Origin of the sequence: Pseudoalteromonas sp. APC 3893 (genome assembly GCF_030408095.1) — a bacterium.
Taxonomy (GTDB): domain Bacteria; phylum Pseudomonadota; class Gammaproteobacteria; order Enterobacterales; family Alteromonadaceae; genus Pseudoalteromonas.
Window position 1 is genome coordinate 1 of the sequence record NZ_JASDCD010000025.1, and the last position, 54,515, is coordinate 54,515.

The 54,515-nt window shown below is 40.0% G+C and carries 47 protein-coding genes, 1 rRNA gene and 1 pseudogene; 18 read left to right on the top strand and 31 right to left on the bottom strand.

Annotation, left to right across the window (positions count from 1 at the left end; translation table 11 throughout):
- Window positions 1-204: ribosomal RNA gene (locus QMA12_RS19060) — 16S ribosomal RNA — on the bottom strand; the annotation flags it as partial.
- A gap of 597 nt (window positions 205-801) precedes the next feature.
- Between QMA12_RS19060 and QMA12_RS19065 the strand changes: the two genes are divergently transcribed.
- A complete protein-coding gene (locus QMA12_RS19065; RefSeq protein WP_290211115.1) occupies window positions 802-1,335 on the top strand; it encodes a gamma carbonic anhydrase family protein in 534 nt (177 codons plus the stop codon).
- Here the strand turns inward: QMA12_RS19065 and QMA12_RS19070 are convergent.
- Together QMA12_RS19070 and aroE are read right to left on the bottom strand one after the other, a co-directional pair.
- Window positions 1,332-1,586: a DUF1488 domain-containing protein gene (locus QMA12_RS19070; RefSeq protein WP_290211116.1), complete on the bottom strand. Its 255-nt coding sequence runs from the start codon at window positions 1,584-1,586 to the stop codon at window positions 1,332-1,334. The genes QMA12_RS19065 and QMA12_RS19070 overlap by 4 nt on opposite strands.
- The gene (aroE, locus tag QMA12_RS19075; protein WP_290211117.1) at window positions 1,583-2,407 is read right to left on the bottom strand and encodes a shikimate dehydrogenase; all 825 of its coding nucleotides are present in this window, start codon (window positions 2,405-2,407) and stop codon (window positions 1,583-1,585) included. Before aroE ends, QMA12_RS19070 begins: the two co-directional genes overlap by 4 nt.
- Before the next feature lie 53 nt (window positions 2,408-2,460).
- Here aroE and QMA12_RS19080 point away from each other — a divergent pair, with 53 nt between their 5' ends.
- Both QMA12_RS19080 and QMA12_RS19085 read left to right on the top strand, forming a co-directional pair.
- On the top strand, window positions 2,461-2,898 hold the full coding sequence (locus tag QMA12_RS19080) for a group II truncated hemoglobin (protein ID WP_087533870.1): 438 nt from the start codon (window positions 2,461-2,463) through the stop codon (window positions 2,896-2,898).
- A 104-nt stretch (window positions 2,899-3,002) separates the two neighbouring features.
- Window positions 3,003-4,607 (top strand): methyl-accepting chemotaxis protein, encoded by a 1,605-nt coding sequence (locus QMA12_RS19085; protein WP_290211118.1) that lies wholly within the window; start codon window positions 3,003-3,005, stop codon window positions 4,605-4,607.
- Between the two features lie 101 nt (window positions 4,608-4,708).
- Here QMA12_RS19085 and hemF read toward each other — a convergent pair whose 3' ends face one another.
- The 6 genes from hemF to QMA12_RS19115 all read right to left on the bottom strand — a co-directional run bounded on the left by hemF (window position 4,709) and on the right by QMA12_RS19115 (window position 9,610).
- Window positions 4,709-5,659, bottom strand: a complete 951-nt coding sequence (gene hemF / locus QMA12_RS19090) for an oxygen-dependent coproporphyrinogen oxidase (RefSeq protein ID WP_290211119.1) — start codon at window positions 5,657-5,659, stop codon at window positions 4,709-4,711.
- Between the two features lie 3 nt (window positions 5,660-5,662).
- Complete coding sequence (locus QMA12_RS19095; RefSeq protein ID WP_290211120.1) at window positions 5,663-6,229, bottom strand: L-threonylcarbamoyladenylate synthase; 567 nt, start codon at window positions 6,227-6,229, stop codon at window positions 5,663-5,665.
- Window positions 6,230-6,261: 32 nt separating this feature from the next.
- The gene (locus tag QMA12_RS19100) at window positions 6,262-6,834 is read right to left on the bottom strand and encodes a topoisomerase DNA-binding C4 zinc finger domain-containing protein (RefSeq protein WP_290211121.1); all 573 of its coding nucleotides are present in this window, start codon (window positions 6,832-6,834) and stop codon (window positions 6,262-6,264) included.
- A 61-nt stretch (window positions 6,835-6,895) separates the two neighbouring features.
- On the bottom strand, window positions 6,896-7,369 hold the full coding sequence (locus QMA12_RS19105) for a DUF494 family protein (RefSeq protein WP_290211122.1): 474 nt from the start codon (window positions 7,367-7,369) through the stop codon (window positions 6,896-6,898).
- 1 nt (window position 7,370) lies between these two features.
- Entirely contained in the window at window positions 7,371-8,459 is a 1,089-nt protein-coding gene (gene dprA, locus QMA12_RS19110; RefSeq protein WP_290211124.1) for a DNA-processing protein DprA, read from the bottom strand.
- Between the two features lie 29 nt (window positions 8,460-8,488).
- On the bottom strand, window positions 8,489-9,610 hold the full coding sequence (locus QMA12_RS19115) for a LysM domain-containing protein (protein ID WP_290211125.1): 1,122 nt from the start codon (window positions 9,608-9,610) through the stop codon (window positions 8,489-8,491).
- Window positions 9,611-9,727: 117 nt separating this feature from the next.
- On the opposite strand from QMA12_RS19115, the gene def reads away from it, so the two are divergent.
- From def to QMA12_RS19140, 5 genes are all read left to right on the top strand, one after another.
- Window positions 9,728-10,234, top strand: coding sequence for a peptide deformylase (gene def / locus QMA12_RS19120; protein ID WP_290211126.1), 507 nt, complete (start codon window positions 9,728-9,730; stop codon window positions 10,232-10,234).
- 21 nt (window positions 10,235-10,255) lie between these two features.
- Window positions 10,256-11,209: a methionyl-tRNA formyltransferase gene (fmt, locus tag QMA12_RS19125; protein WP_290211127.1), complete on the top strand. Its 954-nt coding sequence runs from the start codon at window positions 10,256-10,258 to the stop codon at window positions 11,207-11,209.
- A complete protein-coding gene (gene rsmB, locus QMA12_RS19130) occupies window positions 11,202-12,500 on the top strand; it encodes a 16S rRNA (cytosine(967)-C(5))-methyltransferase RsmB (protein ID WP_290211128.1) in 1,299 nt (432 codons plus the stop codon). The genes fmt and rsmB overlap by 8 nt, the downstream gene beginning before the upstream one ends.
- Window positions 12,501-12,508: 8 nt before the next feature.
- Window positions 12,509-13,885: a Trk system potassium transporter TrkA gene (trkA, locus tag QMA12_RS19135; protein ID WP_087533881.1), complete on the top strand. Its 1,377-nt coding sequence runs from the start codon at window positions 12,509-12,511 to the stop codon at window positions 13,883-13,885.
- Window positions 13,886-14,055: 170 nt separating this feature from the next.
- Complete coding sequence (locus QMA12_RS19140; RefSeq protein ID WP_290211130.1) at window positions 14,056-16,206, top strand: TonB-dependent siderophore receptor; 2,151 nt, start codon at window positions 14,056-14,058, stop codon at window positions 16,204-16,206.
- A 90-nt stretch (window positions 16,207-16,296) separates the two neighbouring features.
- Here the strand turns inward: QMA12_RS19140 and QMA12_RS19145 are convergent, their stop codons facing one another.
- The 14 genes and pseudogenes from QMA12_RS19145 to QMA12_RS19210 all read right to left on the bottom strand — a co-directional run bounded on the left by QMA12_RS19145 (window position 16,297) and on the right by QMA12_RS19210 (window position 27,082).
- A complete protein-coding gene (locus tag QMA12_RS19145; protein ID WP_087533882.1) occupies window positions 16,297-16,512 on the bottom strand; it encodes an EF-hand domain-containing protein in 216 nt (71 codons plus the stop codon).
- A gap of 68 nt (window positions 16,513-16,580) precedes the next feature.
- Complete coding sequence (locus tag QMA12_RS19150) at window positions 16,581-16,793, bottom strand: calmodulin (protein ID WP_087533883.1); 213 nt, start codon at window positions 16,791-16,793, stop codon at window positions 16,581-16,583.
- 131 nt (window positions 16,794-16,924) lie between these two features.
- Window positions 16,925-17,137 carry an EF-hand domain-containing protein gene (locus QMA12_RS19155; protein WP_087533884.1) on the bottom strand — a complete coding sequence of 71 codons (213 nt, stop codon included), beginning with the start codon at window positions 17,135-17,137 and terminating at the stop codon, window positions 16,925-16,927.
- A gap of 484 nt (window positions 17,138-17,621) precedes the next feature.
- Window positions 17,622-18,086 carry an OsmC family protein gene (locus QMA12_RS19160; protein WP_290211131.1) on the bottom strand — a complete coding sequence of 155 codons (465 nt, stop codon included), beginning with the start codon at window positions 18,084-18,086 and terminating at the stop codon, window positions 17,622-17,624.
- A 13-nt stretch (window positions 18,087-18,099) separates the two neighbouring features.
- Window positions 18,100-18,519: a GNAT family N-acetyltransferase gene (locus QMA12_RS19165; RefSeq protein ID WP_290211132.1), complete on the bottom strand. Its 420-nt coding sequence runs from the start codon at window positions 18,517-18,519 to the stop codon at window positions 18,100-18,102.
- Between the two features lie 40 nt (window positions 18,520-18,559).
- Window positions 18,560-19,132 (bottom strand): annotated as a pseudogene (locus tag QMA12_RS19170) (DUF998 domain-containing protein).
- A 417-nt stretch (window positions 19,133-19,549) separates the two neighbouring features.
- Window positions 19,550-19,762 (bottom strand): calmodulin, encoded by a 213-nt coding sequence (locus tag QMA12_RS19175; RefSeq protein ID WP_290211133.1) that lies wholly within the window; start codon window positions 19,760-19,762, stop codon window positions 19,550-19,552.
- 121 nt (window positions 19,763-19,883) lie between these two features.
- Complete coding sequence (locus tag QMA12_RS19180; protein ID WP_087533887.1) at window positions 19,884-20,102, bottom strand: calmodulin; 219 nt, start codon at window positions 20,100-20,102, stop codon at window positions 19,884-19,886.
- 67 nt (window positions 20,103-20,169) lie between these two features.
- Window positions 20,170-20,382: a calmodulin gene (locus tag QMA12_RS19185; RefSeq protein WP_087533888.1), complete on the bottom strand. Its 213-nt coding sequence runs from the start codon at window positions 20,380-20,382 to the stop codon at window positions 20,170-20,172.
- A gap of 461 nt (window positions 20,383-20,843) precedes the next feature.
- A complete protein-coding gene (locus tag QMA12_RS19190) occupies window positions 20,844-21,524 on the bottom strand; it encodes a flagellar brake protein (RefSeq protein WP_087533889.1) in 681 nt (226 codons plus the stop codon).
- An 83-nt stretch (window positions 21,525-21,607) separates the two neighbouring features.
- Entirely contained in the window at window positions 21,608-23,059 is a 1,452-nt protein-coding gene (locus QMA12_RS19195) for a TrkH family potassium uptake protein (protein ID WP_087533890.1), read from the bottom strand.
- 47 nt (window positions 23,060-23,106) lie between these two features.
- Window positions 23,107-23,721 carry a YigZ family protein gene (locus tag QMA12_RS19200; RefSeq protein ID WP_290211134.1) on the bottom strand — a complete coding sequence of 205 codons (615 nt, stop codon included), beginning with the start codon at window positions 23,719-23,721 and terminating at the stop codon, window positions 23,107-23,109.
- Window positions 23,722-23,778: 57 nt separating this feature from the next.
- The gene (gene pepQ, locus QMA12_RS19205) at window positions 23,779-25,101 is read right to left on the bottom strand and encodes a Xaa-Pro dipeptidase (RefSeq protein WP_290211135.1); all 1,323 of its coding nucleotides are present in this window, start codon (window positions 25,099-25,101) and stop codon (window positions 23,779-23,781) included.
- Between the two features lie 94 nt (window positions 25,102-25,195).
- Window positions 25,196-27,082, bottom strand: a complete 1,887-nt coding sequence (locus tag QMA12_RS19210) for a transglycosylase SLT domain-containing protein (protein WP_290211136.1) — start codon at window positions 27,080-27,082, stop codon at window positions 25,196-25,198.
- A 210-nt stretch (window positions 27,083-27,292) separates the two neighbouring features.
- On the opposite strand from QMA12_RS19210, the gene fadB reads away from it, so the two are divergent.
- The 3 genes from fadB (at window position 27,293) to tusA (ending at window position 31,056) form a co-directional block, all read left to right on the top strand.
- Window positions 27,293-29,452, top strand: a complete 2,160-nt coding sequence (gene fadB, locus QMA12_RS19215) for a fatty acid oxidation complex subunit alpha FadB (protein ID WP_290211137.1) — start codon at window positions 27,293-27,295, stop codon at window positions 29,450-29,452.
- A 4-nt stretch (window positions 29,453-29,456) separates the two neighbouring features.
- Window positions 29,457-30,626 carry an acetyl-CoA C-acyltransferase FadA gene (fadA, locus tag QMA12_RS19220; protein WP_290211138.1) on the top strand — a complete coding sequence of 390 codons (1,170 nt, stop codon included), beginning with the start codon at window positions 29,457-29,459 and terminating at the stop codon, window positions 30,624-30,626.
- Between the two features lie 190 nt (window positions 30,627-30,816).
- Window positions 30,817-31,056 (top strand): sulfurtransferase TusA, encoded by a 240-nt coding sequence (gene tusA / locus QMA12_RS19225; protein ID WP_290211147.1) that lies wholly within the window; start codon window positions 30,817-30,819, stop codon window positions 31,054-31,056.
- Between the two features lie 61 nt (window positions 31,057-31,117).
- Here the strand turns inward: tusA and QMA12_RS19230 are convergent, their stop codons facing one another.
- The 7 genes from QMA12_RS19230 to dnaA all read right to left on the bottom strand — a co-directional run bounded on the left by QMA12_RS19230 (window position 31,118) and on the right by dnaA (window position 40,788).
- Window positions 31,118-31,567, bottom strand: a complete 450-nt coding sequence (locus QMA12_RS19230) for a hypothetical protein (protein ID WP_290211139.1) — start codon at window positions 31,565-31,567, stop codon at window positions 31,118-31,120.
- A gap of 62 nt (window positions 31,568-31,629) precedes the next feature.
- Window positions 31,630-33,699, bottom strand: a complete 2,070-nt coding sequence (glyS, locus tag QMA12_RS19235; protein ID WP_290211140.1) for a glycine--tRNA ligase subunit beta — start codon at window positions 33,697-33,699, stop codon at window positions 31,630-31,632.
- A gap of 2 nt (window positions 33,700-33,701) precedes the next feature.
- Window positions 33,702-34,601, bottom strand: a complete 900-nt coding sequence (gene glyQ / locus QMA12_RS19240; RefSeq protein ID WP_087533901.1) for a glycine--tRNA ligase subunit alpha — start codon at window positions 34,599-34,601, stop codon at window positions 33,702-33,704.
- A gap of 141 nt (window positions 34,602-34,742) precedes the next feature.
- Window positions 34,743-37,169: a DNA topoisomerase (ATP-hydrolyzing) subunit B gene (gyrB, locus tag QMA12_RS19245; RefSeq protein ID WP_290211141.1), complete on the bottom strand. Its 2,427-nt coding sequence runs from the start codon at window positions 37,167-37,169 to the stop codon at window positions 34,743-34,745.
- A gap of 12 nt (window positions 37,170-37,181) precedes the next feature.
- Window positions 37,182-38,276, bottom strand: a complete 1,095-nt coding sequence (gene recF, locus QMA12_RS19250) for a DNA replication/repair protein RecF (protein ID WP_087533903.1) — start codon at window positions 38,274-38,276, stop codon at window positions 37,182-37,184.
- 6 nt (window positions 38,277-38,282) lie between these two features.
- The gene (gene dnaN / locus QMA12_RS19255) at window positions 38,283-39,386 is read right to left on the bottom strand and encodes a DNA polymerase III subunit beta (protein WP_087533904.1); all 1,104 of its coding nucleotides are present in this window, start codon (window positions 39,384-39,386) and stop codon (window positions 38,283-38,285) included.
- 13 nt (window positions 39,387-39,399) lie between these two features.
- Window positions 39,400-40,788 carry a chromosomal replication initiator protein DnaA gene (gene dnaA, locus QMA12_RS19260; RefSeq protein ID WP_087533905.1) on the bottom strand — a complete coding sequence of 463 codons (1,389 nt, stop codon included), beginning with the start codon at window positions 40,786-40,788 and terminating at the stop codon, window positions 39,400-39,402.
- A gap of 508 nt (window positions 40,789-41,296) precedes the next feature.
- Between dnaA and rpmH the strand changes: the two genes are divergently transcribed.
- The 5 genes from rpmH to mnmE all read left to right on the top strand — a co-directional run bounded on the left by rpmH (window position 41,297) and on the right by mnmE (window position 45,407).
- A complete protein-coding gene (rpmH, locus tag QMA12_RS19265; protein WP_004335215.1) occupies window positions 41,297-41,431 on the top strand; it encodes a 50S ribosomal protein L34 in 135 nt (44 codons plus the stop codon).
- A 5-nt stretch (window positions 41,432-41,436) separates the two neighbouring features.
- Window positions 41,437-41,862: a ribonuclease P protein component gene (rnpA, locus tag QMA12_RS19270; RefSeq protein WP_290211142.1), complete on the top strand. Its 426-nt coding sequence runs from the start codon at window positions 41,437-41,439 to the stop codon at window positions 41,860-41,862.
- 125 nt (window positions 41,863-41,987) lie between these two features.
- Entirely contained in the window at window positions 41,988-42,263 is a 276-nt protein-coding gene (yidD, locus tag QMA12_RS19275) for a membrane protein insertion efficiency factor YidD (protein ID WP_016710424.1), read from the top strand.
- 8 nt (window positions 42,264-42,271) lie between these two features.
- On the top strand, window positions 42,272-43,906 hold the full coding sequence (gene yidC, locus QMA12_RS19280; protein ID WP_290211143.1) for a membrane protein insertase YidC: 1,635 nt from the start codon (window positions 42,272-42,274) through the stop codon (window positions 43,904-43,906).
- A gap of 136 nt (window positions 43,907-44,042) precedes the next feature.
- Window positions 44,043-45,407 carry a tRNA uridine-5-carboxymethylaminomethyl(34) synthesis GTPase MnmE gene (mnmE, locus tag QMA12_RS19285; RefSeq protein ID WP_087533908.1) on the top strand — a complete coding sequence of 455 codons (1,365 nt, stop codon included), beginning with the start codon at window positions 44,043-44,045 and terminating at the stop codon, window positions 45,405-45,407.
- 519 nt (window positions 45,408-45,926) lie between these two features.
- Here mnmE and QMA12_RS19290 read toward each other — a convergent pair.
- Complete coding sequence (locus tag QMA12_RS19290) at window positions 45,927-50,075, bottom strand: hypothetical protein (protein ID WP_290211144.1); 4,149 nt, start codon at window positions 50,073-50,075, stop codon at window positions 45,927-45,929.
- Window positions 50,076-50,238: 163 nt separating this feature from the next.
- On the opposite strand from QMA12_RS19290, the gene QMA12_RS19295 reads away from it, so the two are divergent.
- Together QMA12_RS19295 and QMA12_RS19300 are read left to right on the top strand one after the other, a co-directional pair.
- A complete protein-coding gene (locus QMA12_RS19295; RefSeq protein WP_290211145.1) occupies window positions 50,239-52,287 on the top strand; it encodes an ATP-dependent endonuclease in 2,049 nt (682 codons plus the stop codon).
- 2 nt (window positions 52,288-52,289) lie between these two features.
- The gene (locus tag QMA12_RS19300; protein WP_290211146.1) at window positions 52,290-54,044 is read left to right on the top strand and encodes a UvrD-helicase domain-containing protein; all 1,755 of its coding nucleotides are present in this window, start codon (window positions 52,290-52,292) and stop codon (window positions 54,042-54,044) included.
- Window positions 54,045-54,515: the final 471 nt, after the last annotated feature.

A 54,515-nucleotide genomic window follows, 5' to 3' on the forward strand; every position in this document is an offset into this window, starting at 1 on the left:
AGCCCCCTTTGGTCCGTAGACATCATGCGGTATTAGCAGTCGTTTCCAACTGTTGTCCCCCACCTAAAGGCATGTTCCCAAGCATTACTCACCCGTCCGCCGCTCGTCAGCAAAGTAGCAAGCTACTCTCTGTTACCGCTCGACTTGCATGTGTTAGGCCTGCCGCCAGCGTTCAATCTGAGCCATGATCAAACTCTTCAATTAAAAGTTTTTATGTTCCGAAGAACAGCTCAATGAATTCTGAATTTATTTAATATCTTTCGATATTGAATTGACTGTGCTGAATAATTACTAAAGGTAACTATTCTTTTGGTCACTCAGTTTCAATTGAGACTCTAAATTTTTTGCGTCATCTAGCGAACTAGAATCTGCTGTTAGAACTCAATCTGTACGAGCGCCCACACAGATGATTGCTTTATATTGTTAAAGAACGTTGCGATTAAAGCGCTTTGCTTTACGTCGCTAGGGCTGCGCATGTTACGCTTTCCTATTTTTTTGTCAACACTTAATTTTAAACTTTTTAAAAAATCTAAACTCAAGTTTTACTCAACTTACTGATTAACTGCTTGCCTCGCTAAGCGTTGCCTGCTCTGCCGTCTCAGTGGGGTCGCATTATAGGGAGAACAGATTTTTACGCAAGTGTTTTTTAAAGAAAACTTAAAATAAAGTGCTGTTCGCTTGATTTACGACCTAAACACCTTAAAACCGCTAGTTTAGTAGTCAATTCACTTCCTCTCTGGCCATTTTATAAGCTCTACTGCTATCATCAACTTTAATTGCTTTCATTTTATTAGGTGTTCTATGACTATCCGTTCTTATAAAGGAGTTACTCCTACTTTTAACCAATCTGTCTATATAGATGAATCAGCAGTATTGGTCGGTGATATCACATTGGGTGACCACAGCAGTGTTTGGCCATTGGTCGCGGCTCGGGGAGATGTAAACTATATCCGCATTGGTGAGCGTAGCAATATACAAGATGGCAGCGTGTTGCATTTAACTCGCTCAAGTAAAAGCAACCCTGATGGTTACCCTCTCGTTATTGGCGACGATGTTACGGTTGGCCATAAAGTAATGTTACACGGGTGTCGTTTAGGCAATCGTATCTTAGTTGGTATGGGTGCTATTGTTATGGATAATGCTATTGTCGAAGATGATGTAATTATAGGTGGTGGCTCCCTAGTGCCGCCTAATAAACGTTTAGAATCAGGCTACCTTTATGTTGGTAGCCCTGTTAAACAAGCTCGCCCTTTAACAGAGCAAGAACTTAGCTTTTTAAAAATCTCTGCAAATAACTATGTTGAGCTAAAAGACGAATACCTAGCAGAAGATTAAATTAACGCCTTTATTTCAATTTGTCCCGCTGAGTTATACTCTTCATCTTCGATGAGTTGCTCAGCAAGTTCTTCATAATCAAAACGCAGTGATTCAAAATGTTGTTTTGCTGCAGTCATATCTGAAATTAATAAGCTTTGCGTATTCACAACACACTCAACCATGAGTCCACTAACTTGCGCATAAAAGGTTAATAGCTGATTTTTCTCATCAAATTCGACTCTATCTATAAATTGAATAGCTTGGTTCATTTAAGCTCCCCTGCTTTTAATGCACTAACTACAGGTAATATCTCTGGCATTTTATTGCGCCATACATAAAACGCTTGTGCGGCTTGGCCAACTAACATACCACTGCCATCTAAAACTGAAATATTGGGTTTATTATCTTGCGCCCACTGCATGAATAAAGTGTTTCTAAGCGAATAGAACATATCATAAACCCAATCACAGCCACTAAGGTGCTTTTTATCAAGCGCAGGTAGCTCACCCAGCATGCTGCTAGATGTTGAGTTTACAATTAGCGAGTAATCACTTACTGGTAAATCATCAAAACCATAACCTTTTATTTCGCCATATTGTGCAAATAATTCAGCAAGCGCTTTTGCTTTTTCGCTAGTGCGATTAACGATGATAATTTCACTAGGCTGTTGAGCTAAAAGCGGTAACACCACACCACGGGCAGCACCACCAGCACCAACTAACAGTATTCGCTTATCTTTTATAGCAACTTTGTTTGCTAGTAAGTCATTTACAAATCCTACACCATCGGTGTTGTCACCGAGTAAACGACCATCATCAAGTAATTTAATGGTATTTACTGCACCAACGATTTTTGCAAGTTCTGTACGCTCATCGACCAGCTCATAGGCTTGTTCTTTAAATGGCATAGTGACATTAGCTCCGAGCCCACCTTGAGCAAAAAAGTCTCTCACTGATTTTTTAAAGCCGTCAATCGGTGCTAATATTGCGCGGTAGTCAATTTGCTCGCCTAATGAGGTTGCAAATTGCGTATGTATAGCGGGTGATTTTGAGTGTTCGATTGGGTTTCCAAAAACCGCATATTTGTCCATATTCAAGCAACCTCTTCGCACAGTAAATACTGTTAATTAACGATGATAAAATTATGATTAAACGACTTTTCTCAAAATCGAAACAAGCAGAGCCACAACAAGCTCCCTCGCCAGAAAAAACACCTTACCAGATGATGGGCGGTGAAAAAGGAGCACGTGCTCTGTCTGATAGATTCTACGACATAATGGCGAGCGATGAATACGCTAAACCGTTATATGATATGCATCCTCAACCATTAGACCGCATACGCCAAGTTTTTTTTGAATTTTTGTCCGGTTGGTTAGGCGGCCCAGACTTGTTTGCAGAAAAGTACGGCCACCCAATGCTACGAAAACGCCATATGCCGTTCCCTATTGATCAGGACTTACGCGATCAATGGATGCATTGCATGAACAAAGCGTTAAATGCAGAAATTGATAATCCATTACTGCGTGAAGGGCTACGGAAATCTCTAGCACAACTTGCAAGCCATATGATTAATCAACACTAAAATAAATTATAGCAACTTTAACCTTTTAAGTTTGCGCTACATCAAAGCCCATTGCTTTTAAATAAAGATAATAATGTAATCTTGTTTAACAGAGCATATCGCGCGTGAAATCCATTCAACATAAAATTTATGCACTACTTGCGCTCACTGGGGCGCTTGTTTTGTCTGCTAGTCTTTTTAGTAGTTCCAATCAGCAACATTCTCTCGCGCAAGATACTATTGAAAGTAATATAAAATTGCTTGCTGATAATTATTTTGACTCTATCAATACCATGATGCTCACTGGCACAATGGCTAATCGTGATATTTTAGGAAGTAAATTGCGTAGCCACCCTAATATTGAAGATGCGCATATAATTCGCAGCCCTATTGTGACAAAAGCATTCGGGCCTGGGAGTCAAAATCAGGCTCCAGTCACCTCTGCGGAACATTCAGCATTAACAGGCAAAGAAGCTCTATTTATTGAGCAACACAAAGGCACTCGTTTCATGACTTACTTAAAGCCAATGTTTGCACGCAGCGACTACAAAGGCACCAATTGCTTAGGATGTCATCAAGCAAAAGAAGGTGATGTGTTAGGCGTTGTTAAAATTAGCTATTCACTAGATGATATTGATGAAAAGGTCACTCGAAACACTCTAATTAACACGCTGTTACTCTCCACCTTGTTTTTAATTGCATTCGTATTATTAGGTTTGTTATTTAGAAAGATATTCATTAAAAGACTTAAAAAAATGAATCATGTTATTCATTTAGCCACCAGCAATAATGATTTGAGTTTAACTATTGATGACAACAATAATGATGAACTTAGCTCTTTAGCCGGTAGCTTTAATCAGATGATAGGGGCATTTAAAGAAAATATTGCTCAAGTATCTCACTCATCGAAAGTACTAATTCATTGTGCAGAATCAATTTATGCATCTGCAGATGCAACAGAACACGCAATTTTAAATCAAAAACAAGGGACTGATTCGGTCGCGGCTGCGATAAATGAACTTGAAAGCTCATCAAATGAGGTAAAAAATACAACACATTTCGCCTCTGAAAAATCACAAAGCAGTAACTCACTCGCACAAGAGAGTTTACAAGTAGCAACATATACCGAGCAGAGTATTAATCAACTTGCCGAAGATGTACGCAGTGCGGCTGCGCAAGTAAGTCAATTACAAGCACAAACCATAGAAGTAGGAAATGTACTAGAGGTGATCAGTAGCATTGCTGAGCAAACTAACTTACTGGCACTTAATGCAGCAATCGAAGCTGCACGTGCAGGCGATACTGGTAGAGGGTTTGCTGTAGTGGCAGATGAGGTACGTACTTTAGCAACTCGTACACACGCTTCAACAGATGAAATTCGCCAAACAATTAATAAGCTGCAAGCTGAAGCGGCAAATACAGTCACAATGATGAGCAGTTCTTGTGAGGAAGCTGATGAACGGGCATTGCAGGTTAAAAATGTCGCCCAAGCTCTACAGGAAATATCTTCGCAGATGAACGAAATCAATCAGCTGAATGTTCAAATCGCCAATGCCACCGAGCAACAAAACTTGGCTGCCGAAGAAATTAATCAAAGCGTAGTGGCGATTAGCGATAATGCTGAATGTTCGTTAGTTGATGCTAAAGATAATCAAAAAGTCAGCGAAGACTTATTATCACTCGCTCGATCTTTAGACGAGAAAGTACGTTCCTTCAAACTGACTAAGTAAACCTTCATAAAAATGGCGCTAATGTATTAGCGCCTTATGCCTAAATCGCTTTTAGCTCCAACGACGCTCACATATTGAAGTGGCTTGGGTATAATTTGGCTCTACAGTTGCCAGTCTCGAGCAACTAACTGATCGTGTTGCGTATCTAACCAGTTTTGTGGACGCAAGTAATATTGATATAAATTCGCTTCAGCGCTATCCGGCTCGGGGCTATAATTATATTCCCAACGGGCTAAAGGTGGCATCGACATTAAAATAGATTCAGTCCTGCCTCCTGTTTGCAAGCCAAACAAGGTTCCTCTGTCCCAAACAAGGTTAAACTCAACATAACGACCTCGACGATACAATTGAAAATCACGCTGTTGTTGGGTGTATTCGTCATTTTTACGACGTTCAATAATCGGTAAATAAGCATCTAGAAAACCATTGCCCACGGCTTGCATGAAAGCGAAGCTCTTTTCAAATCCTTGTTCGTTCAAGTCGTCAAAGAATAAACCACCCACACCGCGAGTTTCATCGCGATGCTTAATATAAAAATACTCATCACACCATTTTTTATAGTTTGGATACACCTCATCACCAAACGGCGCACAGAGATCACTGGCAACTTGATGCCAATGCTTAACATCGTCAAACACAGGATAAAATGGTGTTAAGTCAAAGCCCCCACCAAACCACCAAATAGGTTGTTCGCCTTCTTTTTCTGCGATAAAAAAGCGTACATTGGCGTGACTAGTAGGAATGTGTGGGTTTTTAGGATGAATAACTAATGACACACCACAAGCATGAAAACTGCGGCCAGCAAGCTCAGGGCGATGCGCTGTCGCAGATGCAGGCATAGAAGCGCCAAAAACATGCGAGTAGTTAACACCGCCCTGTTCAATAACATGACCATCACGAATAACACGAGAGCGGCCACCGCCGCCTTCAGCTCGCTGCCAGCTATCTTCAGCAAACTTAGCGCTGCCATCAGCTTGTTCTAAGCCTTGGCAAATGCTTTCTTGCAATGCCATTAAATAGGTTTTTACTTGTTCGAGTAGGTTACTGTGCATTGCTTATCCTCTAAATACTTTGCCTGTCATTACATCTTTAATGGTACTAGGTTGTGTGTTGCCGCCCAGTGGTTCGTCGACATAAAATGCCACCTGCTCAGCAAACTCACTTTTGGCCATAACTATACTAGTGACCGTATCTTGTCCAGATAAGTTAGCACTGGTTGAAACTAAAGGCTTACCTAGCTCTTGGCATAACCGTTTTACTGTTGGGTGATTGGTTACACGTACAGCAATAGTGTCGAACTGACCCGTTAACCATTTAGGTGTATTTTTAGCTGCTGGCATAACCCAGGTAATCGCACCGGGCCAGCTAGAGAAAATATCAGCACGTTTATCCATTGGGATTTTTGCATCATCAATATATTTTAATAATTGACCATAGTTATCAGCAATTAAAATTAGTCCTTTTTCGACTGGGCGCTGTTTAATTGCTAATAAGCTTGCTACGGCTTGTTGGTTATCTGGGTCGCAACCTAAACCAAATACAGCTTCAGTTGGATAAACAATTACACCACCTTGCTTTAATGCATCAACAGCAGTTAAAGGTGAAGGGATTGGATCTGTCACACAAATCTCCAAATACAATAAAAGTTAAGCGTCTACTCGCTGACAGTGATTTTATGCGAGCAACTTTTCTGTGGGCATTGTAACACAACGTTGTTAGTCATTTGCTTTTGCATCATGACTGGCCACTGACACTCAGGGCAAGTATGCTCAATAGGCTTAAAATTAAGGGTGTATTTACAGCTTGGATAGCTATCGCAGGAATAAAAAGTTTTGCCAAATTTATTACTGCGCGCAACTAACTGCCCTTTTTTACATTTAGGGCACGCGGGTAATACTTCTTCATCTGGCTCTTTTTCATCATGAACAATGTAATGGCACTGAGGGTAACCGGTACAACCGATAAACATGCCATAACGCCCATTTTTCACCACCAGCGGGTTTCCACATTCAGGACATGGGCTGTCATCAAGTACTTTAATTTGTTGAGTATCGTGCTGTGCTAAGGGCCGAATAAAATCACACTTGGGGTAACTTGCACAACCGAGAAAAGGTCCACTTTTACTGTTACGGATCACTAGCTCAGAACCGCATTGAGGGCAAATTTCGTATTCTTTTTCGAGGGCATGCTGGTTAGCAGAGAAAAGCGAATGATCTATTTTACTCATGTGATTCCAAAGCGATTGGCTAATTTTCGCCTAATATACCCAAACTAATTAAAGATACAAGTTAATGTAATACCTCTGCTGGCTCGTCAAAAATAAGATCTTCCATTTGCGAATAAGCAAGCTCAGAGCCTGGCACATTAAAGAGCACCATCAACACAACCCATTTTAAGTCATCAAGACCAATATAAGGTTTGTCTAGCGCGGATAATCGATCCATTACCATTTCTCGAGTTACATTATTGATAACCCCAATTTGCTCTACGAACATTAAAAAGCCTCGACACTCGGTACTAAGCATCTGACATTCACTATCGGTAAAAATTCGTACGGCATGATGCGGGTAGGCATTTAAATAGGGCACTTCGTCACTATGTTGCAAGTCAGCCAATTGCTCAAGCCAATCAAGGGCTTTGAATATTTCGGGTTTATTAAAGCCTGCACGCAATAACTCGTCAGTAAGCTCATTTTGCTCAACAAAAATTTCAGCTTCGCTGTGGATATAATTTTCAAACAAATACATAAGAATATCGAACATATTATGTTGCTCCTAACTTGATATAGCCGTCTAAGACTCGCTCCACTTTATCGTCTAATTCAAGATCGAGTAAACGGGTCTGTACTTTGTCAATCGGCAACTCACAGCGCCGAGCAATTACATCTACAGGTGTTACTTCAAAACCTACACTTTTGAGCACTGCACATTCGGGCTCATTTTCAATCGGCTCTTCTATATTATATAGACTGTTTTGACCAAAAAAGCTCACCTCCTCTAAAATATCACTGACATTTTCGACTAATTTAGCCCCCTGCTTTATTAAAAAATGACTCGCTTGTGATAATGGATTTTTAATAGAGCCAGGTACAGCAAACACCTCTTTATTTTGCTCAAGTGCATAGCGCACGGTAATTAATGAGCCACTTTTAATCTCGGCTTCAACAATCAGCACGCCTAATGATAGCCCCGAAATAATTCTATTTCGCCTTGGAAAGTTATTAGAGTTAGCCGCCGCCCCTGGTAAAAACTCACTAACTAGCACACCATTTTTTAATACTTGATCAGTTAATAGTTTATGGCGTTTTGGGTAATAAATATCAACCCCGGTGCCAAGTACTGCAATTGTTTTACCTGTACTTGATAATGCCCCTTTATGAGCAGCACCATCTATGCCCAATGCCAAGCCGGAGGTAACTGTTAAACCGGCTTCACATAACTGGTGGGCAAATTGCGCAGCTATCTCAAGGCCTATAGGGGTTGCATTTCGACTGCCCACAATGGCTATTTGCGGACTCAACAGTAAATCACAATTACCACGACAAAACAGTAATAGTGGGGCGCTGGCAATTTCTTTTAATAATGGCGGGTAACGTGAATCAAAATAGCTTATAGCTTGGATGTCGGCTTGATTAATTAGGGTTTCGTAGTGCTTAACTTGCGTCCAATTGGTAGCCACTATATTAGTGGCAACTTGCTGATTCAAACCTAATGCAAGTAATTGCTCATGTGATAACGTAAATAAATCTGCTAAGGGTAACTTTTGGACCAATGCCAATAAGGTTTTAACCCCCAACCCTTTGCATAAATAAAAGGCAAGCCAATGTGTTAACTTACCATATGACTGTTCCATGCTCTCTCCTTAGAGCACTCAAACCTGTATTAATTTATAACTGCAAAATCACCGACGCGGATTGGGTGCTGATTTTTTACGATTAAGGCATAGCTAACGTTGTCATATACTTTAAACACCATTAACTCACCTACTTTTTCTTTTGGCATATGCCAAACTGTAGCATCTTCATCTGCTTCTACACCAAAAAACTCACTAGTTTTTGTGATCAGCTTTTCCAAACTATTTGAGTCTTCTTTATATCTTGGCCCGTTACGACCGTCAAATACGGTTGGAGATTGACGCTCTATATCTAATATATGGCCAGCTTTAATTTGCTGCTCAGTACCTAAGTTTAGCACTACAATATCCATAGTGCTAAATTCTCGCAATTCATTTACTGCGGCAATAATGTTACCTGTAACAGGCTGCTCAGGACGCTGCATCGTAAAAAATGCAGGCAGTGCTTGCCCTTCCATTGCTGGTAATAAAAAATCCGTTGGTCTGATTTCTTGCTTTACACTTTCAATTCTAACCGATGCCGGTACAGCATTTTCTACATCACCACCACGAAATGCCCTACCAATCCCTACCAATACTGATTTATAAGCCAATACTTCATCACTATCTATGTCAGTATAAGCCTCTCCTTTTCGGTAAATGGCATAGCTTTCGTGTTGTTTTAAGTTCCCTTTAACATACACAATATGCCCTTTTGTATTCATTTTAGTATTTTCGTTCGCACCTAAAATGTATGGCTTATCTGCAATATCATCACCACTAATTGCTCGTTCATAAGTTAAATACGGTCTTAATAATTCTAATGGTAGCGTCGGTATTGCGTTTTTACCTTTAGGGGTTATACGGCCCTGCGGAGAAAGCTTTTTATAGCCACTATTAATAACCAATCGCGGATTTCCGTGCTCATCATATATTAAAGAAAGTGCATCACCGGGATAAATGAGGTGTGGGTTATTAATTTGTGGGTTCATTTGCCAAAGCTCTGGCCATAGCCAAGGTTCGCTCAAATAAATAGCAGAAATATCCCACAAAGTGTCACCCTTTTTTACAACATATTGTTTAGGCGCATCTTTTTTTATAGATAGAACGTCCGCATAAGACGAAAAAGCAGTGCTTAATGTAAGCAATGCAGCTAAAAATGGGTATTTCATTTGGCTTCCTTGTGGTGTTTTTTCATTATTATTAACCAAAACCTGTTAAAGGTGAACGCGAATGGCTAAAATAAGAGCATACAATACCCTATATTATGCACAAGTGAAAAGGTTACTATGGCTAGGTTAGAAGTTTTAAGATTTCCAGATGAGCGTTTACGTACAATAGCAAAAGACGTTGCACAAGTTGACGACCAAGTTCGCCAAATTGTCAAAGACATGCTGGAAACTATGTATGACGAAAACGGCATCGGACTAGCCGCAACACAAGTTGATATTCATCAACGTATTGTGGTGATCGATGTATCAGAAGAACGCAACGAACCACTGGTTTTAATTAACCCTGTTATTACCAAACAAGATGGCGCAACAGTGAGTGAAGAAGGCTGTTTATCAGTACCGCATTCTTACGCAAAAGTAGATCGTGCAGAAACCGTTACTGTTACCGCGCTTAATGAACAAGGTGAAGAATTTAGCCTAGATGCTGACGAGCTGTTAGCTATATGTATTCAGCATGAGCTTGATCACCTTAAAGGTAAATTGTTTATTGATTACCTATCGCCATTAAAACGCCAACGTATTCGTAAAAAGCTTGAAAAAGAAGCTAAATTTGCAGCACAGTAATAAGCACCTTAGGAAAACTCAGTGACAAAACCACTACGCATTATTTTTGCAGGTACGCCGGACTTTGCTGCGCGCCACTTACAAGCTCTTATTGATTCTGAACATCAAATTGTTGGTGTTTATAGTCAACCAGACCGCCCTGCAGGGCGCGGTAAAAAACTCAAAGCCAGTGAAGTAAAAGAGCTTTCTTTAGCCAATGACTTACCTGTATTTCAACCTGCGTCATTAAAAAGTGACGATGCATTAAGTGAATTAAGCAGTTTAAATGCAGATATCATGATCGTCGTTGCCTACGGACTATTACTGCCAAAAGCAATTTTAGAGGCTCCACGCCTTGGTTGTTTAAATGTCCATGGTTCAATTTTACCACGCTGGCGTGGTGCAGCGCCGATCCAGCGCGCTATTTGGGCAGGCGACGATGAAACTGGCGTAACCATAATGCAAATGGACGAAGGCTTAGATACCGGTGATATGCTGCACATTAGCCGTTGCCCTATTGATGCTGCTGAAACCAGTGCCAGTTTATATACTAAACTGGCTGAGTTAGGGCCAACCGCACTTATCGAGACGATAGCAAAGTTAGCTAATGACGAAATAACCCCACAAGTACAAGATGACGAACTAGCAAATTACGCTAAAAAACTATCAAAAGACGAAGCTAATATTGATTGGACAATGGACGCTGCACAAATTGAGCGTAATATTCGTGCCTTCAACCCTTGGCCAGTGTGTTTTACTAAAATGGGCGAGAACACAGTAAAGATTTATCAAGCCGATGTGGTTGAGCAACAAGGTACGCCGGGCACTATTTTAAACAGTGACAAACACGGTATTGTAGTCGCTTGTGGCACACACGCGCTAAAAATAACCCAATTACAGCCACAAGGTAAAAAACCAATGGCTGTTACAGACTTTTTAAACGGTCGCAGTGACTGGGTTACTCCAGGCAGCGTCTTAGGCGAAAATAATGAGTAATGTTCCAAACGTACGTGCGCTTGCCGCAGAAACTTTATATAACGTTGTAGATAAGGGCGCATCTCTAAACCAAGAGCTCCCTTTTGCAAGCCAAGGCTTATCGCCTAAAGATAAAGCCTTATTGCAACAAATTTGCTATGGCGTGTTACGTTATCTGCCGAGTTTAGAGAATTATTGCCAGCATTTAGTGGAGCAACCGCTAAAAGGTAAGCGCCGTATATTCCAGTTTTTGTTGTATGTGGGCATTTACCAACTACAACATATGCGGGTTCCACCACATGCCGCAATTAGCGAAACAGTGAATGCTTTAGCACAACTTCGAGCACTTGGTTTAAAAGGCCTGATCAACGCTATTTTACGTAGTTTTCAACGCCAACAGAGTGAGCTTGAAGAAAAAGCCAAGCAAATTTCGGTGTGTTTATACAACCACCCAAACTGGTTTATCAAGCAAGTAAAAGAAGCCTACCCTGAACAATGGGAACAAATTTTAGAGGCCAACCAGCTGCAAGCTCCTATGTGGTTGCGTGTTAATCAAGCGCAGTACAGTACCACTCAATACAGTGAGATGCTCAGCGCAAATGATATTGAGCACACAGTAAACCCAGATTTTGTAGATGGAATTAAACTTGATAAGCCGCGCGATGTATTCTCACTGCCTGAATTTGATACTGGTGCCTGTTCAGTACAAGATGCGGCAGCTCAATTAGCTGCACGTTTATTAGATCCAAAAGATGATGAACATATACTTGATGCCTGTGCAGCGCCTGGCGGTAAAACCTGCCATATTTTAGAGCTCGCCGACGCCGATGTACTAGCCCTTGATAGCGATGCAACACGCCTTGAACGCGTAAAGCAAAACTTAACCCGTATCGGTTTAGGTGCAGACTTACAATGTGCGGACGCATCACAGCCACATACATGGTGGGATGAGCAACAATTTGACCGTATTTTATTAGATGTACCCTGCTCTGCGACCGGCGTTATCCGTCGTCATCCAGATATAAAATGGCTACGTCGTGCGTCAGATATTAACGACTTGGCTGCGCTACAAGGTGATATTTTAGATAGTATCTGGCCATTATTAAAACCAGGTGGCACATTAATTTACGCAACCTGCTCAGTATTACCACTAGAGAATCAACAGCAAGTTGCTAAGTTTTTAGCAAATAACACAGATGTTGAGCATATACCTTTGCATGATAACGACACCGCCACAAACCCTGGATTACAATTACTACCAGGCGAAAGTGATGGGTTTTATTATGCCAAGCTTGTAAAAAAACAGTCATAAGATAAATAATGAAAATAATCATACTCGGCGCCGGGCAAGTAGGCGGCACACTCGCTGAAAACTTAGTCGGTGAACAAAACGAAATAACGGTTGTTGATATAGATGGCAACCGCTTACGTGAGTTACAAGACAAGTACGACCTACAAGGTGTTACTGGCCACAGCGCACATCCCGATGTATTACGCAGGGCTGGCGCCGAAGACGCCGATATGATCATTGCAGTAACCAGCTCAGACGAAGTAAATATGGTTGCCTGCCAAGTGGCTTACAGTATTTTTAATACGCCCACTAAAATTGCCCGCATTCGTTCTGAGCAATACCTTAAGTACCGTGAAAAGCTATTCCAAAACGACGATTTACCCGTTGATCACTATATTGCGCCGGAGCAATTGGTGACTAAATATATTCGCCGTTTAATCGATTACCCCGGCGCATTACAGGTATTACAGTTTGGCGATGGCATGCTGTCATTAGTAGCTGTAAAGGCGTATTATGGCGGTTTACTCGTTGGTTATGCACTTTCAGCTCTCAAAGAACACATTCCCAACGTTGAGACACGCGTAGCGGCTATTTACCGCCAAGGTAAAGCCATAAAGCCATTAGGCACCACAGTGATTGAAGCTGACGATGAGGTATTCTTCCTTGCCGCAACTAAACACATCCGTGCAGTAATGAACGAACTGCAAAAGCTTGAGCGCTCATACAAAAAAATTATGATCGCAGGTGGTGGTAACATTGGTGCAGGACTTGCCCGCTCGCTGGAAAAAAACCACAGTGTAAAACTGCTTGAACGCAGTAAAGAACGCGCCGAGCAGTTATCTGAACTACTCGACAACACCGTGGTATTTTGTGGTGACGCTTCAGATCAAGAGCTCCTCTCTGAAGAGCACATTGAACAGGTTGATGTATTTATCGCTGTAACAAACGATGATGAAGCAAACATAATGTCTGCCATGTTAGCAAAGCGCATGGGGGCACAAAAAACCATGGTCCTAATACAGCGTGGCGCTTACGTTGATTTAGTACAAGGTGGCGAAATAGACATTGCGATATCGCCGCAGCAAGCCACAATTTCAGCATTGCTTACCCATGTACGCCGTGGTGACATTGTTAATGTTTATTCACTGCGTAAAGGTGCAGCTGAGGCTATTGAAGCGGTAGCCCATGGCGACGAACACACGTCAAAAGTTGTTGGTCGTGCAATTGCAGACATAAAACTCCCCGCAGGTACCACCATTGGCGCCATTGTACGAAACGACGATGTACTCATCGCCCACGACGATACCATCATCCATTCTGGCGACCACGTCATTATGTTCTTAATCGACAAGAAACATATCACTGTCGTTGAAAAGCTATTCCAAGTTAGCGCCATTTTCTTATAAACATTCTTTGCCTTTTGTGCACCGGCCAAAAGGTAAATAAAAATCAATCTCAAACTCATTTACTTGATCAGCTAAATCTATTACCCTTCTTGTGCCTTATTTTTAAACGGGCTTTTCTTATATGGATAACTAATTCCATATCATCAATCTATAAAAATGGACTTCTTCAGATGTTACACTCTGTATTAAAAACACCACTCTCCCTTACTTACTGCAGCGTCATTGGTATTTTATTTTCAACGCTCTCTCAATCAATTGCAGCAAAAGCACATAATGATATTGAGAAACTAACCGTTGTCGGCGAAAAGCACAGCGGCTATAAAGTTGACTCCATGAACTCTGCAACAGGCCTTGATTTATCTCATTTAAAAACGCCGCAATCTGTTGTTGCTGTAACAAGTGAGTTTATGGCTGACCAACAACTTACAAGCACTATTGACGCCATAACCAGCGTAACGGGCATTAACGCTAGGGAAGCTGATAATGGTAAGTTTTCTATATCAGCTCGCGGCATTAGTGTGACCAGTATTTTATATGACGGTATTGCCACCACTTATGATACTCGCTTTAACTATGGCGATAACCTAACTGATACGGCTATTTATGAACGGGTAGAGATTGTACGTGGCGCGACAGGCTTAATGCTAGGTGCAGGTAATCCATCTGCAGCAATTAACTTAATACGAAAGCGCCCTACTGCAACTCAGCAGATCAATATTTCAGCCTCTGTAGGCTCATGGCAAAATTATCGCGGGGTTGTTGATGCATCGAGTAGCTTAAATAATAGTGAAACAGTACGTGCTCGTGCAGTTATTGCATACCAAGATCAGCACTCATATCAAGATAGGTTTTCTCAAGATAAAACAACCCTATACGGTATTGTTGAAGCTGATTTAACCGATAATACACTGCTAACCGTTGCTATTGATAACCAAAAAACCACGCCTAAAGGGACTATGTCTGGCGGTTTACCTATTTTTTATAGCAATGGTTCGCGTACTAACTATGATAGAGAAACATCAACAGCACCTAGCTGGTCTTCTTCAACAACAAATGCGCTAAATAGCTTTATTCGTATTGATCATGACTTTAATGCTAACTGGCAGCTTAGTGCTAGCTATATATATGGTAACAACGATTTAGAATACGATGTATTTTGGGCGACGGGCCACCCTGACGCGCAGACAAATATAGGTATGACACCAGGCTCATTAAACTTTATCGATGCCAAGAGAATTCAGCGCACCTATGAGATAGAGCTTACCGGCAGATTTAGCTGGTTAGAACAAAGTCACCAAATCATGTTTGGTTACAATAGCCAAGAGCAAGATTTTGCAACGCCCTACTTCCCAGGGCAAGAAGACGCAAAAATCATCGGTGACTTTACAGCCCCGAACTATGACTACCCACAACCAACTTGGCAAACTGCAGCCGCATATGGCTCTTATGGCACAACAGAACAAAGTGCTTTGTACTTTGCTTCACAACTTAATTTAACAAATTCATTCTCATTGATTTTAGGCAGCCGGTTAAATCAGTGGCAAACCGATCAAGATAACTTTGGCAGCAAACATGATTATGAATTAGATAACGAGCTAACCAATTATTTAGGTGCTACTTTTAGTTTGGCAGATAATTGGGCACTTTATGCTAATTACACTGACATATTTACCCCGCAAAGTCGGGTCGACAAACATGGTAATTACCTTGATCCCATTCAAGGTCAAAACTATGAGGTTGGTATCAAAGCCTCATTGATAGACGAGCGTTTAGATATCGCATTATCAGGATTTGAAATTCATCAAGACAATGTAGGTGAATACACCGGTGAAACTATTCCTGATACTCTTCAAGCAATTTACCAACCTATCGATGGTACAGTCACCCAAGGTTTTGAGTTTGAACTTAATGGCGCCTTGAATGACGAGTGGGATGGCTACTTTGGTTACACTTACAGCGAAGGTGAAACGCCTGAAGGTGATATTCTCAATACCACCAACCCAAAAAACCAATTTAAGTTATTCACGACTTACAAATTAAACAACATTGTAGAAGGTTTGAAAATTGGTGCGGGTTATCGTTGGCAAAGCCGTAGTTATGACGAGGTAAAAAACCCTGTATACGGTCAAGTTGAAGTGGAGCAATCAAGTTATGGAGTTGCAAGCCTTATGAGCAGTTATCAAATTAACTCGCAAATGTCCGTTAGTGTAAACATCGATAATTTATTTGATAAAATTTACTACAACCAAATCGGATTTTATAATCAATACCGTTATGGCAGCCCACGTAAGTTTTCACTGCAATTTAATTATAATCTGTAAACATAAAAAACAGCTTTACCTATTTTATAAGGTAAAGCTGCTTTAACGTTTATGAAGTGAAATTACCGTATTTTCTATTACCAAACAGTACTACTGTACTTTAGAAAACTCTTCTTTTGAAAGCTCACCATTTTGGTCTGTATCTAACGCTGAGAAAATCTCAACAAGCTGCGCATTCACTGAGGCTTCTTTTTGGCTAATTACGCCATCGCCATCAGTATCGAATGTATCAAAGCTTACGGCAGCAAAAGCAGCAGATGAAGAAGCAAGGGCGATAATAGCAAGTGTTGTATTAATATGTTTCATAATTTGTATCCTAATAAAATAAGGGTAAGAAATCCTTTTCAGAGATCCATTATGCGATAAAATTCACATTAAGCTTCTGAAAACTCTTGTTTTGAAAGCTCACCATTGCCATCAGTATCAAGCTCTGAAAATTGACTCATCAACTTTGCATCCACCGACGCTTCGCTTTGACTAATTACACCATTACCATCAACGTCTAGGGTGTCGAAATCTGTTGCAGCAAACGCTGCTGATGAAGATGCAAGCGCAATAAGTGCTAATGTTTTATTTAATGTTTTCATATTTATATTCCTTCACTGTTTTATAAAAAATGGCTTGAATCCTTGCTATCCTTTGTCATAGGCTCCTTGCCTATTTAGGTTGTCTTGGGCAACTCAGAATTTACTCGCAAAAAACGTTCGGTTTGCAACCATTAAGCTTTAGCAAACTCTTCTTTCGAAAGCTCACCGTTGCCGTCTGTATCCAGCTCTGTAAACTTACTCATTAATGCAGCATCAACTGATGCTTCGCTTTGGCTTATTGCGCCATTACCATCTACGTCAAGCGTATCGAAGTCTGTAGCAGCAAATGCCGCTGATGAAGAAGCTAGTGCGATAAGTGCTAAGGTTTTATTTAATGTGTTCATAATCAATCTTCCTTCAAAGTTTATGTACGATGCGATTAAAAGCTTAACCACGTTTTCGTTTCGTTCGAGTTAAGTATTACAACTTCAATGCCAAGATTAACAAACCCTTTTAAAACATGATGTTAAGGTGAAAAACAGCAATAATAACGACTACTCACTAAAAAATGTGTTGCTGTTTAGCAACACCTCTTCCCCAACAAAAATAAAAGCATTTATTTTCAACTGGTTAGATTTAATAAAAAAGACACAATATTAAAGAAGGGATAATTAAAACGGTTTTATTAACTAAAATAGAGGTAAACACTTGCTGAACAGCATTTTTTGAGGAAGTTTATTAAATTAATTTAACCTTTTAACGCATTGATTAAATTGAACTATTAAATTTATTTTTATAAAACCTATGAATTAATTCGTCGTATTTGTATAAATCGTAAGGTTTGTTGCAAATAAGCGAAAGCAGTGATTTAAATCACTGCGTTTTATTTTACAAAACAACTTCTGTAGTTACTTTGGTCTTTACCGAGTTTGCGATAAAACAAAGCTCATGTGCCTGGTGATGCATTTTTTCAAGCTGCTCAGCTGTTGCTTGCTCGCCAGAGAACTTAACGCACGGTTTTAACACAACCTCAGTCATGGCCATACGGTTATCATCCCCTTTTTCCATTACTCCAATAGCGTTATCGGTATAACTCTCAACCACAAACCGCTTTTTTGCAGCGATTGATAAAAAGAACAACATATGACAACTCGAAAGTGAGGCTACAAAAGCTTCTTCGGGGTCAACATTTTCAGCAACTGAGTAAGGTAATGGCACGATATGTGGCGATGACGAGGCTTCAACGTTAGCTCCACCATCAAACTGCCACTGATGGCCTCGGCTATATTTATTATCTATAAACGATTCATTAACACCGCGTGACCAAGTCACTTTTGCACTATATTCAGACATAAGAACTCCCGCCTTATATAAATTTACACATCCCGCAGCCTAATGCTGCATTAGGTCTGTCACGGTAATTATAACGATTATAAAAACTCTCCCTACCTTTAACTGAAAACAAACCTACCGTTGCACCTTTTTTTGCCGCGCCCGCTAAGTACCCTTCTATATTATCCATAATTAATGTACCTATACCTTGTCCCTGTAAGTCAGGACTGACAACCACATCTTGAACATAAAAAAATAAGCCTCCATCACCAATTACGCGACCCATACCAATCAGTCGCTGTTTTTGACGGATCACAACATGAAATAGTGAGTTATGTAAACTAACACTTGCCATCTGTTCATCTAACTCACCCCATCCTACTTTTTCCCTCAAAAAAATATATTCTTCAAGGGTCGGGGCGTTAAACTCCACTATCAATTTATCGTCTAGCATAAAATATGGCTCCTGCACTCATACACTAAAACCGGTAAGCTTAAATAGTTAAAGAAAAAGCGCTTAGCCAAATCAACTGCACACCATATGCTAACCTTTGATAAGCCCCTGCATTTGTGCGCTGTTTAAATGCTTTAGTTAGTCTGAAAGGTGACGCAAACAAAGCAGGCTAAAAACACTGTAAAGCTAATGGATAAGTAATCACTTATCGCGATTAAAATTAGCGCGATCAATAATGACAATAGCATAACTAACCCTGCTAAATAATGGATTTTGCAAGTTACAGTAGGTGATTCAGTATAAGGGTTTGCATCCATTGGGAAATACCCAGCGCCCAAGTTCCTTTAACAAGGACAACAGAAAGCCAGCCCACTAAAACAACTAATATAGGTGCATTTTCAAGATTAATTACATACCAACCAAAAGCGCAAAAAAGTATGCCTAAAGGGTAGTTGTTTATAAGGGGAGATAATTTTTCTGTCGCACTTCCTGCTGCGCCAAGCTCGCTGCAAAACTGTTTTTTATGACTATAATTAGGGTAGCGTTTAGCGACTGTAAAAACACCAATTACAATCCAAACACTTGCGATAATTGCAGTATATACCCAAGCCACCTCAAAATGCGAGTTTCAGTTGGAATTAAAAGCGATTTAGGCAAGGCATTGATTGCAAATAATGGTTGTTCCCTTGTTAAAATCAATAACGCAGTATAAATCGCTTTTAAACCAACCCTTTGGGCGCTTCACAGGGACTTACTCCCATCGTTGTTACTTCTTAAAAGGGATGACCATTCTTGCAAAGTAACGCCTTGATATTAAGCCCCTGTGAAACGCTGAATTCTGCATCTTGAGGTGGCTTGGGTATAAGCTAAAAGTTCAAACATAATTTACTGCCATGTGCAGTCAAACTACCATGATAATAAACTCGTTCAGTGACCTTGTATACTTTGCGTATTAAATATGAAAAAAGCAGCCTGGGGTTGGCTGCTTTAATTTAGGGTAAAATCCATTTCGAGTAAGCACAGGCTAAATTTATGCGTTATCAAACTCTTGTTTTGATAACTCACCGTTGCCATCGGTATCAAGCTCAGCAAATGTTGCTGAGGTAATGCCACCCATTGATGCTTCTTGCTGGCTAAGTGCACCACTGCCATCAATATCCAGCTCATCAAAATCTACAGCTGCAAAAGCCGCAGATGAAGATGCTAGTGCAATAAGTGCTAATGTTTTGTTTAATGTATTCATAATATAATCCTTCAATGTACTATCAAAAAAATGCGTAAATTTAGTATCACCATCCTTGTTATCCTTTGTCATGAGTTCCTTGCCCACTTAGGTTGTCTTTGGCAACTCAGGATAAACTCAGTTATGCTCTTGAATACTCTTCTTTTGATAACTCACCATTTTGGTCAGCATCACGCTGTGCAAATTGATTAAATAACTCAGCATCTTCTTTGGCTTCAACCAAACTAATCGCACCATCATCATTTACATCTAGGGTGTTAAAATCTAATGCCTCAAATGCAAATACAGATGATGAACAAGTTATCGCTATAAGTGCTATTGCTTTGCTAAATGAACTCATTACTAAGCTCCTTTCATTGCCGTTTTAAATATTTAAGAAATCCTTTTCAACATTCCATGCAAAAGAATTAAGCTTTTGAGTACTCTTCTTTTGATAGTTCGCCATTTTGGTCAGTATCAAGCTCTGCGAACTTGCTTAGTAACTCAGTATCTACTGACGCTTCACTTTGGCTGATTGCGCCACTGCCGTCGATATCCAACGTATCAAAGTCTGTCCCTGCGAATGCCGCTGATGATGAAGCTAATGCGATTAGTGCTAATGTTTTATTTAACGTGTTCATAATTATATTCCTTCAAGTTATGGCTGCGATTAACTCGCGTTTCGTTTGTTGTAATATAACTATTACAACTTCAATGCCAACATTGAAAAAACAATTAATATCAAGTAATTAAGATTAATATTTGATTATTTCGTCATTTTTGGTAGGTATTTTTGTTGCCTTTTTGCAACAGCAACAACAAGAAAAATTAAATTCAATTTAAAATCAAACGCTTAGAATGTTATGGGATGATACAAAATCTACGTCTATGATTTTTTAAAGTCGAAAGAGGATTGTTAAATATACGAATGAAGCATAAAAAAATAAATTAATCGATATTATTAAATATCAAACAGGAACTATAACTACCTGATAATTAATATCTAATTTATTATATAGCGATAATAAAGGGGAAAGTTAAATGCCTAATTTCAAGATATTCACCCTCTTGTTGCAAAATAGCGAATATCAACAAAGACATTTTAAACCAAAGGTTCTAACACGGAGAGATCGATAAAGTGATCTTTCATAAATTTTTTCATTTCATCTTCACTTGCATGTAACTGCACACCAAACTGCACCTGAGTCGCCAAACTACGAACACTGCATATTTGCCCACTAAACTCTTTCATCCCCTTATTCTCTTTATCAAGTAAGATATTACACTGAGTATTTTTGAGACTTGATAAGTCTTCTTTGCTTTTAATTTCAAACATAACTCCAGTTGCCGAGATGTCTTTAATAACCCCTAGCCACTGGCGCTCATCACTTAGTTTAATTTCTGCAGGCAACAAGGTGGGTATGCGCGTATGTGAGCGTAAACTAAATAGTTGTACTTGTGTTGGAAAGTCTATAAAAATCAACCTTGCAGGGTGTGATGCAACTGACATAACTTGTTGGCGAAAGGCAATAACCTGTCCCCCTCCACTTTCAAGTACAGCTCGAATAATAAGCACTACACCATCTTTAAGATATTCACCTGCGTTATGTAAACGTCTGACCGATGGGTAGTTAAGTACAATAAAACGATTATTGAGAAGCCCAATAAACTCAGTTTTTACTCGCTTGCTGTCTGTGGGAGTCAGTATTTCTACATCAACAAGTGTTCCCGCAGTGATCTTACCCAGCTTTTCTAAATTGAGCTGTAACTTCGTTTTTGGCATTCCCTTTCACCACATACTAATATTAATAGAGTATTGATATTAACCTAAATAGAGATAGAACAGCGATAACCCTAAAGTCTGAACTATCCTCGCCAGAATGTTGGTGTAAACAATACTAATAGCGTAAATATTTCTAATCGACCAAACACCATAGCTATGGTTAATAGCCACTTAGCTGCATCGCTCACGGCACCATAATGGCTAGCTACCTCACCAAGTCCTGGCCCTAAGTTATTCAAGCAGGCAGCAGTTGCCGAGAAAGCGGTAATGTTATCCATACCCGTTCCCATCAAAGCTAACATTATGATGACGAATACGAGTGCGTACGCAGAGAAAAATCCCCATACAGCTTCAACAACTTTGTCTGGAAGTGCTTTACGGCCCAGTTTAATTGAGTAGATTGCCCGCGGATGTACCAGCCGATTAAGCTCGCGCACACCTTGTAAGTAAAGTAAGAACACGCGCACAACTTTCATTCCACCACCCGTAGAGCCCGCGCAACCACCAATAAAACTAGAGAAAATTAACAAGATAGGTAAAAACAATGGCCATGTAGAAAAGGTGTCTGTGGCAAACCCTGCGGTAGTACTCATAGATACAGCTTGGAATAAAGCCTGATCAAGGGTTTCATCGCCATTAGCGTAAATGTTATTCGACGACAATACTGTAAAACACACAACAACTAATGCCAATTGAATAAACAAAAATACTTTAAACTCTGGATCTCGAATATAAATTTTTAAGTTGCGGCTAGAAACGGCAGCATAATGAAGCGTAAAATTTACAGCTGCGATAATTAAAAAGACCACACAGATAAAGTTAATTAGTGGACTATCAAAGTGACCTATTGATGCGTCATAAGTGGAAAAGCCGCCAATAGCTATAGTGGAAAATGCATGGCAAATAGCATCAAACCAATCCATCCCTGCAGCCCAATACGCCAGCATACATGTAATAGTTAGCGATACATAAATGTACCAAAGATGCTTAGCTGTATCAGCTATACGCGGGGTCATTTTTGAGTCTTTAACTGGGCCAGGTATTTCAGCTCTATATAACTGCATACCACCAACACCAAGCATTGGTAATATAGCAACGGCCAGTACAATAATCCCCATTCCACCAAGCCATTGAAGTTGTTGGCGATAGAATAATACCGATTTAGGTAAATATTCTATCCCTGTTAATACAGTCGCCCCAGTAGTGGTAAGGCCTGAGAATGCTTCAAATACTGCGTCAGCCAGAGAGAGATTCGGTTCTTGCAAAAAGATAAGCGGAATAGAAGCAAATGCCCCCAGCACTAACCAAAATAGCACCACAATTAAAAACCCTTCGCGTGCTTTTAAATCACCATGCTCTTGTCTATTTGGATAATATGCGATTAAGCCAATAACAACACTAAAAATAAATGCCAATACAAATGGTACACCACCACCATCTTTATATATCAATGATACAACTGCTGGCGGGACCATGGTAATACTAAACAGTACAACAAGTTGGCCAAGAATTTTTATTATGGTACGAAATTGCATTTAGCTATCGCTTATTTAGGTATTTTCATTAACTGCTGGTTATTGTCTTACTGTTTAACTTTTAACTCAACCGCGCCATGGCTCAAATCATAAATATCTTTAATTGCTTGAGCTGCCTCGCGGCTATCTATAGTAATAGTCCATTCAATATTAGCAGTAAATTGCTTTTCAATATTAAGTACTTGATATTTTGTTTTTAATAATTGTTCAATCGCACCTTGTATGCTGTAATCAGTAAAACCTGTAAGCTCTACACTGGGTACTTTCACCACAGTGTTTAATTTTGCTAAAGCGTTATTTAAAGAGCCACCGTAAGCACGCACCAAGCCACCGGTACCCAGTTTAATCCCACCAAAATAACGGGTAACTACCGCTGTAACTTCACCCAAGCCAGATCCAACTAAAACATTTAGCATAGGTTTGCCAGCAGTACCATTTGGTTCTCCATCATCTGAAAATCCATATACATGACTGCCCCCTGGGTTTCCAGCAACGTGAGCCCAACAGTTATGCCGCGCATCGGCGTACTTTTCTTCAATATTTTTTATAAATGCTTTGGCTGCAGCTAAATCTGGGGTATGTGCAATATGCACAATAAACGTACTCTTTTTTATTTCTTCTTGATGAAACACATCATCTGCAGGGTATTTGTATTCTGACATATTTTACTTAACCAAAAAAATGGGGCCAACAGGCCCCTTCTCTCGCTAGCTTACGACTTAATCTAAGTGTAAGTCGCGCGTCATATTCTCTAAGCTATCTTCGTGTACTATGATGTTATCTTCTATACGAATACCACCAAATGGTTTGAATGCTTCAACTTTTTCCCAGTTAATAAACTGTTTGTTGTCAGTTTGCGCTAAATCACCTAGCAGTGAGTCAATAAAGTATAATCCAGGTTCAATGGTAAACACTTGGTTCTTTTCAATTAAGCGAGTGCATCGTAAGAACGGGTGCCCTTCTGGTGGCGCTTGATGGGCGCCTTTCTCATCTGCCATAAAACCGCCCATATCATGAACTTGCAAGCCAAGGTGATGGCCAAGCCCATGCGGGAAGAAGGTTGATGTAATACCGCGTTCAACAATTTCAGCAGCTGGTAGCTTAACAATATTAAAATCACTTAATACCTGCGCCACACGTTGATGACAATCAAGGTGCAACTCACCGTACAATAAGCCTGGCTTTAAGGCGTTGCCTAAGGCAATTTGATGCTCAGTCATAACCTTGATCAAATCTGCAAATTCACCTGACTTTTTAAAGTCATAAGTACGGGTAATATCTGCGGCATAACCATTAAAGTTAGCACCAGCATCGATTAAAAATGATTTATGCTCTTTAGGTGCTACTGGGTCAAAGTGCGTATAATGCAAAATAGCGCAATTTTCGTTAAGTGCAACAATGTTGCCATACGGCATTTCGTTTTCACTTTGACGTGTTGCGATCAAATAGGCTTGTTGAATATCAAACTCAGAACCACCAGCAAAGAAAGCATCTCGCGCTGCTTTGTGGCCATCTACCGCGATACTGTTTGCTTGGCGTAAGCATTCAAGTTCATATTGTGTTTTATATGCACGATGATAGTTTAGATAATTTATAACCGGCTCAGGGTTCATAACGCTAAAGCCAAGCGCTTGCGCTACTTCGAGATACTCACCGATATAGGCGTACTTTTCTTTATCGTACGGCAATAACTTCTCAACCTGATCTGGCTTTAAAAGAAGTTCAATATCAAAGTAATCAGCCCAAAAATCTCGAGGTTCATCAGGTACTTTGTGCCAAAAATCAACGGGGCGATAAAAAATCAGTTTTGGTTTATCACTGCCATTCACCACAATCCAACAATGAGGATTATCGATGACCGGTAACCAAGCTTTAAAATGAGGATTAACTTTAAACGGGTAATACATGTCGTCTAAAAACTGGCGTTTAGCTTGACCCGAATGAATCACTAAACCTTCTAAACCTTCACGATCAATAATAGTACGCGTACGCTGTTGCAGTGTTGCAATATGTTCGGCGTATGAAACGGCTAATTTATCCATAGTAAACCCATCTGTTAAATTTAACTTGTGCAAGAGTCTACCATAGACTCATATAACCCCCAATGTAGATACGTCAAAGCGTACCTGAATAAGGTTAACCGCCCATTTTCATGTCGAGTATCGGTTCGAGTATATTTCCCTCTCGCCCTAAACGTGTGTGATACACCTGACGATAAGCAAACACATTTTTAACGTAATTACGTGTTTCACGATATGGGATAAGCTCAACCCACAGTTCTGCTGGCATAGCGTCATCAGGTAACCAGCGTTTTATACGATGATATCCTGCATTATACGATGCTGTAGCTAGTACTTCATTTCCATGATTTTTCTTTTTTAAGTACTCTAAATACTGAGTACCTAAACGAATATTGGTTTTTGGTTGGTTAAGCCGCGTACTCGATACAGTGCTTTTGTTTACGTATTTTGCTGTGCTAGGTAGTAACTGCATTAAACCACGTGCATTAGCATGCGAACGTGCATCCGGTGCAAAGGAGCTTTCTCGACGCGATATAGCAATGCTCCAAGTCATATCAATATGATTACGTTTGCTATAGCGTTCAAATAAGTCTTGAAAGGCAAATGGAAAACGCAGCTCAACATAATCCCATGCTTTGATTTGTGCCAAGGTATAAATGGTGCTGTCGTACCAATCAAGCTCTGCCGCAAGCTTTGAAGCTGCGAGCTTTTCTTGTTCACTGGAGGTACGTGTAAGATAATTCCACTCTCGTCTCGCTGAGGTAAAACGCTCTAGCTCATAAAGCGCTTTGGCACGCTTAAAACCTGGTGCTTGCGCAACTTCTGCCACTAACGCATCACTGACTTGCAATGGCTGACTGTTTAATTGCACTGGTATATTTAATCTCGCAGCAGCTAAAAACCCGTAGTAATCACGCTCTTTCGCCACCGTTTGCCAAATCGCATTGGCACGTTGTGTATCACCGCGCTGCGCTAAGCTATAAGCAAGCCAATATTGCTGGCCAAGGCTAAGGTTTTCTTTACCAGTAAAAAACGCCACTATGCCCGACCAATCTTGAGCTTTTAACATATTACCCAATTGCCACTGCATTAATTTACGATCTTGGCGTTCCTTAGGCACTTTGTTTAACCAGAACCGCGCTTGTTTATGTCCACTCGATGCTAATGACAAAGCGAAGGTGTAATACACATCTGCTTTTTCCTCATCAGAGTAGGCAAACATTTTATCAAGTTTTTCCCACGCCTTTAGCGCTAAATCTCTATCACGCCAAACTAATCGCTTCACACCATAGTGAGCAATTTCACTTTCTTTAACTGTTTTATTTTTATACCGATAAAGCCCTGCAGCGGCACTTGGATCACTGCGTACTTTTTTGTATAAGTCAGCTAAGTACTGTTCACTTTTCGGAAGTAACGTTTTTAAATAGGGAAGTAAATTCCTGTCGCCACCTTGAGCGGCTAAAGTAATACGCTGCCAAACACGAGCTTGGTTAAGATAACCTTTTTTGCTCCATAAACTAAATAACGAGTCGCATTCCTTTGGTTGTGACTTACCAACCACCCACAAATCACTCACTTGGCTTAAAATTGCTTTTTCTGGCGCGCCTAAATCAAGTTGGTATTGCAAGTAAGTACAGGTAAGTTCATTGTTAGTCGTTTTACGGTAGTTATTTATGTAAGTAGCCTTGTGATCATGCTTACGCAAATATTGTAGCCAAGATTTACGCACTGGCCATTCAAGTGGTGTGTTTTGATAAACCGTTAAGTAATTTTCAATCTCTGTTTGATACTTCACATTTGGATGTCGCTGCCAATAGGTTTTCTCGACATATGGCTTAAGCGGATGATCCAAGTTATTAATAACGTCTTGAAATTTTTCATAGTCGCTATAACGTACTTTTTTCTCAGCGTCTAAAAACGCGTCATGTTTGTCGTTGGCTTCGGCAGAAAAAAAAGGGAGAAATAATGCTGCTGCCGTCCAACCTAATAAATGTTTTTTCATGATGACCTTTACGATTAAAAGTACTCAAAAATAAAAATATAAATTCAGCTAAAAACTTCACCTACACCTTAGCACCAAACCAGCTATATTTTAACCAGTAGTAACTCAGCATAGTAAATTTTTCGTTGCATTTTTAATTTAAAGCAAGCACACTGATTGAAATGCAAACTCATCGTACCAGTCTTAGTTCACACACTAGGGAGAATAATAATGTTATATAAGAGCGATTCCTTTGAAGTTGCTTTCATCAAGGATAATATCGCCGAGTTCAAATTTTGTGTTGCAGGTTCTGTAAACACTTTGTCTCAGCAAACCTTGAAAGATTGCGCTTCTGCATTAAAAGAATTAGCAGCAAATAATGATATCAAAGGCATGATTTTTACCAGTGATAAAGACCACTTTATTATTGGCGCCGATATTTTCGAATTTTTACCAACGTTTACTAAACCAGAAGCTGAATTAGTAACATGGATCAAAGATGCCACTGATGTATTTGACGCTTTAGAAGATTTACCATTCCCAACACTAAGCGTGATAAACGGCTTAGCGCTTGGCGGCGGCTGTGAGTGGGTACTTGCTACCGATTATCGCGTTGCCAGTACTACGGCTAAAATTGGCCTTCCAGAAGTTAAACTTGGTATTATGCCTGGTTTTGGTGGCACAGTTCGTCTACCACGTATCGTAGGTGCTGATAATGCGATGCTGTGGATCACTTCTGGCACAGAAAACCGCGCTGCTGACGCCCTTAAAGTAGGTGCAGTTGATTCGGTAGTTAGTGCTGACAAACTTTTAGAATCAAGTATTTCAACACTTGAACTAGCTATCTCTGGGAAGTTAGATTGGCAAGCAAAACGTAATATTAAGCTACAACCGCTTAAATTAAACCGCGTTGAGCAAGGCATGAGCTTTGCAATGGCTGAAGGCATGGTTATGGGTAAAACCAAAGGCCACTATCCAGCACCAGTTATGGCAGTTCGTACTATTAAAGCAGCGGCAAACTGTACTCGCGATGAAGCAATGGCAATCGAAAACGCTAACTTTGCTAAACTAGCACGTACACCAGAAGCAGCAGCACAAACAGGTATTTTCCTTGCTGATCAATACATCAAAGGTAAAGCACGTAAATCAGCTAAAACCAGCGATGTTGAAATCAAGCAAGCCGCTGTATTAGGCGCAGGCATCATGGGTGGCGGTATCGCTTACCAATCTGCGTATAAAGGCACGCCTATTATAATGAAAGACATCCAACAGGATGCGCTTGATTTAGGTATGGGTGAAGCATCTAAACTATTAGGTGCTAAAGTGAAGCGCGGCCACATGGCAATGGATAAAATGGTTGCCACATTAGGTAAAATTAAGCCAACTCTAAATGATAGCGACTTACAAAGTGCAGATATCATTGTTGAAGCCGTTGTTGAAAACCCTAAAGTTAAGCAAGCTGTGCTATCGCAACTTGAAAAAGACATGCCAGAAGGCACCGTGCTTACATCTAATACCTCAACTATTCGTATTGATGAATTAGCAACTGCGCTAGAAAAGCCTGAAAACTTCTGTGGTATGCACTTCTTTAACCCAGTGCCTAAAATGCCACTTGTAGAAATTATTCGCGGCGAAAAAACGTCTGAGCAAACAATTAATGCAGTGGTAGATTACGCATTAAAATTGGGTAAATCACCGATTGTTGTTAACGATTGCCCAGGCTTCTTTGTTAATCGTGTTTTATTCCCTTACTTTGCAGGCTTTAGCAAGCTCGTTGTTGAAGGCGCTAACTTTGCCAAAGTAGATAAAGTAATGGAAAGCGTATTTGGTTGGCCTATGGGCCCAGCCTACTTACTAGATGTTGTAGGTATCGATACAGCTTATCATTGTACTGGCGTAATGGCTGACGGTTTCCCTGAGCGTATGTCTCGTCAAGAAAAAGATCCTGTTACCGTATTTGCCAACGAAAAACGTTTTGGCCAAAAGAACAAAGCAGGCTTCTACCAATACGCACCAGACCGCCGTGGTCGCTTGAAAAAAGCTCAAGACCCACAGGCTGTTGAGTTACTTAGCTCAATCACTGATGCACCAAAAGAATTTGATAAACAAGAAATTATTGACCGCTGTATGGTGCCAATGATTAACGAAGTACTCCTTTGTTTACAAGAAGGCATTGTTGCTTCGCCACAAGAAGCAGATATGGCGCTTATTTACGGTATCGGTTTCCCTCCATTTAGAGGCGGCGCGTTCCGTTACTTAGATCAAACTGGTTTAGCTAACTTTGTTGCAACAGCAGACAAGTACGCTCATCTAGGTGCGATTTACCAAGTATCAGAGCAAACTCGCCAATGGGCTGAAGAAGGCCGTGTTTTCTATAAGGTGGAAGGTTAATATCATGAATAATCCAGTAATTGTAGATTGTATCCGCACACCAATGGGTCGCTCAAAGGGCGGCGTATTCAAACACAAGCGTGCGGAAGACTTAAGTGCCCATCTGATGAAGGGCTTACTAGAACGTAACCCAGCCGTTGATCCAGCATCAATTGATGATATTTATTGGGGTTGTGTACAACAAACTTTAGAGCAAGGCTTTAACGTTGCTCGTAACGCATCATTACTTGCCGGTATTCCGCATTCAGTACCAGCAACGACAGTAAACCGCTTATGTGGCTCATCTATGCAAGCATTGCATGACGCTGCTCGCGCAATTATGACTGGCGCTGGTGACACTTACCTCATTGGTGGTGTTGAGCACATGGGCCACGTACCTATGACTCATGGTAATGACTTTCACCCAGGCTTAGCAACATCAATCGCACAAGCGTCTGGTTCAATGGGTTTAACTGCAGAGTACCTTGCTACTATTCACGGCATTAGCCGTCAGCAGCAAGATGAATTTGCTTACCGTTCACACCAACGTGCACATGCTGCAACTGTTGAAGGCCGTTTCCGCCGTGAAATTCTCGCAATAGAAGGTCACGATGCAGATGGCTCATTAATTCTTGTTGAAGACGACGAAGTAATTCGCCCAGAAACAACAGTAGAAGGCCTATCGCAGCTACGTCCAGTATTTAACCCTGCTACGGGCTCTGTTACTGCTGGTACTTCTTCAGCACTTTCTGACGGCGCATCAGCAATGCTAGTAATGAGCGAAGAAAAAGCCAAAGCACTGGGCCTACCAATTCGTGCTCGCGTTAAAGCAATGGCGGTTGCAGGTTGCGATCCATCAATCATGGGTTACGGCCCAGTACCAGCAAGTAAAAAAGCACTTGCACAAGCGGGTATCACTATTGATGACATCGACGTTGCTGAGCTTAACGAAGCATTTGCAGCGCAATCATTACCCGTATTAAAAGACTTAGGTCTTGCAGATCTGGTTGATGAAAAAGTGAATCTAAATGGCGGCGCAATTGCACTTGGACACCCACTAGGTTGTTCAGGCTCGCGTATTAGCACGTCACTTATTCACCTAATGGAAGACAAAAACGCAAAATACGGTTTAGCAACTATGTGTATTGGTTTAGGCCAAGGCATCGCAACTGTATTTGAGCGTGTACAAGACTAATTAGCTTAGACACGTAACCAACTCTTGGTGATAAAAAGCTGCGCTGATTTATAAATCTGCGCGGCTTTTTTATATGCTGTGCTTTGTAGCTTAAAAAGCATAACTGAAGTGACTTTATTTATTGCAGCGAGGTCGTTAAACTAGCAGCCTTAAATTAATCGTTAAGCGCCACTTGATAAAGGTCACCGCCATGAGTTTTGATAACCCCGATCACCAATTAGACGCCATCGGCCTACGCTGCCCAGAGCCTGTCATGATGATCCGTGGTGCGGTACGCAAAATGGCAGAAGGCGAAACCTTACTGATCATCGCAGACGATCCCTCAACCACCCGCGACATCCCCAGCTTCTGCACGTTTATGGATCACACGTTAATAGCCAAAGAAGTAGATGCAGTGCCGTATAGGTACTTGGTGAAGAAAGGGTTGTAAAAGCTATCAGCTATCAGAAAATCTCTCGGGCAACTGAAAGCTGACGGCTTACAGCTTACAGCTATTTTTTGGTTATCGTCACTTTTGGTTCATCGTAATTACGATAATCGATACTAACTATATAGCTGCCTTTAATTGCTGGGGTGAAGCTGAAGTAATTATAGATGGTATTACAGTCGGCAATGGCGGCTTGGCCAAGTACTAATGACTGCCCTGCTGGTGCGGCTTCACTGTAACCACAATTGTAGCCTTCGCTAAAGTCGGCATCGGCAATTTTAAATTCGTATACTTTACCAGGTGTTGAAAACTTAACATTGGCTTGGTAAATCGCAGGTGCAACTTGTTCAAATTGATATTGTGGCTCTGCGTCCCATAAGGTGAAATCGCCTCGTAAGTACATGGTTTTATCTAGCTCTTTACTAGGTAGTACGTCATCAATGCTAGGGAGTTGGACCTGACTCGAACATGCGGTTAATAAGCTAACTACCGCAAGCGTTAAAATACGTTTCATATAGATTAACCTCTAAGACAAAAAAGCCAGCATAGCTGCTGGCTTTTTAAGCTACGCTGAACTTACTTCTGCAGTACAGAAATATCAGCAATATCTAAAAATAAGCCACTTAATTGGCTTAACAGTGCTAAACGATTTTGCTTAACGGCTTCATCGTCTGCCATTACCATCACGTTATCAAAGAAATTATCTACACTTTCGCGGATACCCGCTAATTGCGCTAATGCTTCTTGATAATCACCTGCGGCGTATAAAGGTGCGAGATCAGTTGCGAACTTAGCAACCTGTGAAGCGAGAACTTTTTCAGCATCATCGCTTAATAGGCTCTCATCAACCTTACCTTGGCTCGTAATATCATTCTTAGCAAGAATATTACTTACACGCTTATTAGCTGCTGCAAGTGCTTCTGCGGCATCTAAAGTGCGGAAATGGCTTACCGCTTTAACGCGGCGGTCAAAATCAACAGGCTTAGTCGGGCGACGTGCAAGTACCGCTTGAATAACATCAACTTGAATGCCTTCATCTTGATACCAAGCGCGGAAGCGACCAAGCATAAACTCAAACACATCAGTCGACACATTTAAGTTAGTTAGCTTTTCGCCAAATAAGCTTTGTGATTTAGCAACTAAGTCTAAGATATCTAATGGCAGCTCTTTCTCTACCATGATACGTAACGCACCAATCGCTGCACGGCGAAGTGCAAACGGGTCTTTATCCCCTTTTGGCGCTTGGCCAATTCCGAAGATACCCACTAGCGTGTCAAACTTATCAGCAATGGCAACCGCACAGCTGATTAAGTTTGTTGGTAAACTGTCGCCTGCAAAGCGCGGCATGTACTGCTCATTTTGCGCAATGGCTACGTCTTCGGCTTCACCGTCATGACGTGCGTAATGCATGCCCATAACACCTTGTACGTCAGTAAATTCCATCACCATTTCGGTCATTAAGTCTGTTTTACTTAATAAGCCAGCACGCTCTGCGAGTGCTTTATTTGCACCTAGTTGCTCAGCAATGTAACCGGCAAGTGCTGCAATACGCTCAGATTTATCTTTTAGCGTGCCCAGTTGCTTTTGGAACAATACGCTATCTAGAGATTCTAAGCGGCTTTCTAGAGTTTTCTTTTTGTCTGTTTCAAAGAAGAACTGCGCATCTGCTAAACGTGGGCGCACTACTTTTTCGTTACCCGCAATAACAACACTTGGGTTTTTGCTTTCAATGTTTGAAACAAACAAAAACTTGTTAAGTAGCTTGCCATCTTGATCTAGTAACGGGAAGTATTTTTGGTCGTCTTTCATGGTGTAGATCAGCGCTTCTGCTGGTACATCTAAAAACGCCTCTTCGAAAGTTGCGGTCAGGGTAACTGGCCACTCAACTAAAGAAGTTACTTCTTCAAGTAAATCTTCATCCATCGCAACCACAGCATTAACTGCTTTTGCTGCGGCTTCAATTTGACTGCGAATTTGTGCTTTACGTTCCTCGTAATCGGCAATAACGTGTGCAGATTTTAGTACGTCAAAAACATCGTCAGCATGGTTGATGCTAATTTTTTCTGGATGATGAAAGCGATGACCTTGAAGCTGGTTATTAATAGCTTTACCTAGTACTTCGCCTTCAATTAGCTTATCGCCAAACAAAATAGTGGCTGTATGCACTGGACGAATAAATTGTGTTTTATTCGCGCCCCAACGCATTGGCTTTGGAATTGGCAGTTTCGCTAACGCCTTATTTACTACGTCGTTTAATAAAGCGGTGGTTTCTTTACCTGCTACTTTGGCAATATGTAATAACCATGCGCCTTTATCTGTTTCAAGAGTTTGTGCTTCACTTACGTCGATTCCACAGCCTCGTGCCCAACCCATAGCCGCTTTAGTTGGGTTACCTTCGCTGTCAAATGCAGCTTTTGTCGCTGGGCCACGTTTTTCAACTTCTTTATCTTGTTGTTTGGCTTCAAGCGCTGTCACTTGTAAACCTAAACGACGTGGTGATGCATACCATTTTACACCTTGATGAGCTAACTCTAGCCCCTCAAGTTCTGCTGTTAGGTTTTCAGCAAATGCTTCTGCAAGTTTACGCAGCGCTTTTGGTGGCAGCTCTTCTGTGCCAATTTCTACTAATAAATTTTGTGCTGACATGGTTAATCCTTACAAAGCGGGAAGCCAAGGGCTTCGCGTGCATCATAATAACTTTGTGCACATGCTTTAGATAATGCACGAACACGTAATATATAACGTTGGCGTTCTGTCACAGAAATCGCGTGACGAGCATCCAGTAAGTTAAATGCGTGCGATGCTTTCATTACTTGCTCGTAGGCAGGTAATGGTAAGCCAGCTTCAATTAGCTTTTCGCTCTCAGCTTCACATTTATCAAACTGTGCAAACAAGTCTGCAACGTTTGCGTGTTCAAAGTTATAAGTTGATTGCTCGACTTCGTTTTGATGGAATACATCACCATAGGTAACGCGTCCCATTGGACCATCTGCCCATACCAGATCGTAAATACTGTCTACGCCCTGAATATACATAGCTAAACGCTCAAGGCCATAAGTAATTTCACCAGTGACTGGTGAACACTCTAAGCCACCGACTTGTTGGAAGTAGGTAAACTGTGTTACTTCCATGCCGTTTAACCAAATCTCCCAACCTAGGCCCCACGCACCTAATGTAGGTGATTCCCAGTTGTCTTCTACGAAGCGCACTTCATCAGTTAACGTATCAATGCCTACAGCTGCTAAAGAGCCTAAGTAAAGCTCTTGGATGTTCTCTGGTGATGGCTTTAATACTACTTGAAATTGGTAGTAATGTTGTAAGCGGTTAGGGTTTTCACCATAACGGCCATCAGTAGGACGGCGACACGGTTGTACGTAGGCGCTAGACATTGGCTCAGGGCCAATAGACTTTAAGAATGTTTGAGGGTGAAATGTACCCGCGCCAACTTCCATATCGAGTGGCTGAATAATGACACAACCTTGCTGTGCCCAGTAATCCTGTAAAGCCAGGATCAAACCTTGAAAGGTTTTAACGTCATATTTTTGCATATTTGGCTTTTAGTATCTGCTGTGATGTAGCGTGAATATTACCCTCAGTATACCTTGTGCGTAGTCATGTTTTAAGCAGTTTGTGCAATTGCAGCCAATAAAAAAGGAGCCATAAGGCTCCTTTTTTATTCTCAACGAGAATTAAACATCTAGATTAACTACGCGTAGTGCGTTTGTTTCGATAAACTCACGACGAGGCTCTACTTGGTCACCCATCAATGTTGCGAATAGTTGGTCAGCGCCAACAGCATCTTCAATGGTTACTTGCAGCATACGACGAGCATCAGGGTCCATTGTAGTTTCCCACAGTTGACTTGGGTTCATTTCGCCGAGTCCTTTATAACGTTGGATATAGATCCCACGCTTAGACTCTGCAATCAACCAATCCAATGCATCCACAAAGTTATCAACAGCTTTCGTTTTTTCACCACGTTGGATATATGCACCTTCAGAGATGATATTTGCAATATTTTTACCTGTTACAGCAATACGTTGGTAATCTCTTGAGGTAATAAAGTCATAGTGTAAAACATGTGCTTTATCCACACCATGCTGACGAATATTCACAACTGGATAATATAAGTTACGTTCAGTATCGTACTCAGTACCGGCATGGAAAATTGTTGCGTCTTCGTCACGTTCAATTAAGTCATCAACAAGCTCTTTGGTCCACGCAATTACTTTTTCTTCATCAGCAAGATGCTCAGCTTTAAGCTCGCTTTGGTAAATCAAACGATTCATAACCGTGTTCGGGTATTTACGTTTTAAGCGCTCAATCACTTTAACTGTATTTTGGTAATCGTGAACAATACTTTCAAGTGCTTCACCTTCTAGTCCAGACGCATCAGCACTGGTGTAAAGTGCCGCACCATTTAGCGCTAACGATGTTAGGTAATCAACTAATGCTGGATCATCTTTAATATATCGCTCTTGCTTACCTTTTTTCACTTTATAAAGTGGAGGCTGAGCAATGTAGATATAACCGCGCTCGACAATTTCAGGCATTTGACGATAGAAAAAGGTTAGTAACAATGTACGAATGTGAGAGCCATCCACGTCGGCATCGGTCATGATAATGATACGATGATAACGTAATTTTTCAGGGTTATACTCGTCACGACCAATACCACAACCTAATGCAGTGATCAGTGTCGCTACTTCTTGCGAAGATAACATTTTATCAAAACGTGCTTTTTCAACGTTTAAGATCTTACCTTTAAGCGGAAGAATCGCCTGATTCTTACGGTTACGACCCTGCTTGGCTGAACCGCCAGCTGAGTCACCCTCCACTATGTATAGTTCAGATTGTGCTGGGTCTTTCTCTTGGCAGTCAGCAAGTTTACCTGGTAAACCTGCTAAATCCATAGCGCCTTTACGACGGGTCATTTCACGTGCTTTACGTGCAGCTTCACGTGCGCGTGCCGCATCAATAATTTTACCAACAACGATTTTTGCATCCATTGGGTTTTCTAATAAAAACTCAGTGAATTTTTCAGCCATTGCTTGCTCAACCGCAGACTTAACTTCACTCGATACTAGCTTATCTTTTGTTTGCGATGAGAATTTTGGATCAGGAACTTTAACACTAACAACTGCAGTTAAGCCTTCACGAGCATCATCACCCGTTGCATTACTGGTTGTTTTAGCTTTCTTGTTAAAGCCTTCTTTTTCCATATAATTATTAAGCGTACGAGTTAGCGCAGATCTAAAGCCCGCTAAGTGAGTACCACCATCACGCTGTGGAATGTTATTTGTGAAACAGTATATGTTTTCTTGGAACGCATCATTCCACTGCATAGATACTTCAACGCTAATACCATCTTCTTCACGTTCGTGAGTAAAATGGAAAACACCTTTATGTACTGGGTTTTTATTACGATTTAGATATTCAACAAACGCTTGAATACCCCCTTCGTATTTGAAGTGATCTGATTTATTTTCTTCTCGCTCATCCGTTAAGATGATGCTCACACCTGAATTCAAGAATGATAATTCGCGTAAACGTTTAGCTAAAATATCATAATGGAAATCTAAGTTAGTGAACGTCTCAGCACTTGGCCAAAAGCGTAACTCAGTACCTGAGCTATCAGAGTCACCAATAACAGCTAATGGTGCATCTGGTACACCCATGGTGTAAGTCTGCTCGTGTAATTTGCCTTCACGGCGAATAGTTAGTTTTAGTTTTTCTGACAATGCATTTACAACAGAAACACCAACACCGTGTAAGCCACCTGATACTTTATAAGAGTTATCATCAAACTTACCACCGGCATGAAGTACTGTCATAATAACTTCAGCAGCAGATACACCTTCTTCTTCATGGATTGAAGTTGGAATACCACGACCGTTATCTCGAACAGAGACTGAACCGTCTAAATGAATTGTGACAAAGATGTCATCACAGTGGCCAGCTAAGGCTTCATCAATAGAGTTATCAACGACCTCAAACACCATATGGTGTAAGCCTGTGCCATCATCGGTGTCCCCTATATACATTCCAGGACGCTTTCTTACTGCGTCTAATCCTTTTAGTACTTTAATACTCGACGAATCGTAATTCTCAGACATGGTTAATCCCACTTATCTTGTTATTAGGTTGCCATGTTTCACGTGGAACATTTGTAGTTCTCGTTGCATGGGTTCCACCACAGCAGAAATACTTTCAGATTCAATTGCAGAGATAAATATTTGAGAATTACAGTGCGACAATAATTGGCCGACCTTCTCTTTTGTATCTTCTCCAAGTTCTGAAGGTAAATCATCTATTAGCAATATAGATTGCTTTTCAGTCTCTGATTCAATCAAACTATTTTGCGTTACTTTTAACGCATAAAGCAATAGCTTCAATTGACCGCGGGAAAATGTATTTTCAACACTATTACCAGAGACACTAAAATTAAAATCGGCCTTATGTGGGCCTTTACTTGTAAAACCTTGGCGGCTATCGCGTTCAAAGTTTTGTTCAAGGGCGTCGCTTAAAGACTCAGTCTCTTTCCAGCCAGCTTGATAGTTTATTTCTAAATCGCTAATAAGCGTTAAGTCTGCACACATTTTATCAAAAAACTGCTGCTTAAACCTACTTATATACGCAATTCTTAAAGTATTTATTTGTTCTGCCAGTCTAACAAATTCTTTATCCCAAAACCTAATTTGGTCAAAATAATTTCTTGGCTTACTTTTCAATAATGCATTACGTTGTTTTAATACTTTATTGAATGATTGCCATAAATAAAAAAAGTCTTGTTCCACGTGGAACAATCCCAAATCTAAAAATTTACGGCGCTCTTTTGGGCCACCAAAAAATAAAGAGTAGCTTTCAGGTGTAATAACCTGAACAGGCATGAGTTGTGCGAGCTCAGAGACTCTGCGGCTAGTTTTGCCTTGAATCTTAAGCTCGGTATCACCATTTAAGCTTTTGCTGATACCGATAGGTATAGACAAGTTATAAAGCGATTTTCTACCATGAATTGTAAACTTACTTTGCTGGTGCTTTATAATGCTTTTATGTTTAGGTGTACGAAATGATTTGCCATGAGAAAGGTAATAAATAGCCTCTAAAAGGCTGGTTTTTCCACTGCCATTTTCACCGTAAATTACATTGATACCGTTTACTGGCTCTAATGTAAGCGCCTCAACATTTCTAAAATCATTGAGGCTTAAATGACTTAAACTCATAGAACCTTATAAGCGCATTGGCATAACAACGTACATGGCTTCTTCGTCACCCGCACCTTCTATTAATGCACTACTATTTGAATCTGCAAGAGTAAATAAAACATCTTCAGTCTTAAGTGTGTTTAACACATCAAGTACATAAGAAACGTTAAAACCTATTTCTAGGTCATCACCTTGATAATTTACCTCAACCACTTCTTCTGCTTGCTCTTGCTCTGGGTTGTTTGCAGTTATTTTTAGTAAACCTTCAGAAAGGTTTAGCCTAACGCCTCTAAACTTTTCATTTGATAAAATAGATACACGCTGAAACGCACTGCGCAACCATTCACGATTAGCGGTAATGACTTTATCACCACCGCGCGGTAATACTCGGCGATAGTCAGGAAAACGACCATCGACCAATTTACTGGTAAATGTAAACTCAGTATCGATTATTCGAATATGGTTAGCACCAAACTGAATAGTTACCAGCTCTTCGTCGGCAACCATTAAGCGCATAATTTCTTGTACACCTTTACGCGGAATAATTAACTGGCGCTGGGTATTTAATGATTGCGGTAGTTCTTTTTGTGCAATAGCTAAACGGTGGCCATCTGTTGCCACTGTTTTAATATCAGCATTATCAACTTCAAACGACATACCATTTAAGTAATAACGCACGTCTTGGTTAGCCATAGAAAAATGAGTGCTTTCTAATAGCTTACGTAATTCTAATCGCGTTAGCTGAAACTCAACTTCGCCGTCCCACTGCTCTAAATTAGGAAAATCTTCAGCAGCAAGCGTTGTTAAAGAAAAGCGGCTTTTACCACTCGTTAAAAGCAACTGATGATCTTGGCTAGATAATGTTAACTCACAACCATCTGGCAAACTTTTACAAATATCGAGCAATTTTTTTGCTGGTAACGTTAGCTTTGTATCTTCAACATCGTCACCAACAAATACGTTAGCGACTAGCTCAATTTCAAGATCAGTACCTGTCATGGCCAACTGACCATCTACGACCTCTAACAACACGTTAGATAAAATCGGCAAAGTGTGTTTGCGTTCTATAGCACCCGACACTTGCACTAAAGGTTTTAAAAATTGATCTCTTGGTATGGTTATTTGCATAGTAAAGTCAGCCTTAAGATGACAATGTTCTTATTAGGTTTTGATAATCTTCTTTCACTTCGTGACTTTCATCACGTAGCGATTTAACTTTGCGGCACGCGTGTAATACAGTGGTGTGATCGCGTCCACCAAAAGCGTCACCAATCTCGGGTAAACTGTGATTAGTGAGTTCTTTTGACAATGCCATAGCAACTTGGCGCGGCCTTGCTATAGAGCGGCTACGGCGTTTTGAAAGTAAATCTGATACACGAATACGATAATACTCAGCAACAGTGCGCTGAATATTATCAATAGTGACCAGCTTATCTTGCAAGGCAAGTAAGTCACGGAGTGCTTCTTTAACAAAGTCGATTGAAATTGGGCGGCCGGTAAAATTAGCGTTGGCAATTACACGGTTAAGTGCACCTTCTAACTCACGTACATTTGAACGCAGTTTTTTTGCAATGAAAAACGCGACTTCATGAGGTAAGTTAATTTTACTCTGCTGCGCTTTTTTCATCAAAATAGCAACACGCGTTTCAAGCTCTGGCGGCTCAATAGCAATGGTTAAACCCCAACCAAAGCGTGATTTAAGGCGGTCTTCAACCCCTTCAATCTCTTTTGGATAACGGTCAGAGGTTAAAATAATTTGTTGGTTACCTTCAAGTAACGCATTGAAAGTATGGAAGAATTCTTCTTGAGAACGCTCTTTGTTAGCAAAAAATTGAATGTCATCAATCATTAATGCATCAACACTACGATAATAACGCTTAAACTCTTCTATGGCGTTATTTTGCAGCGCTTTTACCATATCTTGTACAAAACGCTCTGAATGCATATACACGATTTTAGCATCTGGCTTATTCGCCATGATGCCATTACCTACGGCATGTAATAAGTGCGTTTTACCTAAGCCGGTTCCGCCATATATAAATACAGGGTTAAAAGCAGCACCTGGGTTATCTGCAACTTGTGTTGCCGCCGCTTTTGCTAACTGGTTAGATTTACCCTCTACAAAACTATCAAAGGTATAGTTTTCTTTGATGTTTGATTTATATCCAGACTTAGGCGCAGGTTCAACAGCTTGCTTAACCGCTTTAGGCGCTTGTTTAGCAGCAGGTTGATTTACAGGGGTTGTACTTTCTACTACAGGCGCAGCCATTTGTGTATTAAGAATCGGCTTACTACCAACGTCAAAACGCAACTCTGGCGCTTCGTCTTTACAGATCTCAACCAATAACTCATTAATACGATTAAGGTACTTCTCTCTTACCCAATCAAGCACAAAACGGTTAGGCGCATAAATAGTCAGGGTATCTTCGGTACTTTCTGCTTGTAGTGGTCTTACCCACATACTGAACTGCTGCGAAGGCAGTTCATCTTGCAATACATATAAACAACTTTGCCAAACCGACAGATACACAGTTAAACTCCCAAAGATTTAGTTTTTATTCCCGGTCACATTAAAACAACCAAAAATCATACTTTAATTACTATTATTTAGGCAATTTATTAACCCAAGACCGAGTATTATGAAGGTACTTTATCCACAAGTACAAGATTGATTTTTTTTTAAAATATGATCTCAGCCATAAAAAACAGTAACAAACTGATTTTAAACAAATAATATTTTTAATACTAATGAGTGATCATAACAAAAAAGACACTAGATCGCGATTAAAATGTATGATCTAATTTACTTACCCCAAGCTTTTATGCACTTTTTATACAGAGGCTGTGGAAAACTCTATATTAATGATGATCCTATAAGATCCCACAATAGGATCCTTGATAATTAAAGTGTTTGCGCTGTAATTATGATTGACTTTTGTTGTCTTCCTCTATAATATCTCGCGCTCGCAATGGCACCTGTGCCAGGATCGCGACCTGCATAGGATGTTTTAACCTTTAACCGATCGGATGGAATTGTTATGAAAAGAACTTTTCAACCTAGCGTTTTAAAACGCAAACGTGCTCACGGTTTCCGTGCTCGCATGGCAACTGTAAATGGCCGTAAAGTATTAGCTCGTCGCCGCGCTAAAGGCCGTAAAGTTCTTTCTGCTTAATATAAGTGGAAGACTTTAACTTTGGCAGGGAGTTACGTCTGTTAACTCCCTCGCATTACTCTCGCATATTTAATGAACCCGCTCGGGCTGCAACTCCTTTTTTTACCTTATTAGCAAAACCTAATGACCAAGCAAAACCTCGCTTAGGCCTTACTGTTGCTAAAAAACGAGTTAAAAAAGCCTGCCAACGTAACCGTATTAAACGTCTTGCTCGCGAAAGTTTTCGTTTAAATCAGCACACCATTGATAATATCGATATTGTGTTAATGGTTAAAAGTGGTATTGATGAACAGTCAAACGAAGAGCTCGCTAAACAATTAACTAAATTGTGGCGTAAAATTAATGAACGCTGCAAACCTGGCGCACCTAAGCCTCCACCATTTAAAAAGCGCCCTAACAAATCGGCTAAATCCAATAAACAAAGCCAATAGCAATAGAATTATACAGTTAATTAAGGTATCTTTAGCTCACCTTTTAATCATGCATTTAAAATTCCGTTTCGGGTGTTTAAATTCATGGTATCAACCCACTAAATCTACACAGAGGATAGAACATCATGAGGTTACTTAAACCACTTGTTGCTTTTCCAAAGCTCTGTTTAGTGTTATTAATTCGCGGTTATCAAAAGTGGATTAGCCCACTGTTAGGCCCGCATTGTCGTTTTAATCCCACCTGCTCAAGTTATGCTATTCAAGCAATTAATTTGCATGGATCAGTAAAAGGCAGTTGGTTAGCGCTCAAACGCATATTAAAATGTCACCCTTTACATTCAGGCGGAGACGACCCCGTACCTGAAAAAACAACCCATATTAACCACCAACACGAGAAATAAGAGCTGTTATGGAATCGCAACGCACGTTTTTATTCATCGGTTTGATGCTTGTATCGTTTTTATTGTTCCAAGAATGGAATAACGACTACAACGCACCTAAAGCCGATCCTAGTGCCAACACACAAACACTACAATCTAACTCACCTGATTCTGATGATTATGTACCTTCATCTACAGATGGTGATTTACCAACTGCAGCAACCAGTGCAAAACGTTCAGTAATCGAAGTTACAACAGACGTATTCACTGTAAAAATTGATACCCGCGGTGGTGATATTGTTGAGTCAGACCTACTCCAATATGAAGAAGTAAAAGGTGAAGAAACACCATTTATGCTTTTAGGTGAGTTTGATGGCAATCAATACTTCTCACAAAGTGGCTTAATTGGTTTAAACGGCCCTGACGCTTCAAAAGAAGGTCGCCCAGTTTACAGCACTGAACAAAAAAACTTTACCCTTGAGGGTGATGAACTTCGTGTTCCTTTAACGTTTACTGATAGTAAAGGTGTTACGTTTACTAAAACCTATGTATTCAAAAAAGGTCAGTACGATGTTGCTCTAGAATACAACGTAAACAACGCCACAGCTGAGCCGATTCAAGTACAGCTTTACACACAAATTAAGCGTACAGTTCAAGAAAAAGGCAACTTAGTTGACCAAAACTACTTAGGTGCTGCTTACGGCTCTAGCGAAGAAAAATATGAAAAGTATAGCTTTTCAGACATGGCTGATAAAAACCTCAGCATTAATACACAAGGTGGTTATGTTGCCTTTATTCAGCACTACTTTGTAAGTGCTTGGGTACCTGCGCAAGAACAACAAAACACCCTTTACAGTTTAATCGCATCAGGTAATGCTGCCATCATAGGTACTAAAGGTGAGCCGGTCAATATTCAAGCTAACCAACAAACTACCATTGGTGCTACCTACTACATGGGCCCAAAAGAGTCTGATACATTAGAAGCGATTCACCCTAACCTAGATTTAACTGTAGACTACGGTTGGTTATGGTTTATCTCACAACCATTATTTGTATTACTAAAATGGTTATACGGTATTTTAGGTAACTGGGGTCTAGCGATTATCGCTATTACAGTTATTATAAAATCACTAATGTACCCACTTACTAAAGCACAATACACCTCAATGGCGAAGATGCGTGCGCTGCAGCCTAAAATGGCTGCACTTAAAGAAAAGTATGGTGATGACCGTCAAAAATTCGGTCAAGCAACGATGGAAATGTACCGCAAAGAAAAAGTTAACCCTATGGGTGGCTGCTTCCCTATTTTGCTACAGATGCCAATCTTCTTAGGTTTGTTCTATGTATTCTTAGAATCAACAGAACTACGTCATGCTGAATTTATATTTTGGTTAACTGACTTATCAGCGAAAGACCCCTACTTCATCCTGCCAATATTATTTGGTGCAAGTATGTTTATTACCCAAAAGCTACAACCAATGACAGTGACTGATCCGATGCAGCAAAAGATGATGACTTACATGCCTGTAATCTTCTCTGTGTTCTTCTTATGGTTCCAGTCTGGTTTAGTACTTTACTGGTTAGTGTCTAACCTTATTTCAATCGCGCAAATGCTCTATATTTATCGCGGGATGGAAAAACAAGGAATAAAAGTAAGGGGCTAACAAACCTTATTACTGAAAAAGGCGACTTAGGTCGCCTTTTTTATTGCCTGTTTTTCAACACAGCTATTCGCTACAAATAAATCCATAGGTTACAATACGCACATATCGTTATTCATTTAGTTGGCAAATTATTAGCATGATCAATCAAGATACAATTGCAGCCCAAGCAACCGCGCCAGGACGTGGTGGTGTAGGTATTATTCGCGTTTCAGGAAGCTTAGCAAAGAGTGTTGCTGAGCAAATTATTGGTCGTTGCCCTAAAGTACGCTATGCCGACTATGTGCCATTTAAAAGCCTTGCAGGTAAACAGCTTGATCAAGGTATTGCTATTTTCTTTGCGGGTCCCAATTCATTTACCGGCGAAGATGTACTTGAGTTACAAGGTCACGGCGGCCCGGTAGTGCTAGATATGCTATTAAAGGAAATAAGCCAAATAAACGGTGTACGACTTGCCAAGCCGGGTGAATTTTCAGAACGCGCCTTTATGAACGATAAAATGGATTTAACCCAAGCTGAGGCCATTGCTGATTTAATAAATGCAACCAGTGAACAAGCAGCTAAAAGCGCCTTACAATCACTTCAGGGTGAATTTTCAAAGCATATTGAGACGCTCGTAGAAAAAGTAATTCACCTGCGTATGTATGTTGAAGCGGCGATTGATTTTCCTGATGAAGAAATCGACTTTCTATCAGACGGTAAAGTCTCAGGTGATTTAAATGCCATAATAGAGCAGCTTTACAATGTCACCAATCAAGCCAAACAAGGTAGTATTATGCGTGAAGGAATGCGTGTTGTTATTGCTGGTCGCCCTAATGCAGGTAAATCAAGCTTACTTAATGCCTTAGCTGGTAGAGAAGCTGCCATTGTAACCGAAATTGCCGGCACAACGCGTGACGTACTGAGAGAACATATCCACATTGATGGTATGCCACTACATATTATTGACACCGCCGGCCTACGTGAAAGCCCAGACCGAGTCGAACAAATCGGTATTGAACGTGCCTGGGATGAAATAAATCAAGCTGACCGGGTGTTATTTATGCTCGACGGTACAGACACCACAGACACCGACCCACACGCTATTTGGCCGGAGTTTATGGCTAAGCTTCCAGACGGTATGGGGGTGACGGTGATCCGAAATAAAGCTGATTTATCAGGCGATGAAGTAGGTATGAGTGAAAACCAGCAATATCCTGTGATAAGTCTCAGTGCTAAAAATGCTGATGGTATAGAGTTAGTACGTACTCACTTAAAGGCATGTATAGGGTTTGATGGCGCAACGGAAGGTGGTTTTATGGCACGTCGTCGTCATTTAGATGCGTTAGACAATGCCGCCCATCATTTGCATACAGGTAAAGACCAATTAGAGATGCATATTGCTGGTGAAATCCTGGCAGAAGAGCTGCGTTTAACGCAGCATTACCTCAATGAGATTACTGGCGAATTTACTTCTGATGACCTGCTCGGAAAAATATTTAGCTCATTCTGTATTGGTAAATAACAAGGTAAACTAAAGGAAACAAACATCCAACTTAAGTTAAAAAACCTAATTTATTCATGCATTTAATAACTTTTTTATCTTTATTTAGTTTCATAATATGGGCCTCGAATGGCCCATCGACCTCTTTGTTGTATCCAGAATATGTGAAAGCATCGAGTGCTTGCCACTCAGAGCGCCGCATATCTCTTGAATAACCTTCACTACGCAGTGAAGAGCCAAATCGCTCACAGGGTTGCGAAGCAAGGGGGCGCCGCTTGCGGGGTTCCGATTTATCGCTTTACGGGATTTGAAAGAGTGGTTACACATTGAGATATAATTTTGTCATTTGAACTTAAAAAATTGCTTCTTAAGTGCTGAGTGTTATTCTCAACCTTGGCTGCAAATAGATGTGCTACAGCTAAAACGGTTATAACTAGCAATATTCAAACAACATAAGCTTACTACAAAAGTAAATCTGTTGGCGAACAAATTTCGGCACCAATGATAATCTATGAGTTAATCTTACCTTGATTAAATTAGTCATACTGGGGCTGACATATTCATTTTTAAAATTTGCAATTTGCCTAATGCCTCGCTAAGTAATTCAGCCCATACTCTACAGTCACTCAAATTAATTTCTATTTTATTGTTTTCTGTTTCTTCATATGGGTTAATCGCTTGCTCGCATTCGTCTAATATGACAAGTATTGCTATATCGTCTTCATCAATATTTTCCCTAGTTTTTTCTATAAGATACCCAGCCATTTTTATGTTCTGTGTAAGTGGCTCAAGAAAAAAAGATAAATAACTTTCTAGTACCTCAATACCGGTTTTATTTACGTTTGACACTAGGACTTCATAGCAGTGCATATGGTTTATTATTGCAAAGATACTGCCTATTTCGCGCTCTAAATCTTCTAATACTTTAGCTTGGCCTGTTTCTTTCTTTTTGATGCCTAAGTAAATCAGATCTTTAGTGTCTATCGGGCGTGGTATATAGAGGAAAGGTTTTTCTTCGTTGATTACAGACTCCCCCCCAACAAAATTTCCCGTAAGAATTACCCATGCCGTATTAGAGATAGCATGTCCATTCTTAACGGGTACAATAACAAAGTTATCCCACAAATCTGCCAGAACAAAGTATTTAAGGTCGGTAAAGTTTATGGGTCTAACAGCTTTTGTTAATGCTTCAACTATGTTGATAAAAGCATGTTCCATATCCTCAAAACTTTGAATTTCCACTTGAATCCAAAGAGCATTCGTACCTTGGTATTCATAACTCTCATCTATAATTGATGCAGTTATGTCATATTGAGAAATATTGTTTAGCGATGACTTAATTGAACTAAATAAATCATTTTTTAACAGAGTTATAATTGCCGAAGCTCTTACGTCAGGTGAGTCTTTCCAGTATTTTTGGGGATGGTGGGAAAATTGGTACCAGAGTGCCCAGATTTTGTTATATTTCTCAGTTTCTTTCTTTTCTAGTTGGCAAAGTTTTTGCTGAGGAATAAGCTCATGAAAAAGCATTCTAAATTCATGCTGAAATCGCTTTAAGTGTCTGTGAGCGTCATTAAAATTGATGCATGAAAGATGAATTTTGTGCTCATCGAATGGGTGGCCTATAGCTTCTGCTCTTTTGTATAAGTCATCGTGTTGTTCTTCCGGTAATCGACCTATAAGCCCATTGAAGATTAAGATGAAATGAGATTGGCTAATAAAGTTAGTAAAAGGAAAGACATAATCGCCGAGTGATTTTCTAAAACTTTTTGAGTCATCTTGCATTGATATATAACTGGCAGTTTTTTTATTCAGCTCTTTAAGGTCGTTTAACGTACCTTCGCTTGTTATACCCCAAGGGTCGACCGCAAGTTTCGGTAGCTTTGTTAATTGCCAATTAATTTTTGCGAGACTTTCCCAGTATTCTGGCTCTATTTTTCCGGTATCTACCAGAGCTTGGGATTTCTTTTTCTTAAAATACGAGATTAGTGTTTTATTTAATGTGGTTAATCCCGTTACGATTTGTTCCCTGATCGATAAGATGTTGTTTGCGTACTCTTGCCAATCATAAGGTCTAAAAGTGTAATCTGCATAATTTGCCCATGTTGAGTTAACGCTCACAAATTGCGGCAAGGGTAATGCTGATTTAATAATGTTTTTGCAGCTCTCATCAAGTGGCAAGTCCATCAATATATTTTGGTGACCGTAACCTTGAGTACCGTACTTTTCTTGATCAGGGAATAGTCTTCTTAAGATTGTCGCCCTTGCTCCTGACATCTCATGCAGAGGAAGATCTGTATGTTGATCTGAGTTAAGTTTGGCATCAGGGACAATATAGTGAGCAGTCGGATTATTCTGTTTTTCTTCGAGCCATATAGTCTTCGTTGATTTTTGAAAGAGTGAAGTAATTTCCTGCTTATTAATATTTATAAATGATAGATATAAGCTAGGGGAAAAATAGAATAGCCCTATAGTTAAGTCTGATAGGGGCAAAATATCTTCAAATGTCTTTTCAATATCAATCGTCAGTAGCCAAGTTAGATTTAGCTCGTTAGCAATATCTAATCTTCCTATCCATAATAACACCTCGCCCATTCCAGACCAGTTGCTGCTTCTATTAGGCTCTAAAAGACTATTAGAAATATGAGTTAGCCATTCCTTAAGATATTGATAGATTGGTTCTGGGTCACTGAGCTGTTTTCGTATAGTTTTAGCGTTATTAAGTGCTGCTGGATTATCTTTAGCAAGAATATCTAGTAAGCCTTCCATTGGATCTTTTTCAATTGCCCCCTCAATATTATTTTGGAGAAGCAGTGACCAGCCATCATTTCCTGCGAGCAATCTGGCAGCGTTAATAACTTCTTTATTTTCTATCACATGATTGCGAATACCAAACCATAATAAAGCTCTGCCTATGCCAGCCACAGCCCCCCAAGTTTTAATATTAAGGCATTTGATAGCTTCGAATAATTTCTGAAACTCGTTAGGGTTTTCAACAAAAGAATATAAGAGAAACGTTTCAAGATCTGTTTCTGGAATACTTGGCATTACAAAAAGAGCTGAGTCAATCCAAGGTGAAAATGCTGGATCAACTAGCACTTCGGAAAGAAGTTTGGAACGGATCGGGTGTAATGCTTCTATGTGAGCTTTATCCTTTGTGAGGCGAATTAAATATTCATCTTCAAACAAATTGAAAGTACCTTGAGGATCATTTAGTTCAGCAGTTTTTACAAGTGATTTAATGTCTACTCTAGCCTCATATGAGGTTGCGACGGCAGCGGCAAATAAAAGCTTAATTGCAGATGCTTCCAGTTTGCTCTCTCTGACTTCTGCTCTTAAACGACTAACCTGACTGCGAAGTTTTTCTCTAAGAGACTCAGTTTGAGTTAGAAAGAAGACATATTCCAACAAAGATCCGTTACCACCAAACCCTAACCAAGCTTGTTCAAAAGAAGGGTAAGGTTTAGCAACTCCTTTTTCTATCAAGTTAAAGTAAATGTGTTTGGCTTCTTCTTGAGAAAGGTTAAGTTGAACGAGTTCTGGGAAACCTAACTGGTCATTTGAAATATTTTGTCGTGCTAAATCCTCCTCTCTGATTGATACTAAGATTTTTATATTTGGCCTTTCAAGCAAAGCTTTAACTAGGGCTGTCCAGTCTGGATCTCTTGGGGTCACATCGATATACAAATAAAGAGTTGCATCGAATATGGCTAATTGGTCTGCAATCGCCAGTGCTATTGACTGTGCGTGGATTCGGTCTTCTATAAAATTAATTTGTAATCGCCATGGTTCAGGTACGTATTCATATAGGTAACGGTAAGCTAGAGTGGTTTTTCCTTGACCCGAAGCGCCGTGAACAATGACAGTTTGAGAGTTTTTGAACTTGTTGTCGATTACTGTTAATTGGCTTTGTCTAATAGTGTCAAGATTGGCTTGAATATGGCTAAACCTAGTTGAAACGCCTCGATAGAAATCTTTTTCTAATTCTTTGTTTTCAATATTTTTTTTGTTTTCTAATGGCGTTATAGATTTAAACCACTCTAAATGGTGTGCCTCTCTCTCCGCAAAATATTGACCAATTGAGTTGATCTTTTCAAACAACATTTCGTGAGTAATTTTTGTTTTATTTTCAGAAGCTACATATAACCAAGAGGTAAGTAATGACAAAGCATGTTCAATTGATCCCGAGGTTAACGTTTTACTTAAATATTTAGATACTTCCTGACTTAGTTCGTCTTCTGCGACAGGGTTCAAAACTAAACACTCAAATAGTCGATCAACTTGAGAACTAGATATTTTTAAGTTGATTAACTTTTTTCGAATCTTATCTTGATTCGTTTCTCTGTTGTTATCTGATTTAGACCATGCACTTGCGAGTTCATTCCCAATCTCACCAAAACTAATTATTTCTACTATCGGGGATTCTTCACCATTCAATAAATTCAAGCTACGGTGAATGAATGTATCTGTTTTTTCAGGTTCGATAAAATGGGACAGGGTAAGAGGAACATTAAGAGCTTTTACTTGCACAGCCCTCACTATTCTTTCACCTTGGTAGACAGCTAAATCCTCGTTGCCTTCGGGCTGAAAAATGAGTTCAGAGTCACTAGATTGGAGAATTTCGTGAAGAATGTATAAAGTTTGAAGTCTATAACCTTTTAACGCTGCTTTTGCACCCGAATTGCTCATGAAGTCCCTTTTTTAATTCCGTGTAATATTCTAATCTAACGACAATATAGCGCATTTCCAACAAATTAAACTCAAAGTAATAATGAATTCTTATTCTGCTTAAAGCTACTTGGGTTTCAAGTTAATAGTTTTGTGCTTGATTAGGAGGCTTAATAGTGTCATTTTGGATAAAAATGATGTGATTAAAAAAGCCAACAAGGATGATGAGATGAAATTAAAAAGCGCCAAAATTCAAAATTATCGTTTACTAAAGAACGTTAACCTCACCTTCGATAGTCGAACGACGTTGATTGTGGGGAGGAATAATGCAGGAAAAACATCTCTAGCAGAAATTTTCAGGAGTTTTTTGTCTCAAAGTGGGCCTAAAATCAAATATGAAGATTTTAATCAATCATGCCTCTGTGAGTTTGAAAAGGCATTAAACGCTTTTCAACAAAAGAAGTCTGAGCAAGACATCCGCCAACTTATGCCGTCTATCCTGTTGGAATTGGCTTTTGATTACCAAGAAGATGCTGATGATTATGGAATTTTAGGCGATTTCATTATTGATCTGGACGATAAGCTCTTTGAAGCGAATGTCCAAGCTTGCTACCAGTTAAAGAACGGTAAAATTAAAGACTTCTTTAGCGTATTAGATTGCACCGATAAAGAAAAAAGGAAAAAGTACTTTACGGACTTAAAAGCCGCTATAAATTTGCATTATGAAGTTGTCATATATGCGGTTGAACCTACGAACCCAAATAATAAGGTTAGAGTTGAGTTCTCGAAGTTTAAAAAGCTCTTATTGCAAGGGCTGATTAACGCTCAAAGGGGTTTAGATGATGAGACCCATACCGAAAGGGATGTTCTGGGAAAATCATTAGGTAAGATTTTTAACAGCGCAAGCAGTACTGGTGCCCCAGATGCCTTTAAAGCTAAATCTGACGAGGTAAATAAGGTTGTAGAGGAACTACAAGAAAAAGTTGATACTGATTTTCAAGATAAGGTTAAAGATTTATTACCTACACTAAATATTTTTGGCTATCCTGGTCTGCAAGATCCCAATTTGAGTGCAGCTACAGAGCTTAATGTTAAGTCTTTGCTGGAAAGTAATACTCGTGTATTTTATGAGGGTGAAGATCATTTTACTTTACCTGAAACATACAACGGTTTAGGGGTTAGAAACCTAATTTTTATCCTTTTTAGAATTTATGAATATTTTCGGGATTTCCAATCTCAATCGACACCACCAAAGGGACATCTGATCTTCATTGAGGAACCAGAAGCTCACCTTCATCCGCAAATGCAGGAAGTATTTATTAGGCAGCTGGATGAAATTGTTAGTGAGTTTCAAAAGCAATTAAATAATGGAAATATCTGGCCAGTACAATTTGTTGTTAGCACGCATTCATCTCATATAGCCAATGAAGCGGATTTTAGTAAAGTTCGTTACTTTCTATCAAAGCATGGCCAAGAAACTAAAGTAAAGGATCTAGGTGAAGCTTTTCAAGGAGAGGAAGTAAAAGCAGATAAAGAGTTTTTGCACAAGTATTTAACTTTAACTAAGAGTGATCTGTATTTCGCTGATCGAGCAATATTAATTGAAGGAGCTACTGAGAGAATATTGCTTCCCGAAATGATTCGAAAAACAGACGATGTAGAGCAAACTAAGTTAAGGCGAAAATACATGTCTGTGGTTGAAGTCGGCGGAGCCTATGCTCATCACTTCTATAAGTTTATTGATTTTCTCGAGTTAAAGACATTAGTTATTACTGATTTAGATTCGGTGAAAGCCTCCCAAGGAGAGCAAAGGGTAAGTTACCCCGCCTCTATAGTAAGTAACGGGACTCACTCCAGTAATTCTGGGTTATCAAACTGGTTTGGCAAAGCAGGTTATGCTGATTTAAATGAGCTCATGGAAAAAGGGTCTGATGATAAAGTTTCTGGATGCCGTGGGCTGGCTTACCAAGTCTCAGAGGATGAAGGGGGTATTTGTGGCCGAAGCTTTGAAGATGCCTTCATTTTAGCTAATATCGCTTTATTTGAATTGGAAAAGCTCGAAGGTTTAGAGTTAGAAAACGCAGTATTCAATCGAGCTAAAGAAGAAAGCAAAGACAGCAAGGCTAACTTTGCAATTAAGTATGCTATTGAACTGTCCGATTGGTCAGTTCCCAAATATATTAAAGATGGACTCGTATGGCTTGACGCAGATTACATAGCAGAGGGAGCGTAACTATGAACCAGATGAGCCCCGCAGAAACAGCATCAGAAGAAACTCTTGCCAAACTTAGATCTTGTATCGATAACAATAGGTGCTTTCGATTGGAAGCAGGTGCGGGAGCCGGTAAAACATACTCTCTCATCGAGTCAATAAAGTATTTGATAAACAAAAAATCCAGTGAATATCTGTTAAATGAACAACAGATCGCATGCATAACATATACAAATGTAGCAAAAGGTGAGATTAAAGATAGAACAGATAATCACCCGGTTATATTTGCAGACACTATTCATGCTTTTAGTTGGAGTATATTGCAGCATTATCAGGTTAAGTTAAGAGAATTAATACCTGAACTAGGAGAGAAGTGGGTTAAGAGAGTTGAAGAGGCTGGAGGCATCATTAATCAAGAAGTTAGGTATGACCTTGGTTTTGCAAACATTAATGATAACTCGATTACACTTCATCATGATGACGTCATAGCTTTAATGGGAAAGCTGTTAGCTTACCCTAAATTTCAAAAACTACTCAAGAACAGGTTTCCAGTTATTTTTATCGATGAATATCAAGATACCGATGCGCAGCTGGCTCAAAGTATTGTGAATAACCTAATAGATAATAAATCAGGAATTATCATTGGTTTGTTTGGCGATCATTGGCAAAAAATTTATGGCTCGTCTGCTTGTGGTTTGATTGAGAGTAATGCCAATTTGCTTGAAGAAATTGGTAAGAAAGCTAACTTTCGTTCAGATAAGAACATTGTAGATTGTTTAAATCGGATGAGGCCGGAATTACCTCAGGCGGAATCAAACCCTCTCTCTGCTGGTGTCATAAAAGTTTATCATTCAAATGAATGGCAGGGAACCAGGCGTACTGGTGGCCACTGGAAAGGTGACTTGCCAGAAGTGGATGTTAAGGAGTATATAGAGAAAGTTAAACTGCTGCTTGAGGAAGATGGTTGGGATATGAGACCTGAGAAAACTAAAATCCTCTTCTTAACCAACAATCTTATTGCTAGTGAGCAACAATTTAAAAATCTAGCTAGTTGCTTTACGTACACGGATGATTATCTTAAAAAAGCTGATAAATACATTAAATATTTTTTAGATATTGTAGAGCCTGTTTCTTTTGCATTTGAGCAGCGTAATTATGGTGAGTTGTTTCAGATAGTGAATCAAGGTCATCTACGGCTTGCTAGTCAAACAGATAAAAAAGTTTGGGCAACAAACCTAGAAAAGCTAATTAAAGTAAGAGACACCGGCACTATTGGCGAGCTTATGGAGTTACTAAGAAAAACGAAGACTCCTCGTCTGCCAATGAAAGTATATGAATCTGAGAAAAGATATGACGAAATTCAAGACCGAGAAAAATCAAATGATTTGTCGGATGAAGATAAGCGTTTTTATAATAAGCTACATAAAATCAAAGAGGTAAGTTATAAAGAGGTAAAAAATTTAGGCGAGTACATTGATGAGAAAACACCTTTTTCAACTAAGCACGGTGTAAAAGGGGCGCAATTTGACAACGTGTTGGTAGTCTTAGGTCGTGGGTGGAACCATTACAATTGGAATCAAATGCTTGAATGGATGAACCAAGCACCTCCTCAAGACAAGATAAATACCTATGAACGCAATCGAAACTTGTTTTATGTTAGTTGCTCAAGAGCTAAACATAACTTAACGCTGCTATTCACTCAAGAATTGTCAGACGATGCACTTGCTCAAATTGAATATATTGCTGGAGCCGATAATTTAATTGGCAATCCATTTTAGTCAGTTATATTCCTTTAGAGATTAGGAGTGTTAAAAGAGCAATATTAACCGCCGCTTCGGTTAATATTGCTCTGGCTTTATTAGCTTCTTTTGTCGTTGTCACGATGTATTATGAAGTTAATAAATTGCAGGCGAAAAAAGCAGCTGCACACCTTTGTCGCCTTGACAGTGTCTAAGGCTGCATATTCTCCCCAGCTTTGATCACCCAATGGCATTAACTTTGATCGCTTATTCTCATTAAGCTTTGATCACGAAAATCACTCTATAATGATCACTTTTGTGTTCTTAATGATTTTGCCGATCAAAGCTTAATGCCACTCGTTTCCGAGTTCACGTTTTATCACTTTTGTAGGTATGTTAAACCGTTATCTAAATCATTTGATGAAGATAACAATCATGTCAACAAGACCTATATCTATGAGTAAATTACAGGCTATTTTACGGCTGAAATATTCAGCTAAATTATCCCAT

Coding starts and splice junctions, on each gene's coding strand:
- rpmH (WP_004335215.1), top strand. CDS start 41,297: ATGAAAAGAACTTTTCAACCTAGCGTTTTAAAACGCAAACGTGCTCAC.
- yidD (WP_016710424.1), top strand. CDS start 41,988: ATGAGGTTACTTAAACCACTTGTTGCTTTTCCAAAGCTCTGTTTAGTG.
- QMA12_RS19155 (WP_087533884.1), bottom strand. CDS start 17,137: ATGAACACATTAAATAAAACCTTAGCACTTATCGCACTAGCTTCTTCA.
- QMA12_RS19105 (WP_290211122.1), bottom strand. CDS start 7,369: ATGTTCGATATTCTTATGTATTTGTTTGAAAATTATATCCACAGCGAA.
- rsmB (WP_290211128.1), top strand. CDS start 11,202: ATGAGTAATGTTCCAAACGTACGTGCGCTTGCCGCAGAAACTTTATAT.
- mnmE (WP_087533908.1), top strand. CDS start 44,043: ATGATCAATCAAGATACAATTGCAGCCCAAGCAACCGCGCCAGGACGT.
- glyS (WP_290211140.1), bottom strand. CDS start 33,699: ATGTCAGCACAAAATTTATTAGTAGAAATTGGCACAGAAGAGCTGCCA.
- pepQ (WP_290211135.1), bottom strand. CDS start 25,101: ATGGATAAATTAGCCGTTTCATACGCCGAACATATTGCAACACTGCAA.
- QMA12_RS19180 (WP_087533887.1), bottom strand. CDS start 20,102: ATGAGTTCATTTAGCAAAGCAATAGCACTTATAGCGATAACTTGTTCA.
- QMA12_RS19080 (WP_087533870.1), top strand. CDS start 2,461: ATGATTAAACGACTTTTCTCAAAATCGAAACAAGCAGAGCCACAACAA.
- QMA12_RS19185 (WP_087533888.1), bottom strand. CDS start 20,382: ATGAACACGTTAAATAAAACATTAGCACTAATCGCATTAGCTTCATCA.
- QMA12_RS19190 (WP_087533889.1), bottom strand. CDS start 21,524: ATGCCAAAAACGAAGTTACAGCTCAATTTAGAAAAGCTGGGTAAGATC.
- QMA12_RS19210 (WP_290211136.1), bottom strand. CDS start 27,082: ATGAAAAAACATTTATTAGGTTGGACGGCAGCAGCATTATTTCTCCCT.
- fadB (WP_290211137.1), top strand. CDS start 27,293: ATGTTATATAAGAGCGATTCCTTTGAAGTTGCTTTCATCAAGGATAAT.
- QMA12_RS19300 (WP_290211146.1), top strand. CDS start 52,290: ATGAACCAGATGAGCCCCGCAGAAACAGCATCAGAAGAAACTCTTGCC.
- recF (WP_087533903.1), bottom strand. CDS start 38,276: ATGAGTTTAAGTCATTTAAGCCTCAATGATTTTAGAAATGTTGAGGCG.
- QMA12_RS19070 (WP_290211116.1), bottom strand. CDS start 1,586: ATGAACCAAGCTATTCAATTTATAGATAGAGTCGAATTTGATGAGAAA.
- QMA12_RS19160 (WP_290211131.1), bottom strand. CDS start 18,086: ATGTCTGAATATAGTGCAAAAGTGACTTGGTCACGCGGTGTTAATGAA.
- QMA12_RS19195 (WP_087533890.1), bottom strand. CDS start 23,059: ATGCAATTTCGTACCATAATAAAAATTCTTGGCCAACTTGTTGTACTG.
- hemF (WP_290211119.1), bottom strand. CDS start 5,659: ATGCACAGTAACCTACTCGAACAAGTAAAAACCTATTTAATGGCATTG.
- dprA (WP_290211124.1), bottom strand. CDS start 8,459: ATGGAACAGTCATATGGTAAGTTAACACATTGGCTTGCCTTTTATTTA.
- glyQ (WP_087533901.1), bottom strand. CDS start 34,601: ATGCAAAAATATGACGTTAAAACCTTTCAAGGTTTGATCCTGGCTTTA.
- QMA12_RS19290 (WP_290211144.1), bottom strand. CDS start 50,075: ATGAGCAATTCGGGTGCAAAAGCAGCGTTAAAAGGTTATAGACTTCAA.
- gyrB (WP_290211141.1), bottom strand. CDS start 37,169: ATGTCTGAGAATTACGATTCGTCGAGTATTAAAGTACTAAAAGGATTA.
- QMA12_RS19100 (WP_290211121.1), bottom strand. CDS start 6,834: ATGAGTAAAATAGATCATTCGCTTTTCTCTGCTAACCAGCATGCCCTC.
- QMA12_RS19200 (WP_290211134.1), bottom strand. CDS start 23,721: ATGTCAGAATACAAATACCCTGCAGATGATGTGTTTCATCAAGAAGAA.
- trkA (WP_087533881.1), top strand. CDS start 12,509: ATGAAAATAATCATACTCGGCGCCGGGCAAGTAGGCGGCACACTCGCT.
- def (WP_290211126.1), top strand. CDS start 9,728: ATGGCTAGGTTAGAAGTTTTAAGATTTCCAGATGAGCGTTTACGTACA.
- QMA12_RS19140 (WP_290211130.1), top strand. CDS start 14,056: ATGTTACACTCTGTATTAAAAACACCACTCTCCCTTACTTACTGCAGC.
- QMA12_RS19065 (WP_290211115.1), top strand. CDS start 802: ATGACTATCCGTTCTTATAAAGGAGTTACTCCTACTTTTAACCAATCT.
- QMA12_RS19115 (WP_290211125.1), bottom strand. CDS start 9,610: ATGAAATACCCATTTTTAGCTGCATTGCTTACATTAAGCACTGCTTTT.
- aroE (WP_290211117.1), bottom strand. CDS start 2,407: ATGGACAAATATGCGGTTTTTGGAAACCCAATCGAACACTCAAAATCA.
- tusA (WP_290211147.1), top strand. CDS start 30,817: ATGAGTTTTGATAACCCCGATCACCAATTAGACGCCATCGGCCTACGC.
- yidC (WP_290211143.1), top strand. CDS start 42,272: ATGGAATCGCAACGCACGTTTTTATTCATCGGTTTGATGCTTGTATCG.
- QMA12_RS19165 (WP_290211132.1), bottom strand. CDS start 18,519: ATGCTAGACGATAAATTGATAGTGGAGTTTAACGCCCCGACCCTTGAA.
- QMA12_RS19230 (WP_290211139.1), bottom strand. CDS start 31,567: ATGAAACGTATTTTAACGCTTGCGGTAGTTAGCTTATTAACCGCATGT.
- QMA12_RS19150 (WP_087533883.1), bottom strand. CDS start 16,793: ATGAAAACATTAAATAAAACATTAGCACTTATTGCGCTTGCATCTTCA.
- dnaN (WP_087533904.1), bottom strand. CDS start 39,386: ATGCAAATAACCATACCAAGAGATCAATTTTTAAAACCTTTAGTGCAA.
- QMA12_RS19145 (WP_087533882.1), bottom strand. CDS start 16,512: ATGAAACATATTAATACAACACTTGCTATTATCGCCCTTGCTTCTTCA.
- fadA (WP_290211138.1), top strand. CDS start 29,457: ATGAATAATCCAGTAATTGTAGATTGTATCCGCACACCAATGGGTCGC.
- QMA12_RS19175 (WP_290211133.1), bottom strand. CDS start 19,762: ATGAATACATTAAACAAAACATTAGCACTTATTGCACTAGCATCTTCA.